Annotated in this window: 39 protein-coding genes; 19 read left to right on the top strand and 20 right to left on the bottom strand. The window is 32.8% G+C overall.

All coding sequences use genetic code 11. The features are described 5' to 3' along the window. Positions 1 to 73: 73 nt before the first annotated feature. Positions 74 to 433: a single-stranded DNA-binding protein gene (locus BM024_RS11295; protein ID WP_090680294.1), complete on the bottom strand. Its 360-nt coding sequence runs from the start codon at positions 431 to 433 to the stop codon at positions 74 to 76. Positions 434 to 599: 166 nt separating this feature from the next. Here BM024_RS11295 and BM024_RS11300 point away from each other — a divergent pair, with 166 nt between their 5' ends. Both BM024_RS11300 and BM024_RS11305 read left to right on the top strand, forming a co-directional pair. After that, a complete protein-coding gene (locus BM024_RS11300; RefSeq protein ID WP_090680296.1) occupies positions 600 to 2,126 on the top strand; it encodes a bifunctional GNAT family N-acetyltransferase/carbon-nitrogen hydrolase family protein in 1,527 nt (508 codons plus the stop codon). A 3-nt stretch (positions 2,127 to 2,129) separates the two neighbouring features. After that, a complete protein-coding gene (locus tag BM024_RS11305; protein ID WP_090680299.1) occupies positions 2,130 to 2,474 on the top strand; it encodes a hypothetical protein in 345 nt (114 codons plus the stop codon). Positions 2,475 to 2,553: 79 nt separating this feature from the next. Here the strand turns inward: BM024_RS11305 and BM024_RS11310 are convergent, their stop codons facing one another. The 3 genes from BM024_RS11310 to BM024_RS11320 form a co-directional block, all read right to left on the bottom strand. Further along, positions 2,554 to 3,813, bottom strand: a complete 1,260-nt coding sequence (locus BM024_RS11310; protein ID WP_090680414.1) for an alkaline phosphatase family protein — start codon at positions 3,811 to 3,813, stop codon at positions 2,554 to 2,556. 174 nt (positions 3,814 to 3,987) lie between these two features. Continuing rightward, on the bottom strand, positions 3,988 to 5,883 hold the full coding sequence (locus BM024_RS11315; RefSeq protein WP_090680302.1) for an OmpA family protein: 1,896 nt from the start codon (positions 5,881 to 5,883) through the stop codon (positions 3,988 to 3,990). A gap of 33 nt (positions 5,884 to 5,916) precedes the next feature. Next, positions 5,917 to 6,858, bottom strand: a complete 942-nt coding sequence (locus tag BM024_RS11320; RefSeq protein ID WP_090680306.1) for a PorP/SprF family type IX secretion system membrane protein — start codon at positions 6,856 to 6,858, stop codon at positions 5,917 to 5,919. A gap of 377 nt (positions 6,859 to 7,235) precedes the next feature. On the opposite strand from BM024_RS11320, the gene hflX reads away from it, so the two are divergent. After that, complete coding sequence (hflX, locus tag BM024_RS11325; protein WP_090680310.1) at positions 7,236 to 8,477, top strand: GTPase HflX; 1,242 nt, start codon at positions 7,236 to 7,238, stop codon at positions 8,475 to 8,477. Between the two features lie 119 nt (positions 8,478 to 8,596). Here the strand turns inward: hflX and BM024_RS11330 are convergent, their stop codons facing one another. From BM024_RS11330 to BM024_RS11350, 5 genes are all read right to left on the bottom strand, one after another. Then, positions 8,597 to 9,436 (bottom strand): DUF3078 domain-containing protein, encoded by an 840-nt coding sequence (locus tag BM024_RS11330; RefSeq protein ID WP_090680313.1) that lies wholly within the window; start codon positions 9,434 to 9,436, stop codon positions 8,597 to 8,599. 64 nt (positions 9,437 to 9,500) lie between these two features. After that, positions 9,501 to 10,010: a DUF2480 family protein gene (locus BM024_RS11335; protein ID WP_090680316.1), complete on the bottom strand. Its 510-nt coding sequence runs from the start codon at positions 10,008 to 10,010 to the stop codon at positions 9,501 to 9,503. A gap of 2 nt (positions 10,011 to 10,012) precedes the next feature. After that, a complete protein-coding gene (locus tag BM024_RS11340) occupies positions 10,013 to 10,333 on the bottom strand; it encodes a DUF59 domain-containing protein (RefSeq protein WP_090680320.1) in 321 nt (106 codons plus the stop codon). A gap of 2 nt (positions 10,334 to 10,335) precedes the next feature. Then, entirely contained in the window at positions 10,336 to 10,755 is a 420-nt protein-coding gene (locus tag BM024_RS11345) for a SufE family protein (RefSeq protein WP_090680323.1), read from the bottom strand. 18 nt (positions 10,756 to 10,773) lie between these two features. Continuing rightward, complete coding sequence (locus BM024_RS11350) at positions 10,774 to 11,988, bottom strand: aminotransferase class V-fold PLP-dependent enzyme (protein WP_090680326.1); 1,215 nt, start codon at positions 11,986 to 11,988, stop codon at positions 10,774 to 10,776. 171 nt (positions 11,989 to 12,159) lie between these two features. On the opposite strand from BM024_RS11350, the gene BM024_RS11355 reads away from it, so the two are divergent. From BM024_RS11355 to BM024_RS11385, 7 genes are all read left to right on the top strand, one after another. Then, a complete protein-coding gene (locus BM024_RS11355) occupies positions 12,160 to 13,020 on the top strand; it encodes a heme/hemin ABC transporter substrate-binding protein (RefSeq protein ID WP_090680328.1) in 861 nt (286 codons plus the stop codon). After that, the gene (locus BM024_RS11360) at positions 13,020 to 14,051 is read left to right on the top strand and encodes a FecCD family ABC transporter permease (protein ID WP_090680331.1); all 1,032 of its coding nucleotides are present in this window, start codon (positions 13,020 to 13,022) and stop codon (positions 14,049 to 14,051) included. Before BM024_RS11355 ends, BM024_RS11360 begins: the two co-directional genes overlap by 1 nt. A gap of 2 nt (positions 14,052 to 14,053) precedes the next feature. Further along, complete coding sequence (locus BM024_RS11365) at positions 14,054 to 14,827, top strand: heme ABC transporter ATP-binding protein (protein WP_090680336.1); 774 nt, start codon at positions 14,054 to 14,056, stop codon at positions 14,825 to 14,827. A 12-nt stretch (positions 14,828 to 14,839) separates the two neighbouring features. Then, positions 14,840 to 15,880 (top strand): hemin-degrading factor, encoded by a 1,041-nt coding sequence (locus tag BM024_RS11370; RefSeq protein ID WP_090680339.1) that lies wholly within the window; start codon positions 14,840 to 14,842, stop codon positions 15,878 to 15,880. Positions 15,881 to 15,990: 110 nt separating this feature from the next. Further along, on the top strand, positions 15,991 to 17,073 hold the full coding sequence (locus tag BM024_RS11375; RefSeq protein WP_090680416.1) for a peptide-N-glycosidase F-related protein: 1,083 nt from the start codon (positions 15,991 to 15,993) through the stop codon (positions 17,071 to 17,073). 310 nt (positions 17,074 to 17,383) lie between these two features. Then, positions 17,384 to 18,358: a ribonucleotide-diphosphate reductase subunit beta gene (locus BM024_RS11380; RefSeq protein WP_090680342.1), complete on the top strand. Its 975-nt coding sequence runs from the start codon at positions 17,384 to 17,386 to the stop codon at positions 18,356 to 18,358. A gap of 18 nt (positions 18,359 to 18,376) precedes the next feature. Continuing rightward, the gene (locus tag BM024_RS11385; protein ID WP_177190206.1) at positions 18,377 to 20,077 is read left to right on the top strand and encodes a ribonucleoside-diphosphate reductase subunit alpha; all 1,701 of its coding nucleotides are present in this window, start codon (positions 18,377 to 18,379) and stop codon (positions 20,075 to 20,077) included. A gap of 314 nt (positions 20,078 to 20,391) precedes the next feature. On the opposite strand, the gene sufD is transcribed toward BM024_RS11385, so the two are convergent. The 4 genes from sufD to BM024_RS11405 all read right to left on the bottom strand — a co-directional run bounded on the left by sufD (position 20,392) and on the right by BM024_RS11405 (position 24,476). Continuing rightward, positions 20,392 to 21,717: a Fe-S cluster assembly protein SufD gene (gene sufD / locus BM024_RS11390; RefSeq protein WP_090680345.1), complete on the bottom strand. Its 1,326-nt coding sequence runs from the start codon at positions 21,715 to 21,717 to the stop codon at positions 20,392 to 20,394. A 46-nt stretch (positions 21,718 to 21,763) separates the two neighbouring features. Then, positions 21,764 to 22,513, bottom strand: a complete 750-nt coding sequence (sufC, locus tag BM024_RS11395) for a Fe-S cluster assembly ATPase SufC (RefSeq protein WP_090680347.1) — start codon at positions 22,511 to 22,513, stop codon at positions 21,764 to 21,766. Between the two features lie 92 nt (positions 22,514 to 22,605). After that, positions 22,606 to 24,051, bottom strand: coding sequence for a Fe-S cluster assembly protein SufB (gene sufB / locus BM024_RS11400; RefSeq protein ID WP_090680350.1), 1,446 nt, complete (start codon positions 24,049 to 24,051; stop codon positions 22,606 to 22,608). 95 nt (positions 24,052 to 24,146) lie between these two features. Beyond that, entirely contained in the window at positions 24,147 to 24,476 is a 330-nt protein-coding gene (locus BM024_RS11405; RefSeq protein ID WP_090680354.1) for a HesB/IscA family protein, read from the bottom strand. Positions 24,477 to 24,883: 407 nt separating this feature from the next. Here BM024_RS11405 and BM024_RS11410 point away from each other — a divergent pair, with 407 nt between their 5' ends. The 7 genes from BM024_RS11410 (at position 24,884) to BM024_RS11440 (ending at position 34,704) form a co-directional block, all read left to right on the top strand. Next, positions 24,884 to 25,744 carry an MBL fold metallo-hydrolase gene (locus tag BM024_RS11410; RefSeq protein ID WP_090680357.1) on the top strand — a complete coding sequence of 287 codons (861 nt, stop codon included), beginning with the start codon at positions 24,884 to 24,886 and terminating at the stop codon, positions 25,742 to 25,744. Between the two features lie 69 nt (positions 25,745 to 25,813). Then, on the top strand, positions 25,814 to 27,421 hold the full coding sequence (locus tag BM024_RS11415; RefSeq protein WP_090680359.1) for a S8 family peptidase: 1,608 nt from the start codon (positions 25,814 to 25,816) through the stop codon (positions 27,419 to 27,421). Positions 27,422 to 27,517: 96 nt separating this feature from the next. Beyond that, on the top strand, positions 27,518 to 29,413 hold the full coding sequence (locus tag BM024_RS11420) for a M1 family metallopeptidase (protein ID WP_090680362.1): 1,896 nt from the start codon (positions 27,518 to 27,520) through the stop codon (positions 29,411 to 29,413). Positions 29,414 to 29,563: 150 nt separating this feature from the next. After that, positions 29,564 to 31,174: a S8 family peptidase gene (locus tag BM024_RS11425; protein WP_090680365.1), complete on the top strand. Its 1,611-nt coding sequence runs from the start codon at positions 29,564 to 29,566 to the stop codon at positions 31,172 to 31,174. 126 nt (positions 31,175 to 31,300) lie between these two features. After that, positions 31,301 to 31,696, top strand: a complete 396-nt coding sequence (rnpA, locus tag BM024_RS11430; protein WP_090680368.1) for a ribonuclease P protein component — start codon at positions 31,301 to 31,303, stop codon at positions 31,694 to 31,696. Positions 31,697 to 31,900: 204 nt separating this feature from the next. Then, positions 31,901 to 33,877 (top strand): KUP/HAK/KT family potassium transporter, encoded by a 1,977-nt coding sequence (locus BM024_RS11435; protein ID WP_090680371.1) that lies wholly within the window; start codon positions 31,901 to 31,903, stop codon positions 33,875 to 33,877. 5 nt (positions 33,878 to 33,882) lie between these two features. After that, complete coding sequence (locus BM024_RS11440) at positions 33,883 to 34,704, top strand: OmpA family protein (RefSeq protein WP_090680375.1); 822 nt, start codon at positions 33,883 to 33,885, stop codon at positions 34,702 to 34,704. A 1-nt stretch (position 34,705) separates the two neighbouring features. Here BM024_RS11440 and BM024_RS11445 read toward each other — a convergent pair whose 3' ends face one another. The 5 genes from BM024_RS11445 to BM024_RS11465 all read right to left on the bottom strand — a co-directional run bounded on the left by BM024_RS11445 (position 34,706) and on the right by BM024_RS11465 (position 39,789). Then, positions 34,706 to 35,158, bottom strand: coding sequence for a GNAT family N-acetyltransferase (locus BM024_RS11445; RefSeq protein ID WP_090680378.1), 453 nt, complete (start codon positions 35,156 to 35,158; stop codon positions 34,706 to 34,708). Continuing rightward, positions 35,151 to 36,113: a DUF4837 family protein gene (locus BM024_RS11450; protein ID WP_177190207.1), complete on the bottom strand. Its 963-nt coding sequence runs from the start codon at positions 36,111 to 36,113 to the stop codon at positions 35,151 to 35,153. Before BM024_RS11450 ends, BM024_RS11445 begins: the two co-directional genes overlap by 8 nt. A gap of 35 nt (positions 36,114 to 36,148) precedes the next feature. After that, a complete protein-coding gene (locus BM024_RS11455) occupies positions 36,149 to 37,639 on the bottom strand; it encodes a lytic transglycosylase domain-containing protein (RefSeq protein ID WP_090680385.1) in 1,491 nt (496 codons plus the stop codon). 46 nt (positions 37,640 to 37,685) lie between these two features. Continuing rightward, positions 37,686 to 38,876 carry a phosphoglycerate kinase gene (locus BM024_RS11460; RefSeq protein ID WP_090680389.1) on the bottom strand — a complete coding sequence of 397 codons (1,191 nt, stop codon included), beginning with the start codon at positions 38,874 to 38,876 and terminating at the stop codon, positions 37,686 to 37,688. A gap of 250 nt (positions 38,877 to 39,126) precedes the next feature. Beyond that, entirely contained in the window at positions 39,127 to 39,789 is a 663-nt protein-coding gene (locus BM024_RS11465) for a hypothetical protein (protein ID WP_090680392.1), read from the bottom strand. Positions 39,790 to 40,220: 431 nt separating this feature from the next. Here BM024_RS11465 and BM024_RS11470 point away from each other — a divergent pair, with 431 nt between their 5' ends. Further along, positions 40,221 to 41,366: an FAD-dependent monooxygenase gene (locus tag BM024_RS11470; RefSeq protein WP_090680398.1), complete on the top strand. Its 1,146-nt coding sequence runs from the start codon at positions 40,221 to 40,223 to the stop codon at positions 41,364 to 41,366. Positions 41,367 to 41,450: 84 nt separating this feature from the next. After that, on the top strand, positions 41,451 to 42,599 hold the full coding sequence (locus BM024_RS11475) for a DNA polymerase III subunit (protein ID WP_090680401.1): 1,149 nt from the start codon (positions 41,451 to 41,453) through the stop codon (positions 42,597 to 42,599). A 38-nt stretch (positions 42,600 to 42,637) separates the two neighbouring features. On the opposite strand, the gene BM024_RS11480 is transcribed toward BM024_RS11475, so the two are convergent. After that, positions 42,638 to 44,905, bottom strand: a complete 2,268-nt coding sequence (locus tag BM024_RS11480; protein WP_090680405.1) for a helix-turn-helix domain-containing protein — start codon at positions 44,903 to 44,905, stop codon at positions 42,638 to 42,640. Positions 44,906 to 44,992: 87 nt separating this feature from the next. Continuing rightward, positions 44,993 to 45,565 carry an OmpH/Skp family outer membrane protein gene (locus BM024_RS11485; RefSeq protein ID WP_090680408.1) on the bottom strand — a complete coding sequence of 191 codons (573 nt, stop codon included), beginning with the start codon at positions 45,563 to 45,565 and terminating at the stop codon, positions 44,993 to 44,995. Positions 45,566 to 45,993: the final 428 nt, after the last annotated feature.

Here is a 45,993-nt window from a genome sequence, read left to right on the forward strand (position 1 = left end):
TCAGCGATCACAATAAAAAAATCGCTTAAAGACAACACCAAGCTTTAAGCGATTTCTTAATAATAGTAAACCTTTACTTTTGTGATGCGTAATCTTTTTTCTTCCCACCTAACAAAAGAATTTCTGACACTAATACCTCAGTAGTATGACGTTTATTTCCATCATTGTCTTCATAGCTCCTAGTAGATAACTTCCCGTCGACCGCCAACTCTAAACCTTTGTGAACAAATTTCTCGATGAAATCAGCTACTTTTCCCCATGCGGCTACTCTATGCCATTGAGTACATTCAACCTTATCTCCTTTTTCGTCATAATAAACCTCACTTACTGCCAATGAAAATTGAGCCCTTTTTCTTCCTGTATCATAAGACTTAATTTCTGGTGCTTGACCTGCTCTACCAATTAACACGATACGATTTTTAATTTGTTTCATAATTTCAAATTTTAATGATTAAAACATTGTTATTTATACCATTACAAAATTGCAATTCCTTCTCCTGTGCATTCGGTTAAAAAACACTTACATACGACAATAACTAATTGTAAGCATTTGTAAACGCTTTTTTTAGTATATTTGAGATTAAAACCACCTTTTAATCATGGACAATACTATCAGTAAAATAGAGTTACGTAATCTACTAATCGATGATTATTTAGAATTAAAAAAATCAATGTTAGAGTCCTATAAAGGCTTAGAAGATTCTTATTGGTATAAAGGGGAAATTGAAAAACTCCTAAACGTTTTCCCAGAAGGTCAATTAGTCGTTTTAGTAGACGACGTAGTAGTTGGATCTGCATTATCCTTAATAGTCGATGAAAGACAAGCCATGTCAACTCATACATACGACATGATAACAGGAAATTCAACATTCTCAACACATAACCCTGATGGAGATATTCTATACGGAATAGATGTTTTTATACATCCGAAATACCGAGGATTACGATTGGGAAGACGTTTATATGATGCCCGAAAAGAGATGTGTGAACAACTTAATTTGAAATCAATTGTATTTGCGGGTCGCATCCCCAACTATTCAAAATATTCAGATGAACTAACACCAAAGCAATATTTAGATAAAGTAAAAGCAAAAGAAATTCATGACCCAGTAATGTCTTTTCAATTAAGTAATGACTTTCACATGGTTCGATTAATGCGCAATTATCTAGAGGGAGACACTAGTTCAAAAGATTATGCAGTATTATTGGAGTGGAATAATATTTTCTATGAAAAATCTCCACAATTAATCAATGCAAAAAAAAGTGTAATTAGACTTGGTTTAATCCAATGGCAAATGCGATTACTAAATGATTTAGAAGAATTCTTCGATCAAGCAGAGTTTTTTATAAATGCTGTTGCTGATTATGAAAGCGATTTTGCTATGTTTCCAGAATTATTCACAGCGCCATTAATGGCAGATTACAATCACTTATCAGAAGCCGATGCCATAAGAGAATTAGCTCGATATACAGATCCAATTCGAAAGAGGTTTCAAGAATTTGCTATTTCTTATAATATCAATATAATTACTGGTAGCATGCCCTATTTACTAGATGGTTCACTATATAATGTCGGGTTCCTTTGTAAAAGAGATGGAACTTACGATATGTATTCAAAAATCCATATAACTCCTAATGAAGTTCACTATTGGGGAATGAAAGGCGGTTCTAAAATACAAACCTTTGACACAGATTGTGGTAAGATAGGAATAATGATATGTTACGATGTTGAATTCCCAGAACTTTCTCGTTTATTAGCGGATCAAGGTATGGACATATTATTTGTTCCATTTTTAACAGACACTCAAAATGGTTATACCCGTGTACGTAATTGTGCTCAAGCACGTGCTATTGAAAATGAATGCTATGTTGCTATAGCTGGTTGTGTCGGGAATTTGCCTAAGGTGAATAACATGGACATCCAATTTGCACAAACTGCAGTCTTTACACCTTCTGATTTTGCGTTTCCAACAAATGGAGTTAAAGCAGAAGCAACACCAAACACAGAAATGACTTTAATTGTTGACGTTGACGTCGATCTCTTAAAGGAACTACACGAACATGGTAGTGTGCGAGTGAAAAAAGATAGACGTTCAGACTTATATAGAACTATCAAACTGAAATAAATTATGAGAGTCTGTTTAGAATGTAGTGAAAAACTTATTGGAAGAGAAGATAAAAAATTTTGCAATGATGCTTGTCGAAATGCGTATAATAATAAGATAAACAAAGACAGTAGCAACTTAATGCGAAATACTAATAACCAATTGCGAAAAAACTACCGCATTCTATCAAAGTACAATAAAGAAAATAAAACCAAGATTTCTAAACAAATCTTACAACAAAAGGGTTTTGATTTTCAACTAATGACTAGTTTATATAAGACAAAAAACGGCAATGAATATTTTTTTATTTATAATCAAGGTTATATGTTCTTAGAAGAAGATATATGTCTTTTGGTAAAACGTGAATAACTAAGAAAATTAGCTCTTAAAAATCAAAATGGTGACTTTATTATTAAAGTCACCATTTTAAATATACATAACTTCTACACTATAGAATTAAATCAATCAATCGTTCATCCCCATCAATTTGTTCATTAACTTCTAATCCGAGCATTTTTGCCAACAAAGGGTAAATATGAATATTCTCTACTTTATCTATTATCTTCGGCTTCACTGAATTTCCCCAAACAAGAAAAGTTGCATTCATATTTTCAACTTCATACGGATCATATCCATGAGCTCCAGGAATTGGCTTTCCATTTGAAAAAAGATATGGAGCCTTTGCTAATAACACGATATCGCCTATTCTAGCATATCTATCCTCCTTAGCATCAAAATGTAAATGACTTGGTATATTTTCCTTTAAATATACCTCAAATTGATTATTTTGTCCACTTTTTATAAGATTATAGAAAGATAAAACATCCTTTTTATCTTTTACAAAAACACTAATATAAGTTCCATTACTTACAATATCAACTTTATTCTCATCCACCTTGATAGGAAATATAATTGGGTTAGCTTGATCAACTGCATTCATTCCATGATCAGATACAAAAACAAAATACACAGGTAAATCTAATTTACTAACTACTTCATTTAACTTTTTTAAACTCTCATCGACAAATCTAACTGCAGTTTCAGTTTCACTTGAATCTGGACCGTAAGTGTGTCCTGCATGATCTACTTCCGGCATATAAAATGTAATCAAATGTGGTCTACGATCCTCAGGTAGAAGTAACCATTCCTTCACCTCATTTATTCTATCATCAATAGGAGTAGTTTCTGAATACTTATAAAAATAAGTAGGTAAAAATCCTTTTATTGGCGCTTCAGAACCTGGCCAATAATAACACGCAGTTAACATATTATTTTGTTCCGCCAAAACCCAAATTGGAGTTCCTCCGTACCATTTTGGATTAACAATTGCTTTTTTATTTCTCAATGAGTATCGTTCTCCTGATTTAACATCAATCATATTATTCCCTACCAAACCATGATGTGAAGGATATAAACCTGTTACAATACTATAATGATTAGGAAAAGTAACAGAAGGAAAAGATGGAATCAACGCCAAAGATCTAACACCTTTTTTACTAATTCTCTTTAGAAATTCAGCATTATACTTTTCGATATAGTCATATCTAAAACCATCCGCAGAAATCAATATTACATAAGGTTTGTTAAGTTGCTGTTTAGAATTAAATCGCTTTTCAACCACAATTTGGTTCTCAATATCTTGAGCATAATTAGAGGCACTAATCATTAGTATCATCAGTCCGATGATTATATGGATAAAAGATTTCATGATAAAAGAAGTTTGAGTTATATCAAGCCAAATATCGGTCATTAATTTCACATCTAATTTTACTCTCTTTCTTTTATATTTTATTTAAGTCTATCCTAATTAAATACCTAAAACAAAAAGGACGCCTTTATAGGGCGCCCTTCTTAATAATCTAACTTAAAAACTTAGTATAATCTATTTTTTGATAATCATGAACTCTGACCTACGATTAATAGCGTGCTCTTCTTCTGTACAATTATCTCCGCAATTAATCTTCGGTTGGCTTTCTCCATAACCTTCAGACTCTAAACGATAACCTTCTATACCTTTTGACAATATATATTGAGCGGTAGTAGTTGCTCTTTGTTGTGATAACTTTAAGTTATAAACATCACTTCCTCTTGTATCAGTATGAGACCCAATTTTTATTCTCATATTAGGATGACGTTTCATCACCTGAACTAATTTATCTAACTCAAATGCACCTTCTCTTGTAATATTACTTTTATTAAACTCAAAGTAAATATCTCCCAATAAAATTTGTTCTTCTTTTATAATTACTTCGATCGGTCTTAAAGTTACAGCTACTTGCTGACGTCCCCCTTTATGCAATGGTATCTCTACTGTTTTACTCTCGAAATCTTGCTTAGAGACTTGAAGATTAAAAAACTTATTACAATCAACTACATACTCAACAATACCTCGATAATCTGATGTCCTTGTTTCAATTAAATTTCTACGGTCATCAAATATAGCAACTGTAGCACCAGCCAACACTTCACCCGTTTTTTCATTACTCACAGTAATATACATCTCTGTATTACAGATAGGAATTGCTTTATAGATATCATCTCTACCAACTCTATTTGTAGAAAAGAAACCTATGTTCTTAACTGGGTAAAAAGAAAATGAGAAATCATCTTTAGCTGTATTAATAGGAGTACCTAAATTTTTAGGTTCCGCTCGTGGAATTACTAAATCAATAACATAAACATCTAATCCACCAAATCCTTTTCTAGAATCAGAAGCAAAATACAATTTATCATCTTCAGCAATAAAAGGGAATGACTCACGCCCCTCTGTATTCACTTGGCTACCCATATTCAATGGAACTCCATAAGATCCATCTTCATATAGTGCTACTTTCCATACATCCATTCCTCCCATAGTACCTGGCATGTCAGAAGCAAAATACAATGTTTTACCATCTGCGCTTAAACTAGGATTACTTACAGAATAATCTTTCCCATTAAATGGAACTGGTTCAAAATTAGTCCATTTTTTACCTTTCATTGTAGCTTTATATAAACTAACCTTTCCAAGTTTAATTCTCTTAGACTTATTTTTTACATAATCCCCTTGACGGAAACTTTCTGTAGCGAAAAACATAGTTTTCCCATCCTGACTAATTGTTGCTGGACCATCATGATACTGTGTGTTAATTTCAGACACAGCCTCAACATCAATTAAAGGATTCTCAACTCCCTTATATTTTGCTCTATATAAATCTAAATAAGGTTGCTCATTCCATCCATATTTTTTTCCCTTTTCCGCTCTAGTAGAAGCAAAATAAACAGTATCATGCTTTGTCATAAACGCACCAAAATCAGATGATTTTAAATCGTTAATTCCAGTATCTTGAAATGTGAACAACTCTTCTTGACTACGAAGTCTAGGTATGTAATCAGGTTCACGAAGAAATGCAATAGAACGTTGATCATCAGGGACCATTTTTGCAAATTGCTTCATAACTTCGTTAGAAGTATCATATCTTCCACTTGCTTTAAGCATTTGTGCATAACGATAATAAATCTCTGCATCTTGTGCTGGGCCATTCTCAATCAACTTCGCATAATTCTTAGCTGCCTCAACAGTATTAAAAACGTTGTAATAGCAATCAGCAAGTTGTTGATATACATAAACATCTGTCTTAGCACCTCTAACCATCTTTTGATAAACTGCAGCCGCTTCGACAAACTCATAATTATTATAATGAGTATCTGCAACTTCTAATGGAGTTTTTGCTTTTTGTTGGGCATGTCCGAAAAACATAACCCCAGCAAAAAATAAACCTACGTATAATTTCTTCATAATTGTATCGTATCGTATTAGCTTAATAATAAATTAGAAATATCTCGGTGAACTTGATACTTTTCGTGAAAAGAAAATATCATATAACAAGATAAATTCATGGGAAGCTTTTCCTTTAACATTTAAATCAGACATCACGTGATCATAAGCATATCCCACTCTCAGATTAGGTAATAATCTGTAATTAATCATACCACCAACAGCATCTTCTAATCTATATGTCGCACCCACTTCCAATTTATCCATAAACAATGCATTAAAAGAAACATCAAAGGAAATAGGAGAGTTCATCGCATATTTAACCATTGCTGAAGGTTTCAACTTAAGCATGTCATTCACCTCAAACACATATCCCCCGGTTAGAAACATATGTATTTCCTGAGAACCGTATTGCTTTCCATCATAATCCAAATAAGTACCCTTTAAAAGGTTAGGAACCCCTAAACCAACATAGTAATTCTCTGAATAGTAAAATGCTCCTAAACCAACGTTGAAAAGTGTAGATTTTGAATCCTCTGCAAATGCATTGTCACCACTTTGTGGCAAATGTCCAACTCCTCCTTCTCCTCCCATTCCGATTTCGGAAAACAATCCAATATCATGCATAGTTACACCGGCCTTTAAACCCAATGCCAAATGTTGATTATTTCCCAAATCTAATGTATAAGAGAAATCTCCATAAATATTGTTTTCAGTGACTGGTCCAACTTTATCTGAAATAGCAGAAAGTCCCAATCCAACGTTTTTACCCACACGCTTATGTCCGAACAAAGTTGTTGTAACAGGAGCTCCTTCTAAACCAACCCATTGGCGACGATGTAATGCCCCTAATGACAAAGCTTCTGTTGAACCAGCATAAGCGGGATTCAACACACTTTGATTATACATATACTGCGAATAATGAGGGTTCTGTTGAGCTTGTACATCTGCAACAAAAATAAATGCAGCGCATGCTAATAAATATAATTTCTTCATAATTTACACGTTTTTAAATCACATTAAGGGGCTTAAAATTTCTTTGAAAAATAATAATATTAAAAGTTTATTTCAATTTTAACCAAATTACTTATTTACAAACAATAGACACATCGATTTTTTAAAATTTTCATCTCAAAATTCCAATATCGAAACTAGAGATAAAAGACAGTAAAATCAACACTTTACTCTTTACTTTTGCACTAAATTCATTAGTTAATTTTTCAAATATAAGAATAAATAATTAGCTTTTCATTAACACCAAATGTTAAAAAAAATATTTTGACATTTTTCTAATTAAATTTAAGGATCATCTATAAAACAACAAGTTATCATTCATAAAATTCTTATTACTTTTGTAATACAAAATATAAGTTATGTTAGACAAAGAAGAGATTAATTTTGAGCGTTCTGTTATTGTAGGAATTGTCACTCAAGAACAAGATGAAGACAAGCTTAAAGAATATCTAGACGAACTAGAGTTTTTAACTTATACTGCAGGTGGACAAGTTCTTAAAAGATTCACACAAAAAATGGACAAACCTAACCCTAAAACTTTTATGGGTACGGGTAAGATAGAAGAAATCCATACATATATTATTGAAAACAACATTGATACAGTTATTTTTGACGATGAACTAACCCCTGCTCAGCAAAAAAATATTACACGCGTTTTAGATTGTAAAGTTCTAGATAGAACTAACCTCATATTAGATATTTTTGCTCAAAGAGCACAAACATCTTATGCTAGAACTCAAGTAGAACTAGCTCAATTTCAATATTTGCTACCAAGATTATCTGGAATGTGGACTCACTTAGAACGTCAACGTGGAGGTATAGGTATGCGTGGCCCCGGAGAAACAGAGATTGAAACAGATAGACGAATCGTTCGCGATAGAATATCTCTTCTTAGAGACAAGCTGAAGATAATAGATAAGCAAATGGCTTCACAAAGGGGTAATAGAGGAGCAATGGTTCGTGTAGCTCTGGTTGGTTACACCAACGTGGGAAAATCTACCCTGATGAATGCTATTGGAAAAAGTGAAGTATTTGTTGAAAACAAACTTTTTGCTACCCTAGATACTACTGTTAGAAAAATTGTAATCGGAAACTTACCTTTTTTGCTTACTGACACTGTAGGTTTTATCAGAAAGCTCCCTACTCAGTTGATTGAATCCTTTAAAAGTACACTGGACGAGGTAAGAGAAGCAGATTTACTATTACATGTTGTAGACATCTCTCATCATGAATTTGAAAACCACATTGACTCAGTAAATCAAATTCTTAAAGATATAAAAAGCGCCAACAAACCTACCATCATGGTTTTCAACAAGATAGACGCCTATATACCAGACCAAATTGAAGAAGATGATTTAATAACAGAAAGGACTTCAAAACACTATAGTATAGAAGAATGGAAAAAAACTTGGATGGCTAAAGTGGGAGAAAACAATACGATATTCATATCTGCTACTAATAAAGAAAACTTCGATGAGTTCCGTGAAAAAATTTATAGCGCTGTAAGACAAATACACATTACCCGTTTTCCTTATAATGATTTCTTATATCCTGACTTTAAAGATATTCAAGAAGAAGAAAAAGAAGAAGGAGAAAATTAATACAAGTAGTTGTCTCTCGTTTTTAGAGAACTAAACAAAGATATTCGTAAAATAGATAAATATAAAAAGGTCGTAAAACACTGTGTTTTACGACCTTTTTATATTATATATGAGTGTAATTAAAAATTATAATTAAGGCCTAAACCGACCATCTCTCTAATTTGAAATCCTTTATAAGCGTTGTCATCATAAATTGCTTGAAAAGCAAGATTCGTAGAAAGGTATTTATTGATTTTCAATACAACATTTAATTGATAGTCAATATCAACATTTTGTGGATCTTCTAAATAGTTTGAATACAGATTCAAAATGTTCTCAATAGAAACATTTTCCATCAATTCAACTTTATAATAACCAGAAACTGAAGCACCTAATTCATATCTCATCGTTTTTCCTTGTTCAACACCAAAAGAGGATCCAAGAGCTGTAAAATGATCATGAACAAAAATAAATCTTGAAGTTGCAGGAGCAATATTCACTTTCAAATTATCAGACTTCTTCCACAACATAACAGGTCCAATCTGTAAGTATGCAGGAGAGAAAAAATGTGAATTACGCAAATCTGTATTTGGATCTATACCTGCATCCATTTGAGTTTTGAAATTCAAGAATGCAGAATAATACCAATATCCAGAAGCTTTCTTTCCTAAAAGAGAATTGATTTCAATACGGTCATCCGTTTTCTTAGCCTCATCTCCTTTTAACTTAGTAATCCCATAATTTAATTGCAATTTATTATCCCAAGTCCAATCTTCACTTTTATAGTTTATATCATAATTGACATTTACTGTTCCTGAGAAGTTATTATCCCCTCCAGCTTGCCAATTTGAAAAACTTGACTGGTTTGCTAATAATGCAAAATTACCTTTTGATGTCCACGTACTCAAAGTGTCAGCTTCTTGAGCTTGAACACCATAAACAGACAATAGTCCCAAAAAACTTAATACGATTTTTTTCATTTCTTTTCTAATTTTAACTCAAAACTAGCATTTTTGCATAAAAAAAACAAATAATTATTAGTTTTTAAGACTTCTTCTTAAATATTGGAACTGCAGAGCAAGCTTCTCCAAACATAATGGAACGAGCATGAGCCATTAACTTTCGAGTTGCCAATACATAAGCCTCATCAGGTATAGGTTTTTTAGCACATCCTTTTATTATAACGGGTAGATTATCATAAACAGAATAATCTATGTCATTCAAGATATCCTGATAAATTGAGGATTCAAGATGATTTAAATCACCTAGAAAAACTTTTTTTGCAATAGGTTGCAAATAGCTACTTACTAACATAAATGCCCATGAAGGTAATATAGCATCCGTAGAACAAGATAAAGCAACATAAGCGTCTTTAAATGTCACCCAATCAAAGTCTTTTAGAGCAGATCTAAACTCTTTTTCTTTTAATACAAATCCATGAAATAACCATTGAGAAATATCCAATTCCATCCTTGGATTTTCAGGATAATAATCTTCTAGATCAAAAACCTTTAAAGCACTGTTAGATACTTTATTAATAATTTCACCTTCCATAATTAAAGCATTCCTAATTCTAATTTAGCTTCTTCACTCATGAGGTCTTTACTCCATGCAGGATCGAATGTCAGTTCTACTTCAACTCCTTTAACATTCTCCATAGCACGTACCTTCTCCTCTACCTCTCTTGGTAAAGTTTCAGCCACAGGGCAGTTAGGTGAAGTTAATGTCATTAAAATCTTAACATCATAGTCCTCATTTACAAAAACGTCATAAATAAGTCCTAATTCATAAATATCAACTGGAATTTCAGGATCATAAATAGATTTTAAAACACCTACAATATTTTCACCTAATTCTTGTACATTAATTTCTTCCATAATTATCTTCTTGCTTGAAATGCTAACGCATACATTTTTATTTGTTTAATCATTGAGACCAATCCGTTTGCTCTCGTAGGGGAAAGATGCTCTTTTAATCCTATTTCGTCTATGAATCCCATATCTGCATCCAATATTTCTTTCGCAGGTTGATTCGTAAAAACTCGTATTAAAATAGCTACAATTCCTTTTGTTAAAATAGCATCGCTATTTGCGGTAAAGAAAAGTTTTCCGTCTTTTTCTTCCGCATGTAACCAAACTCTAGACTGACAACCTTTTATAAGATTCTCCTCTACTTGATATGTTTCATCGATAATTGGTAGAGATTTTCCTAACTCAATGATGTACTCATATCGTTGCATCCAATCATCAAACATTGAAAACTCATCTACTATTTCTTCTTGTATTTCTTTAATTGTCATTATAACTTGTCTTATTTTTTAGGATAACATCTCTTTCGCCTTTTTTACAGCGGCTACTAATGTGTCTATTTCTTCTTTTGTATTATAAAAACTGAAAGAGGCTCTAACTGTACCAGGAATTGCAAAGAAATCCATTATTGGTTGTGTACAATGATGTCCAGTTCTAACCGCAACACCCAATTTATCAACAATCACTCCAATGTCATAAGGATGTATTCCTTCAATATTAAATGAAATAACAGCTGTTTTTTCTTTAGCGGTTCCAATAATGTGTAATCCATCAATTTCTAACAACTTTTCAGTACCATATAGTAACAACTCATGTTCATAACTACCAATAGCATCAAAACCAATAGTATTCATATAATCCAAAGCAACTCCTAAAACAATTCCTCCTGCTATATTTGGTGTTCCCGCTTCAAACTTATGAGGTAAGCAAGCATAAGTAGTTTTCTCAAAAGTAACCGTTTGAATCATTTCGCCTCCACCTTGATATGGTGGTAATTTATTCAACCAAGCTTCTTTACCATATAAAATACCCGTACCCGTAGGCCCGCATACTTTATGTCCTGAAAAAACATAAAAATCACAGTCAAGTTCCTGAACATTAGGTTTAATATGAGGTGTTGCTTGTGCACCATCAATCAAAACCGCAGCCCCAACTCTATGAGCCTGATCAATAATATATTTTATAGGATTAATTGTACCCAAAGCATTAGAAACATGCGTAACAGCAACAACCTTTGTGTTTACATTCAACAGCGCATCAAATTCTTCAAGAATCAACTCTCCATGGCTATTCATGGGAATCACTCTCAATGAAGCACCTGTACGTTCACATAAAAATTGCCATGGCACAATATTAGAATGATGTTCCATTGCAGAAACTACAACTTCATCACCAGGTTTTAATAAAGAAGCAAAACCATTAGCTACCAAATTGATTCCAAAAGTTGTTCCTGAAGTAAACAAAACCTCTCTATCATGTACAGCATTAATATGATGTTGTACTTTCTTACGTGCCTCTTCATAAGCATCCGTTGCTAGTTGACTCAAAGTATGTACTCCTCTGTGAATATTAGCATTGATGGTATTATAATAGGTTGCAATAGCATCAATCACCACCTTGGGCTTCTGTGCTGTAGCTGCATTATCGAAATAAACCAATGGCTTGCCATTGACCTTTTCTTTTAATATAGGAAAATCGGCTCTTACAGACTGAATATCAAACATAATCTATTGATTAAAATAAGTTTTCTAAACTTATAAAATTTCCTTGCAAAGATAAGAAATCATCTCGGCATGCCTCATTTATTATAGTTTAAAATTAATCTAAATATATTTTGACATTTACCAAAAAGAAACTAGATTTGCCTTTATTTAGACTTAATCAAAACAATAAAGATGAAAACAAGCATTCAAATTCTATTTATGGTATTCCTTTTAGTATCATGTGGGAAAAATAAAAAACAAGATGAACAAGTAGTTCAAGAAGCTGAAATTCAGCAAGACAGAATCATTTCTTTGAACGGTAGTATTACAGAAATCCTTGCAGCTCTTGACTACAACACACAAATTGTAGGAGTAGATGTAACAAGTTCTTATCCAGAATCAATAAAAAATGTCGCAAAAGATTTAGGACATGTAAATAAAGTATCTATAGAATCTATCATGGAATTAAAACCTACTTTAGTTTTAGGTTTAGAAAATGAGGTTTCAGAAGACCTTAAGAAACAATTAGCAGACGCTGGAGTTAATGTTCAATTAATTACATTAAAACACAGTATTGAAGGTAGTAAAGAAATGATTCAAGAAGTTGCAAAAGCAGTTAAAAACGAAAACTACACCAAATTGCTAACAACTATTGACACAGAAATTAAGGATGTTACTGTTTTAGAAAACAAACCAAAAGTATTATTCATCTATGCACGTGGAGCTGGAATGTTAATGGTTGCAGGTACAGGCACACCAATTGACGAAATGATTAAATTAGCAGGAGGACAAAATGCTATTACGGAGTTTAGTGATTACAAACCACTAACACCTGAGTCTTTATTAGCAAACAATCCAGACTATATTTTACTTTTTGACACAGGACTACAAAGTGTTGGAGGTATTGATGGAGTTTTAAAAATTGACGGTATTGCTCAAACAAATGCTGGAAAGAATAAAAAAATAATTGCAATGGATGGCCAACTTTTATCAGGTTTTGGACCTAGAGTTGGAAAAGGAGTAAAAGAACTTAATCAATTGCTTTCAAAATAATGACTCAAAAACTTTCTATTTATCTGTTCTCATTAACGTTAGCACTTGTGTTACTAGCGATATTATCTCTTTTTTTAGGAGTTTATCAATTCGAGTATGGATTCATGGAAACTTTAAAACTATTAATACTTGACCACTCTCAATTATCTACTACGGATTTATATGTATTAAAAGACATACGAATTCCGAGAATTATAATGGCAATTCTAATCGGGAGTGGTTTAGCAGTATCCGGAACTAGCCTACAAGGTATGTTTAAAAATCCTTTGGCTTCTCCAGATTTAATAGGAATCACATCAGGAGCTGTTCTTTTTGCAGCAGTAACTATTGTATTAGGTAGTTATATTCGAGCACTAATACCAGAGTTTTTACATTACTCTTTACTTAGTCTTATGAGCTTTATTGGGTCTATCCTAACAATGAGCTTTGTATATAAAATGTCATCTACCAACGGTAAAACAAACATCGCGGTTTTATTGCTTTCAGGGGTTGCGATAACAGCTCTAACTGGAGCAACAACAGGATTATTGACTTACCTATCAACAGACGAAGAACTAAGAAATTTGACTTTTTGGACACTTGGTAGCTTAGCAGGATCTAACTGGACTAAAGTTGCAATATTATCCATTGTAATATTAATTTCTCTTGGAGCCTTAATCAACAAGGGGAAAGCATTGAATGCTATGATGCTCGGAGAAAAGGACGCAGAGCACTTGGGAGTAAATGTAGAAAAGTTAAAAAAGAGAATTGTACTTTTTACAGCCTTGATGGTGGGAACATCCGTAGCCTTTTCAGGCACTATTGGATTTGTGGGGTTAATAGTACCCTATATTTTAAGGCTTTTATTTAAGTCTAATTACTATATGATTTTACCACTATCTGCTTTATGCGGTAGTATCTTATTATTAGTAGCAGACTCTTTAAGTAGATTACTTGTTGCACCATCAGAGTTACCAATAGGTATACTCACAGCAATTATGGGAGCTCCCGTATTTATAGCTATTCTAATACGTTTTAAAAAATCTCTATAACGATGTTACAAGCAAAAGACATAAGTTATAATAAAAATGCATTCAATATCATTGATGCAATTGATTTTGAATGTAATCAAGGTGAATTAATTGGCATACTCGGTCCGAATGGAGCAGGCAAATCATCTTTTTTGAGTATATTGGCTAATGAGTTTCATCAAAAAGGCAATCAGGTCATTTTCAAAAATAACGAATATAAAAAGTGGGATTCTAAAGAATTACCCAAGCATAAAGCTAAATTTTCCCAAAATAACAACAGTGATATTCCGTTAAAGGTGTTCGATGTTATCATGATGGGTCGCTATCCGTATTTTGACAATAATCCAAGTCAAGACGATGAAGATGCCGTTTTATATTCTATGAAAAAAACCGATACCGAATCATTATCCAATTTTGAATATAATCATCTTTCAGGAGGTGAAAAACAAAGAGTTCACCTCGCAAGGGTCATAGCACAATTAGAAAATAGAAATTCGAATAAAATATTGTTTTTAGATGAACCGTTAAATAACTTAGACGTTTTACACCAACATAATTTTTTAAAGTACATCAAAGAATTTACTAATAGAGGTAACTCTGCACTCGTAGTTCTTCATGATTTAAACCTAGCTGCTCAATTTACTGATAAAATTCTTTTGCTTAAAAAAGGCAAAAAAGTGTGCTTTGATAGTCCAATCAATGTATTGACACAAGAGATTATCAGCGATGTTTACAATTATCCATGTACTTTAACAACAAATCCAATTACAAATCATCCACTAATCATTTTTGGATAAAAATTAATATTTATGAATACACAGACTGAAACATTACAAGACCGTTGGGAAGCCTTAAAAACTGCTAACCCAAGAATGAGAATTAGAAATGCAGCACAAGAATTAAAAGTAAGTGAAGTAGAGCTACTTGCTACACAAATAAACGATACAGTTACACGCTTAAAACCTGAATTCAAAGAAATTTTAAGTGAAGTTCAAACACTAGGCAAGGTGATGGGACTAACTAGAAATGATGAAGCAGTGCATGAACGTAAAGGAGTTTATTTAAACCCAGATTTCTCTTCACCACATGCAGGATTATTCGTAAATCCTGATATTGATTTAAGAATCTTCTTATCACATTGGAAAACAGCATTTGCAGTAACTGAACAAGCTGGATCTATCACTCGTAAGAGTTTGCAGTTTTTTGGTAAAGATGGAGAAGCAATCCACAAAATATACCTTACTCCAGACAGTGTTGAAGTAGCATTTGATGAATTAGTAACTAAATTCAAATCAGAGGACCAATCACAACATGAAACAACTGAACCTTACTCACCAAGTGCAGAAGAAAAGCCGGACAATGAAATTGATGTAACAGGTTTTCAAGCAGGTTGGGAAAGCCTTAAAGACACTCATGATTTCTTTATGCTATTGAGAAAGCACGGCCTTAGTCGTGTTCAAGCACTTCGTTTAGCGCCAAGCGAACACTTTGCAAAACAAATCGACAAAGATTCTATAGTGAGTATGCTTGAAAAAGCTGTTGAATTACAAGTTCCAATAATGGTGTTTATTGGAAATAAAGGAAATATTCAGATTCATACTGGAGAAATTCAGAAATTAATGTGGCATGAAAACTGGTACAATATTTTAGACCCAGATTTCAATATGCACTTGGACATGTCAAAAATAGACCAATGTTGGATCGTTAGAAAACCAACTGAAGATGGAGAAGTAACAGCTATTGAAGTATTTAATAAGGCAGGTGAAATCATCGTTCAATTTTTTGGTAAGAGAAAACCTGGAATTCCAGAATTACAAAGTTGGAGAGATATAGTCGCTGAATTAAAATAATTCAAATCTATATTTTAACATAAAAAACACCCACTTAGTAGTGGGTGTTTTTATTTATGCTTAATAAATTTTCATATGTTTACAGAAGTTTAACCAAAACACTACAATTTATGAAAATAAGAACCCTCTTCTTATCCAGTTTACTTCTATTATCAACGAGCATTTTATATAATTGTTCAAGTGATGATACTAAACCTGAAAAAGGTAATCCAGATGATCCAGAGATACCAATAATAGAAGAACCAGAACCACCAAAGGAGGGAACCTATAATTACAAAACATTTGACAAAGTGTATGTTGGTATTGAAACTGGACAATCTCAAAGTTCAGAAGGAAGCTTTACATTTCCAACGGATATAGAAAAAGTAAAGACTATAAAAATGTACATTCAAAACGAATGTCCTGATAAATCTTGTGATGAATGGGATCGTTATGCAAATGTGTATGTTAAAAATAAAACTACAGATGAATGGTATGAGATAGGTCGCTTTATAACCCCTTATTGGGTAGGTTTTGAAAAATTAGAACGAGGTTTAGAAATAGATGTAACCGATTTCAAATCTTTATTAAACGGAGAAACTGAACTTAAAATATATACTGAAACATGGTCAGCTGGTGGTAGAGAATACAGCGTTGACTTTGACTTTATTTATGGAGAAACGGCTTATAAGTATTCTGCAGTTACACCGATAATTCAAGAAAATAAATCCTCAATTGATGGTGTACCTTATGGAGAAAATCACAATCGTGATTTAACAAAAACTATCAAACTTCCTTCAAATACCGAACAGGCATATATCCGTACTATTATTTCAGGGTGGGGACATGCAACTCCAAATGATGCAGGAGGACGCGGTTGTGCAGAATGGTGTTTTAGGACACATAATATATTAATCGATGGTTCACCAACCTATGAGCATTATTTAGGGCCTATCGGTTGTGCTAACAATCCAGTAAACAACCAAGCACCAGGAAACTGGCAAGGTGAGCGTGCTGGATGGTGTCCAGGAATGGCAGTTCCAACAAGAATTGATTTACTAACTGGAAATTTAGCTTCAAAATCATTTACTTTTGAATATCAGCTTACTGATTGGGCAAACAATCAAAAGAACGGAAAAGCTTACTATGCAATTTCCAATTTCATAGTTGTTCATAGTACAACACCTATTGAACCTTCTACAGTACAAAAATAATTCAATTTCTTAATTAAATCACTCTATAAACATCTAAAAAATTATATTGATAAATACAATTTTTTAGATGTTTTTATTTATCAAACACTTGTTGATAAATAAAACTCATTAACTTCTCAAATACTTGAACTTGAACAATCTAAATTGTAAGTTTGAAGTGTGTCAATAAACATTTTTTACTTGTTTTCTATATAGTATATCCTCATTCGAAACAAGATATATATCAAGTAGTTAAAACCTTTTCAACTGATTATTCAGAAAATTCAAGTTATAAAATTAGACACATATTGTTTAATCAAAATCTTTCAATATGTCTATTTTCGATAAGAGAGTTAACTACAAGCCGTTTGAATATCCTGGAATTTATCAATTCACAGAAGCTATAAACAAATCATTTTGGGTTCATAGTGAGGTTGACTTCACTGCAGACACGCAAGATTTTCATTCTCATTTAACCAAAGAAGAACAACTAGCTATTAAACACAGTTTATTAGCTATTGCTCAAATTGAAGTTTCAGTAAAAACTTTTTGGGGTAATTTATATACGCATTTTCCAAAGCCAGAGTTCAATGGTTTAGGAAGTACGTTTGCTGAATGTGAGTTTAGACATTCCGAAGCTTATTCAAGACTATTAGAAGTTCTAGGTTATAACGACGAGTTTGAAGACTTATTGAAAATACCAGTAATCAAAGAACGTGTAGATTACTTATCTAAGGCACTAGAAAATGCTAATAATACAGACCGTAAAAAGTATGTAGTTTCCTTAATCCTATTCTCATTATTAATTGAGAATGTGTCATTATTCAGTCAGTTTGCAATTATATTATCATTCACGCGCTTCAAAGGTTGGATGAAAAACGTTAGTAATATTATTGCTTGGACATCTATTGACGAGCAAGTTCATGCGAATGCGGGAATATATATTGTAAACATCATCCGAAAAGAGTTTCCTGACTTCTTCGACGAAGAAACCATTGCTCATATTAACGAAGTAGTTATCAATTCTATTGAAATAGAAAGAAAGATATTAGATTGGATATTTGAGGCTGGAGCAATAGAAACAGTAAACAAAACGGACTTACTAAACTTCATGAAGTTTAGAGTAGACGAAAGTATGATTAAGATTGGGATGGAGAAAGTATTCCATATTTCTCCCGAGCAATATCAGCCAATGGCTTGGTTTGAAGAAGAGGTTTTTGCAAACACATTAGATGATTTCTTTGCAAAAAGACCCGTTGATTATACCAAACACGATAAAAGTATTACAGCAGACGACTTATTTTAAAAAATAAAAGAAAAAGAAATGGATATATATAATAGCGAATTACCTCTTCAAACAAAAGAGACAACGGAATTGAGAGAAAAATTATGGTGGAAAAACTCCGAAAGCGAGCAGATTCTTAACCGTGGTTATTTATTAAAAGGCGAAACTGTTGAAGGAGCTATAGACCGAATTTGTACGGCTGCTGCTAAAAGACTTTATAAACCAGAGTTAAAAGAGTCTTTTCAAGAGATGATAGAAAGAGGCTGGATGAGTTTAAGCTCTCCTATTTGGGCAAATATGGGTACGGAAAGAGGCTTGCCAATTTCATGCTTCAATGTTCACATACCAGACAGTATTGAAGGAATCACTCACAAGCTAGGAGAAGTGATTATGCAGACAAAAATCGGTGGAGGTACTTCTGGATACTTTGGAAATCTTAGAGAAAGAGGAAGTGCTGTAACCGACAACGGAAAAAGTAGTGGAGCAGTAAGTTTTATGAAGCTTTTTGACACCGCTATGGATACCATTTCGCAAGGAGGAGTTAGACGTGGAGCTTTTGCAGCTTATTTAGATATAGATCACCCAGATTGCGAAGAATTCATACAAATAAAAAACATCGGTAATCCTATACAAAATCTATTCTATGGAGTTTGTATTCCTGATTATTGGATGCAAGAAATGATTGACGGAAATCCAGAAAAACGTCAATTGTGGGCTAAAATATTAGAAAGTCGTCAACAAAAAGGAATGCCTTATTTATTTTTCTCTGACAATGTAAACAGAAACAAGCCTCAAGTTTATAAAGATTTAAACATGAGAGTAAATGCAAGTAATTTATGTTCTGAAATTATGTTGCCTTCTTCAGAAGACGAATCATTCATTTGCTGCCTATCTTCAATGAACTTGGAGTTATATGATGAATGGAAAGATACCGAAGCTGTTAAATTAGCAATATTCTTCTTAGACGCAGTATTACAGGAGTTTATAGAAAAGACAGAAGGAAACTACTATTTAGCTTCAGCAAATCGATTTGCAAAAAGACATAGAGCTTTAGGTTTAGGTGTACTTGGATGGCATTCTTATCTACAAAAGAACATGATTCCTTTTGAAGGAATGGAAGCTAAACTACGCACAACAGAAATCTTTCAAAGAATACAACAGAAAGCTGACAAAGCAACTCAAGAGTTAGCTCGTATATATGGAGAACCAGAAGTATTAAAAGGATATGGAAGACGCAATACCACAACAATGGCTATTGCACCTACTACTTCATCTTCTGCTATTTTAGGACAAACTTCTCCAGGTATTGAACCATTCAGTAGTAATTACTATAAAGCTGGTCTTTCAAAAGGAAACTTTATGCGTAAAAACAAATACCTGAAACAATTGTTGGAAAGCAAGAACATGGATAATGAAGAAACTTGGAGAAACATTATGTTAACAGGTGGAAGTGTTCAACAATTAGACGGATTAACTGAAGAAGAAAAAGCAGTTTTCAAAACGTTTAAAGAAATCAGCCAACTAGAGATTATTCAACAAGCTTCTATTAGACAGAAATATGTTGACCAATCACAAAGTTTAAACCTTAATATTCCATCAGGTCTACCAATAAAAGAGGTAAACCGATTAATGATTGAAGCATGGAAATTAGGAGTTAAAACATTATACTACCAGCGCAGTCAAAGTGTTTCGAAAGAAATGGTAACCAACTTGGTTAACTGCAGTAGTTGTGAATCATAATATCCGTTAAATCACTAGATTTTTAATTAGGGGCTGTCTTGAAAAGATAACCCCTTTTTTATTTTTAATATTCAACCACCCCATCAAATTCTGAAGTCACCCCACTCCATTTTCAACCTCTCTATTACTAGTAAAAATACTTGAAAACAAAGGCTTTTAAAAGACTTTTGATTGAAAGACACTACTTAACATCATCTATAAACAAATGAGCCCTAAACTCAATTATAAGCCTGTACAAACCCTTAAAACTAAGTGCTATAAAAAAACCCTTTACAGTTAAGTAAAGGGCTTTTATATAAATTTAAGGTATATACCTATAAATCAAAACCTATAGTAACACCTAATTTCTTAGCAATTAAACTAGAAATACGTTTCTTTAAATCTGGTATTTTAATACTTGCCATCACCTCATCAGTAAATGCATACATCAATAAAGCCTTAGCTTCCTTTTTAGGAATACCTCTTTGCTGCATATAGAATAAAGCTTCATGATCTAATTGTCCAATGGTACAACCATGAGAACACTTCACATCATCTGCAAAAATTTCCAGCTGAGGTTTAGTATTTAAAGTAGCTTTATCGCTTAATAAAATATTATTATTCTGTTGGAAAGCATCTGTTTTCTGAGCTTCCGAATGAACATAAATTTTACCATTAAAGGCTGAACTAGATTGATCATCGTAAATACCTTTATAGTTCTGATGACTTTCACAATTAGGCTCAATATGATCAACCAAAGTATAATGGTCAACATGTTGTTTATCACCAATAATTGTAATTCCCTTCAAAGTACTATCAATTCGCTCACCATTTTGATAGAAGTTCAGGTTATTTCTAGTGATTTTTCCACCAAAAGAGAAAGTATGTACAGACACACGACTTTCTTGTTTCTGATTGATATATGTATTATCAACTAGATTAGAAGTCTGCGTATCATTCTGAACTTTATAGTAATCAACAATAGCACGTTTGTGCGCAACAATCTCAGTAACTGAGTTTGTCAAAACAGTTGCTTCTGACAAGTTTTGATGACGCTCAACGATTTGCACATGAGCATTTTCTCCAACAACTATTAAGTTTCTAGGCTGTAAAAGCATAGCCGCTTGATCACTTGTTGAGAAATATATTAATTCAATAGGTTTAGCAACAACTTTACTTTTAGGGATATTAATAAAAGTCCCTTCTGAAGCATAAGCCGTATTTAAAGCTGTTAAACTATCATTTTTATCAGCGATTTGATTGTAATATGAATCAATCACCATTTTATATTTTGGTTTACTCAGAGCTGCTGACATCAAAGTGATTTCTACATTATCTTGAGCATCCGAAGACAAATGAGAGCTGAACACTCCATTGATAAAAACCAGTTTATAAGTATCTGAGTCACTTAAAAAATACTGCTTTACATCTTTAAAATCAACTGCTTTATCCGTCTTTGGAAAAAGGCTGAAATCATTCTTTAAAACCGCATTTAATGAAGTAAACTTCCAAGCTTCCTCCTTTTTAGTAGGAAAGCCTTTAGTTTCAAACGTTTTTAACGCTTCTACACGCATTTCATGTAGTGGAGCATTTCCATCTACATCAACGCCTTGTTCAAAAGCAATAAACGACGCTATTAATTTTTCTTTTAACTCTTCCATAATTAAGCTTAATAAATTAGAATAATGAATACTAAAAATCGACGAATTACTTCATCTCTTCTTTAATCCAGTCGTATCCTCTTTCTTCTAATTCTAATGCCAATTCTTTACCACCTGATTTTACAATTTTACCATCCATTAAAACGTGAACAAAATCAGGAACTATGTAATCTAATAAACGTTGATAGTGTGTAATAACAACCACCGCGTTATCTTCATTCTTTAATGTATTAACTCCTTTAGCAACTATACGAAGTGCGTCAATGTCTAATCCAGAATCTGTTTCATCCAAGATAGCTACTTTCGGCTCTAACATAGCCATTTGAAAAATCTCATTACGTTTCTTCTCTCCACCTGAAAAACCTTCATTCAAAGAACGTGATAAAAATTTTCTATCAATTTCTAACAACTCTGCCTTTTCCTTAATTTTTTTCAACATATCGCTAGCAGTCATTTCCTCAAGTCCTTGAGCCTTTCTAGACTCATTAATTGAAGTTCTGATAAAGTTAGTAACAGAAACCCCAGGAATTTCAACAGGATATTGAAAAGATAAGAAGATACCTTTGTGCGCACGTTCATCAGCAGCTAATTCTCCCAAGTCCTCTCCGCATAATATAATCTCACCTTCAGTAACTTCAAAGTTCTCGTTTCCTCCGATTACTGAAGACAACGTACTTTTACCAGCACCGTTTGGCCCCATAATAGCATGAACTTCTCCAGCTTTAACCTCTAGGTTAATACCTCTTAATATCTCTTTGCCATCAATACCGGCATGTAAATTTTTTATTTGTAACATTATTCTGTGTATGATTTATGTCTAAAAACGTACGTCAATAAATGACTCTACATTTTTATCTACTTTAATAAACGTTTCTAATTCTGTAACTCTTAACCTACTGAACCTTCTAATGAAATTTCCAATAATTTCTGAGCTTCAACGGCGAACTCCATCGGCAATTTATTCAACACCTCTTTAGAGAAGCCATTTACAATTAATGCAATAGCCTTTTCAGTTGGAATACCTCGTTGGTTACAATAAAACAATTGGTCTTCACCAATTTTACTTGTTGTTGCCTCGTGTTCTATTTGAGCTGTTGTATTCTTAACTTCAATGTATGGAAAAGTGTGAGCTCCACATTTATTCCCCATCAATAAAGAATCACATTGAGAGAAGTTACGAGCATTTTCAGCTCTAGCTCCTACTTGAACTAATCCACGGTAATTATTATGAGATCTACCAGCTGAAATACCTTTCGATATAATCGTAGATCTAGTATTTTTACCAAGATGAATCATTTTCGTACCAGTATCTGCCTGTTGGTAGTTATTGGTAACCGCAATAGAATAAAACTCTCCGATTGAATTATCTCCTTTCAAAATACAAGAAGGATATTTCCAAGTAACAGCAGAACCAGTTTCAACTTGAGTCCAAGATATTTTTGCGTTTTTCTCGCAAATACCACGTTTAGTCACAAAGTTAAATACTCCACCTTTACCTTCACTGTTTCCAGGGTACCAGTTTTGAACCGTTGAATATTTTATTTCAGCGTCATCTAAAGCGATTAACTCTACCACTGCCGCATGCAATTGATTTTCGTCACGCGAAGGAGCTGTACAACCTTCAAGGTAAGAAACGTAACTACCTTCATCTGCAATAACCAAAGTTCTTTCGAACTGACCTGTACCAGCTTGGTTAATACGGAAATAAGTAGATAATTCCATTGGACAGCGAACTCCTTTTGGAATATAGCAGAAAGAGCCATCAGAAAACACAGCTGAATTCAAAGCCGCATAAAAGTTGTCTTTTTGTGGAACTACTGAACCTATGTATTTCTTAACTAATTCTGGATGTGTGTGTACTGCTTCTGAAATAGAGCAGAAAATAATACCCTGTTTTGCAAGAGTATCTTTAAACGTTGTAGCAACAGATACAGAGTCCATAACAATATCTATGGCAACTCCAGCAAGACGCTTTTGTTCTTCTAAAGAAATTCCAAGTTTATTAAAAGTATCCAATAATTCTGGATCCACCTCATCTAAACTTTTCAAGTCTTTCTTCTTCGGAGCCGAATAATATGAAATAGCTTGAAAATCAGGTTTTTCATAATGGATATTGGCCCATTCAGGTTCTTCCATTTCTTTCCAAACTCTAAATGCTTCAAGACGCCATTCCGTCATCCATTCTGGTTCTTCTTTCTTCTTAGAAATCGCTCTAACAACGTCTTCATTTAAACCGTTAGGAAATGTTTCCGATTCTATATCAGTATAGAAACCATACTCATACTCCTTTGTCTCTAACTCTTTTTTGAGTTCTTCCTCAGTGTATTTACTCATATTCTTTAATACTAAAAAGCGATAACTTTCTCGTATGCTTTATTTAATTAATTCTAATAGCAAAAGAATGTTTCAACATTCCTTATAAAAAAATTCTAAAGTGAGAAGCTTTCTCCACACCCACAAGTTCTACTTGCATTTGGGTTATTGAAGTAAAACCCCTTTCCATTTAATCCACCAGAAAACTCTAAGGTTGTTCCAACTAGGTATAAGAAGCTCTTTTTATCAACTGCTATCTTAACTCCATTGTCTTCAAAAATCTTATCTTCTTCTGCCACATTATGGTCAAATTTTAAATCGTAGGAAAGTCCGGAGCAACCTCCGCTTTTAACACCTACACGTACATAGTCTATTTCTGCATTAAAGCCCTCATCTTCCATCAGTAGAGCCACGCGCTTTTTTGCTGTATCTGAAACTTTTATCATGTCTAATCTGGATTGATTCTTATTTAATTGCAAATATACCACAAAAAAAACGGTTTACTCACAACACTAACATTTTTATAACTAATGAAAGAATAGCTAAAACCTATTGAGCTAATCTTTTGTATTACAATAATTTACATTAATTCAAAGATAGTTCGATTTACTCAAAAACAGTATTAAAAACCGCCCATTTTAACTAAAGTTTCGTTATAAAATCATTTACCTGACATTTATCATGCTTTTAATCGAATCAAATTCTATGTGATTTCAAGAATTATTGTTTTTTCAAGAACCTAAAAAACAGTGGTTCAAATTTATAACTACTAATTGTGAATTCCATTTATCACCTTTTCCGAATTGTAGGGTCTTTAGAATTTTAGTATTTTGCACCAGTAAAAAGAATATTTATGAAACTATATGCTATTGAAAGTGGCAATTTTAAATTAGATGGTGGAGCTATGTTTGGTGTAGTTCCAAAAACTATTTGGAATAAAACGAATCCAGCAGATTCAAACAATTTAATTGACATTGCAGCACGTCTGCTTCTTATTGAAGAAGGAAATAGGTTAACACTTGTAGACACCGGGATGGGCAACAAACAATCCGAAAAGTTCTTTGGTTACTATTCGTTATGGGGTAATGACACCATAGAGAAATCATTACAAAAACACGGTTTCCACACAAGTGATATCACCGATGTATTTCTTACTCATTTACATTTCGATCATGTAGGCGGTGCTGTACAATGGAATAAAGACGGTAGTGGATATGAAACTACATTTAAAAATGCTCGCTATTGGAGCAATAAAGAACATTGGGACTGGGCTGTGAATCCAAATGCAAGAGAGAAAGCTTCTTTCCTAAAAGAAAATATACTTCCTATTCAAGAAAGCGGCCAATTACATTTCATCGATAGAAAGGAAACAGATTATCAACATCTTTCCGAATTGGGATTCGATGTGTTTATAGCAAATGGGCATACTGAAAAGCAGATGATACCAATTTTAAACTATCAAGATAAGAAAATCGCATTTATGGCTGATTTGCTTCCAACTGCGGGTCACATTCCTCTACCTTATGTTATGGGATATGATACACGTCCTCTCTTAACCATAGCAGAAAAAGAAAAGTTTTTACAAATGGCTACAGAGCAAAATATGTATCTATTTTTAGAACACGACTCTCACAATCAAATAATTACGCTTAAAAAAACGGAGAAAGGACCTAGACTTAATGAGGTTTATAAATGTAGTGATATATTAATTTAATGTTAAGTCACTATCGCTGTATTAAAATTTAAAATATTTTTATCAATAAATATAAAAACAAAAACTATAATGCGTTTATTAAAACCTATTTACCTATCAGCTGCAATTGCCTTAGCTTTGACAAGTTGTGGTGGTGCAAAAGTTGCAATATCACATGATGCAATAACTGATGTAAACAATTTACCTAAAAGAACATCAACACTTTCAGAGGCTCAATTACAAAGATGGAGTCATTTAGACATCCTTAGAGATACTGTTCCAGGTATGTCTGTTGATCGTGCATATGAAGAATTATTAAAAAACCGCAAATTACCTAAGAAAGTAATTGTTGGGGTAATTGATTCTGGAGTAGAAATCGACCATGATGATTTGAAAAATCACATTTGGGTAAACACTAAAGAAGTAGCTTCAAACGGAATTGATGATGATAAAAACGGTTATATAGACGACATACATGGTTGGAATTTTTTAGGAAAATCTAATCATGAAAACTTAGAATTTGTTCGTGTAATCAAACGTGGAGATGATGGTTCAGAACAATACAAAAGAGCTTTAGAAAAACACAAAGAAGAAATTAGCGAATTAGAAGTCAATAAACAAAGAGTTTTATCAGCAGCTCCTTTTAATCAGCATGATATACTTTCTAAACACTTTGGTAAAGAAGACTATACAATTAAAGACTTAGACGGAATCACTGATTCTGATTCTGAGGAATTACGCAATGCGAAAGAAGACATGTATTCTGCTATAGAGTCAGGGACTTTTTCTCGAATATTGGGATATAAACAATATTTAGACAGCCAACTAAACTATCACTTAAATTTAGAATTTAATGGAAGAGAGCTCGTTGGAGATGACCATACTAACATAAATGATAAAATTTATGGAGACAACGATGTTTTAGGAGATAGAGAACATGCTAAACACGGAACACACGTTGCAGGAATTATTGCTCAATCTAGACATAATAATTTAGGAGGAGACGGTGTTGCGTCAGACGTAACTGAAATAATGGCTGTTAGAGCAGTTCCAGATGGTGATGAATATGATAAAGATATTGCTTTAAGTATTCGTTACGCAGCTGATAATGGAGCAAAAGTAATCAATGGTAGTTTTGGGAAATATTTTGAAGAAAATAGCCAATGGGTACGTGATGCAATCAAATACGCAGAAGAAAAAGACGTACTTATTGTTGTAGCGGCTGGAAATGATGCCATGGATTTAAATGCAAATGGAGGTGTTGAACGCTACCCAAATGACAACACAAAAATGGGACCTGAAATCGCTAATAACTTTTTAGTAGTTGGTGCTTTAAACCCAGAATTTAGTAGTAATATGGTTGCTTCTTTTTCAAATTATGGTAACTACGATGTTGACGTATTTGCACCTGGTTCTAAAATTTATGCAACAGTTCCTAACAATACTTATGAATACTTACAAGGAACTTCAATGGCTTCACCAAACGTTGCTGGAGTAGCTGCTTTAGTTCGTGCATATTACCCTGAATTCACAGCAGGAGAAGTTAAGAAAATCATTATGGACTCTGGAGTTCCAGTAAATAAGGAAGTAGCAGTCGGTAGTGAGACTAGAAATTTCTCAGACATATCAACTTCTGGAAAAATGGTTAATGCCTATAATGCTTTAATTCTAGCAGACAAGCTTTCAAAAAAGAAATAACATTCTCATTGAAATAATATAATAAATCAGAAACTCCACAGATTCTAATACTTATAATAGTTTAGAATTTGTGGAGTTTTCTTATCAATATCTACTATGAATAAAATTTTAATAGCAATTGCAATACTGAGCACAAGCATATTTACACACGCTCAAAAAAATCCTAACCCGGGTTATTGGCAACAACGCGTTAACTATCAAATGGATGTTAACATGGATGTTGAGAAATTTACCTATGAGGGAACTCAAAAACTAACGTATTCCAACAATTCACCAGACACTCTGAAAAACGTATATTTTCACTTGTATTTCAATGCGTTTCAACCTGGTAGTGATATGGATGCTTTATTACAAAACATCCCTGATCCAGATGGTCGAATGGTTACAACACAGACTATTAATGGAGAAAAAGTTTTTGAAAGCAAAATTTCAAAATTAAAACCCAACGAAATAGGTTTTCTAAAAGTAAAAAATCTAAGACAAGACGGTGCTTTAGTCGATTCCAAAGTAGTTGGAACAATATTAGAAGTTACCTTAAAGCAACCTATTGCACCAAATAGAAGTACTGTTTTCACTCTGGATTTCGAAGGACAAGTTCCAACGATGATTCGTAGAGCGGGTAGAAACTCCAAAGAAAATGTGGCTCTTTCAATGGCACAGTGGTATCCAAAATTAGCTGAATTTGATTTTGAAGGATGGCATGCTGAACAATATTTAGGAAGAGAATTTCACAGTGTTTGGGGAGATTTTGATGTCAAAATCACACTAGACAAGTCCTATACAATAGGTTCAACTGGAAATTTAGTAAACAAAAATGAAATAGGACATGGTTATCAAGATACAGGAGTAAAAGTAGAAAACAACAAGAAAAGTAAAAAGCTAACTTGGCACTTTAATGCTAAGAATGTATTGGACTTCACTTGGGGTGCAGATCCAAACTTCATTCATGATATTTACCCAGGACCTAATGGAATGAAACTACATTTCTTATATAAGAATGACCCAAAAATTGTTGAGAACTGGAAAAAACTACAACCATTAACTGCAAAGCTTTTCAATTTTTTCAATGAAAATGTGGGTGAATATCCATACAATCAATATTCGATTATTCAAGGAGGAGATGGAGGTATGGAATATTCTATGTGTACCTTAATCACAGGGGGAAGAGACCTTCCAAGTTTAGTGGGAGTAACAGCTCATGAAGTAGCTCACAGCTGGTTTCAACATGCTTTGGCCACCAACGAAACAAAACACGAATGGATGGATGAAGGATTTACTACTTTCATATCTGATCTAGCTATGTTGAGCGTATTAAAAGAAGAGGAGTTATCAGATACAAATCCATTTGGTTCCACTTATAATAGTTACTATAATCTTATTTCATTGAATATAGAAGAGCCGCAAACAACACATGCAGATCGCTATGCTTTTAACAGAGCATATAGTGTTGGTTCTTATAGCAAAGGTTCCATTTTCTTAACACAGTTGTCTTACCTTATTGGTTGGGATGCTATGATGAAAACATTGAAGACCTATTATAATGACTATAAGTTTACTCATCCAACACCTAATGATGTCAAACGAACAGCAGAACGCGTTTCTGGGGCGGTTTTAGACTGGTATTTAGTAGACTGGACCGAAACTACCAACACTATCGATTATGGCATTGAATCTGTTCAAGATAATGGAAAAGACTCAACCAAAGTAAATCTAAAAAGAATAGGTAGAATGGGAATGCCTTTAGATATCTTGGTAGTGTATGAAGATGATAGTATGGAAACTTTTTACGTTCCATTCTCTTCAATGCATTGGACAAAACCAAACCCTTATCCAGAAATAGAAAGAACTGTATTGAATGATTGGGGATGGGCTAATCCGAATTATAGCTTTTCAATTTCAAAACCTAAAAAAAATATAAAAAGGATATTAATCGACCCGAGTCAATTTATGGCCGATGTTAATCAAGAGAATAATCTTTACGAAAGAAAATAATTTAAAAGAGCTATCATAAAAAGTAGCTCTTTTTTTTGAGCTTCTGCGATAAAAAGATTTAGTTCAAATTGCTAATTAACTGTTAAGTTATATTCTGGTATTAAAATTTAAAATATTTTTATATTTAAAATAATACCAAACAAACTTATAATGAAATTAACAAAGAAACTATTATTACCAACTCTACTAGCCATTAATCTAGTTAGTTGTAGTACAATTAAAATTGGAACATCTCCCCTACCAATCGCAAATGTAGACAGTTTACCGTCAAAAGAAACTGATTTAACCGAGGTACAACTACAAAGATGGAGTCACTTGGACATACTTAGAGATACCATTCCTGGTATGTCTGTTGATCGTGCTTATGAAGAAATATTGAAAGACAAAAAGACTCCTAAAAAAATTATTGTTGCTGTTATAGACTCTGGAGTTGATATTAATCATGAAGATTTAAAAGATCAAATTTGGGCAAACCCAAAAGAAATAGCTGCTAATGGAATCGATGACGATAAAAATGGCTATATCGATGATATTCACGGATGGAACTTTCTAGGAAAATCAACACTTGCAAACTTTGAATTCATCCGTTTTTTAAGAAGAGGTGATGACAGAACAGAAGAATATAAAAAAGCCTTAGCAAAAAGAGAAGAGACCAAAAATAATATGGAATACCAGTTAGCTATGTTTAGGTCTATACTTAGATTAGAGAATCACGATAAACTTATGGAGTACTTGGGAATTAAAGATTATACCCTTGAAGATTTAGACAAGATACCATCCACAGCACCTCAAGATATTCAAGACGCTAAAGAGATAATGTATAATACTCTACAAACAACAAGTTCGAAGGCAATAAACAGCTCGATGGATATGATAAACAATACTTTAAATTATAAGTTAAATATTGATTTCGACAACAGGAAACTATTGGTAGGCGACAATCCGAGTGACATAAACGACAAATATTACGGTAATAATGATGTGTTAGGAAATATAGAACATGCTAAACACGGTACACACGTTGCTGGAATCATAGCTCAAAAAAGAAATAATAATCTTGGAGGAGATGGAATCGCTTCAGAAGTAGTTGAGATAATGCCAATTCGAGCAGTACCAGATGGAGATGAGTATGATAAAGATATTGCTTTAGCGATTCGATATGCAGCAGATAACGGAGCCAAAATAATCAACGGAAGTTTTGGAAAATACTATGACGAAAATAGTCAATGGGTAATAGATGCGATACTTTATGCAGAGAAAAAAGATGTGCTTATCGTAATTGGAGCGGGAAATGATGGCTTGGATTTAGATTCTAATGGAGGAATCAATCACTATCCCAATGACAGAATCAATAATGGTCCAGAAATATCATCTAATGTTTTGATGGTAGGGGCCTTAAAACCTGAATTCAGCAAAGACCTTGTCGCTTCGTTTTCAAATTTTGGACAATATGACCTTGATATCTTTGCGCCAGGGGTTCAGATTTACTCATCTACCCCATCAAATACTTATGAGAAATTAGACGGTACATCTATGGCAGCACCAAATGCCACTGGAGTTGCGGCACTAATTCGTGCATACTATCCAAAACTTAATGCCTCAGAAGTTAAAAGAATACTTATGGATTCAGGAGTCTCTGTTAACAAAGAAGTTAAAATGGGTGACAAGAAAGAACGCAATTTCTCTGAAGCTTCAAAATCAGGGAAAATGATTAATGCTTATAATGCTTTACTTATGGCCCAAAAATGTTCTAAAAACTAAAACAATCTAACCAAAAAATAAACAGAATTAATTATCTACTATTGGTAAAAATGAAAGCGAGTTATCTTCAAACGATAGCTCGTTTTTTTTTAAATTATAATAGAAAGCTTTTTTTACCTTTGTCCAATGCAAAATCACCCGTTTAAATACCCTAAGGCAGAGCGCTTAAAAAGTAGAATCACAATAGATGAGATGTTTTCAAGCGGAAAGTCCGTTGGTAAATATCCGTTGCGATTGGTATTTATACCTATCGCAAACACAAACAACCTTCCTTTACAGGTAGGAGTTTCTGTTTCTAAACGCAATTTTAAACGTGCTGTTGATAGAAATTATTACAAACGTCTTCTTAGAGAAGCCTATCGATTAAATAAACACTTATTATTAAGTGACCTTGATCAGCCCTATGCAATTATGTTTTTTTATCAAACCAAAGAAAGGCTTACTTATGCAGAGATTGAAACCAAGACCATTAGACTCTTTGAGAAATTTAATGAATTTATTAAAAAAAATGCACCCGAGTAGTTGATGTTATTTTTTCATCTTTTACTTGCAATTATTTAATTATAAAAACAATCAGGGAACTATTTAAAATTTAATACTTGATTTTATTACTTTAGTTTTAAAATTCATAATCACCCGCCTCTATTTTCAATCTCAAAAAGGTTAAAAAGAAGACGAGCCATTACGAGGAATTAGTAAAATAGTATTCATAAAACTCGCTCACTATTGAACACAGAAGCCCATTCAAACACGGTAAACAAAGTATCCTTAGGAACTCTATTAGTTACACTCGGAATTATATTTGGTGATATAGGTACATCCCCTCTTTATGTTATGAAAGCCATAATGGGAAAGGAAGTCATAAAAGAAGAAATTGTTTTAGGGGCTATTTCGTGTGTTTTTTGGACACTTACACTTCAAACCACTATAAAATACGTTTTACTAACACTAAAAGCAGACAATAATGGAGAGGGTGGTATATTTTCATTATATACTTTAGTAAAACGATTTCGAAAAAAATGGTTAATTGTTCCAGCTATCATTGGTGGTAGTGCCTTACTAGCAGACGGAATCATCACCCCTCCTATCTCAATATCATCAGCTATTGAAGGGTTGCAAATCTACAATCCCGATTTGAAAACGGTGCCTATTGTCATTGGAATCATATTTGGAATTTTTACCATACAGCAATTTGGAACAAAATTTATTGGTAAATTCTTTGGTCCATTAATGCTTATCTGGTTCTTGATGTTGGGTACATTAGGTATGTATCAACTATTAGGAGATTTTCATGTATTAAAAGCCTTAAACCCATATTATGCAATCCACTTACTATCTATTCATTCAGAAGGTTATTTTGTTTTAGGGTTTGTGTTTTTATGTACTACTGGAGCAGAAGCACTATACAGTGATTTAGGACATTGTGGTATTAAAAACATAAGACTTAGTTGGATTTTTGTAAAGTTGATGTTAGTAATAAACTATTTTGGTCAAGGAGCTTATTTGATAAACAATAGCGGAAAAACACTGTCTTTTCTAACAGCAAATCCCGATGCTCCTGGTAATCCTTTTTACCTCATCATGCCTGAATGGTTTCTACCTATAGGAATTACGATTGCAACAGTTGCAGCCATAATTGCTTCACAAGCATTAATAAGTGGATCTTTCACTTTAATTAACGAGGCAATACGACTAAACTTATGGCCAAAAGTTCGAGTGAAATTTCCAACAAACATAAAAGGACAACTTTACATACCTTCCATTAACTGGATGTTGTGTATTGGATGTGTATTCGTAGTTCTACATTTTAGAGAATCTGGAAATATGGAAGCTGCATATGGTTTGGCAATCACTATGTGTATGTTAATGACTACTATACTTTTGACTTATTACATGATTCTAAAGCGATACAACCCATTTCTTATTGTATTTATAGTAATGGTTTATGGAACAATTGAGTTAACATTTTTCATAGCAAATATTCAAAAATTCTTCCACGGTGGTTATGTTTCCATACTTATAGCAGGTCTATTAGCATTTACTATGGTCATAAACTTTCTTGGTAAAAAAATACGTAAGAACTACACTGCTTTTGTTAAAATTGAGGAATACAAAACCGTGTTAGTTGACATCAGTAAAGACCATACGATTCCAAAATATGCAACGAATCTAATCTATTTAACAAACGCTACGAGTCAAGACGAAATAGAATCCAAAATCATGTATTCTATTCTTCAAAAAAGACCAAAAAGAGCAGATAATTACTGGTTCTTGCATGTCAACGTAAGTGACGAACCTTATAAAATGGAATATAAAGTCAGAAAAATTGGTAGTGACAACTTAATTAGAGTTGACTTTTATTTAGGCTTCCGTATAGCACCAAAAATAAACGTATTACTTAAAAAAGTAGTTACAGACATGGTTGAGTCGGGAGAGATAGATGTAACGAGTAGATATGAATCTCTTTACAAAAACAATATTTTAGGTGATTTCAAATATGTACTTATCGAAAAATTAGTATCTTACGACAATGATTTACCCGTAGTAGATACTATTATTTTAGATATCTACGAATGGATTAAGAAAATAAGTTTGTCTGAGGAGAAAGCTTTTGGGTTAGATAGTAGCTCTGTTAAAATAGAATACTTTCCAATGATTATAAAACCAATAGAAGATGTTCCTCTGACTCGAAGGTATAAATAGTCTCTATGAACGCGTTTTGTTTAGCTCTAACAGGTTTGATTCTTTTTTCTTGCACTACTGTTTTTGGTCAAGAAAAGACTGTACATTCTGTGTACTTTGATTTTGATAAGGATAGAATTCGACAAACCGAGCTTCCAAACCTTTTGGAATTCATCCAAGATATTGACACAACAAGAATAGAAACCATTGAAATATTTGGTTATTGTGATGACAGAGGAAAGGATCAATATAACTACGCATTATCCGAAAGACGTGCAGAGGCAATCAAAAAAGAAATAATAAATAAAGGAATTAGAAATAAAGTTATTGTAACTATTGAAGGGAAAGGTCGAGTAATGATTGATCAAGACTACGCCAAAGACCTTACTAAACTTCGACAAAAAAACCGTAGAGTTGATGTAATTCTTAATTTCCTTGAAATACCCTATGAAGAACAACCCGGAGTATATACTCAACTAAATGATACTCTTCGAGAAGGAGATCGAGTAATACTTCAAAACATTCAATTTGAACAAGGTAGAAGTCGTTTAAAAGGAAAATCAAAAAAAGAACTACGTCAAATAGCTAAAGAATTGCGTAAACAACCCCATTTGAGTTTTGAAATTCACGGTCATATTTGTTGTACTCCTAAACGCTATACAGAAGCTTTTGATAAAGACACTCACAAAAGAGAACTATCACACAATAGAGCTAAACAAGTATATGAATATCTTCTTACTCAAAAAGTAGATAAAAAAAGAATGAAGTTTTTTGGGTGTGGAAATATATATCCTTTAAATCTTACCCCAGATTTAGACCGAAGAGTTGAGTTTTTAATAACGGAATAAATTAATCAATACGCATTTGAATATGTGGAATACCATCCTCAAGGTAACTTTCAGATGTCACTCTAAAACCATGACTTTTATAGAACTCGCTTAAATGTTCTTGCGCACCTATTTCAATACTATGCGTAGCATAGTTTTCATTGATGTAACGCAATGCTTGTTTTATCAACTGATTTCCAAAACCGAATTTTCTGTATTCTTTTTCTACTATTACACGACCTATACAAGCCGCATTATCGTATTTAACACCGTAATTAAACAACCTTGCATAAGCAACCAGTTTTGCTCCATCCCAAAACATAAGATGGTCTGCTTTATCATCCGAAGAATCAATGTCCTCATAAACGCAGTTTTGCTCCACTATAAAAACTTTATTTCTCAAAGCTAATACTTCGTATAGCTCTTCTAATAAAAGCTCTTTAAAAGGCTTTATTTCAATTCTTATGTTATTCATGAAAATTTACTGTTTTAATAATCGCTTCTAGTTCAAATAGCAATTCTCGCTTAGTCAATGAAGGGTTATAGGTAAAACCTTCAATGAAAAGATATCTATTGAAATAATCATCTCTTATAACATAACACAAATATGAACCACTCATAAAGCTTTTACGCATGTCCCAAGTTCCTTTTAATTCAAACGCTTGTAGATTGTCTAAAACTAATTTCTTATTGAAAGGTGCAAAACCTTCATCTGTTTTCATAAAGGAATTTGGTTCAGTACCATGAACATACAAAGCAGCTATGGAATCCTTAACCTCAACGATGTTTTCAATTATTGATTTTGAATTTTCAATTCTATCAATACTTACTTCATAAAGCAATAAATTACTATTTCCAGATGCTATATCCTTTTTAATCCAAATAAAATTATCTTCTTGTAAAACGTATTTGTACGTATCTGGAATCACCATTTTTACCCCAAATACATCCTGTAAAACAGTATCATCTAATTTAGATCCTCTTTTTATTTTATGTTGCATTTCATTGATTTCAAAATTCAAAAAAGTAGAGATAATAGAGTCTACATTAATTTTAAATTCGTCAATCATTTCTTCAGCAGAAGGAGCTTGGATGGTAAAAACATTTTGAGGAGTTGCATATTTACTGCGTTCTAATGTAAATAAGCAATCTGATTCTTCATCCATAATAATTAGATTTCGAGCTAATTTATTCTTATCAACAAATATTCTGGGAGAAAATTGTTCAATTATAAACAGTGGTTCAGAAGGGATGATTCCATCTAAAGAAGCAGCGAGATACTTTCTAATACTGTCACCCGTTTCTGTGTTCCAAAGCGAATCTTTTAAAACGAGTGTAAGATGATTAAATTCTCCTTGTGAGTCTTTTAGTTTAGATGCGCCTTCTTGTGTCTTCTCCTTACAAGAAAACAATAACAAAATAAAACTCACAAGGAAAAAATACTTTTTCAAAAATATAGAATGGATTATCCGTTAATTTTAAGTTTCATACCTGGTCGCAACAAATCGCTTTCTGATAAGTTGTTCAATTTTTGAAGCTTACTAATCGTTAAACCTGGATATTTCTTACTAATTGAATACATGGAATCTCCTTTTTGTACCGTATAAGTTGAGTTCGAATTTGAATTAGATGCAATCCCTGAACTACGAACTTTCAATTTCTTACCAGCATGAATTGTATTAGTTCTCATATTATTCATCTGCTTTAATTGTGTTAAAGACATTCCATACTTAGATGCAATAACTCCAAGGCTTTCACCTCTGCGAATGGTATGATATTGAGATGAAGTATTAGCTGTTGTCGTAAGAGCAGCTACTGATGTTGCTTCATAGTTAGGTTTTTCAACCTTAGATTCTTCATAATCAACATAAGCATAAATCGCGTTTTCGTTTGAAGCAAACAAACCAATTTTGTCAACAGGTAACCTTAAAAACATTTCTTTGTCAGAAATATAAGGAACTTGCTTAAGCTTATACGTAGGATTTAAGAATACGATTTCTTCTTCTGAAATATCTAACAGTTTTGAAACCTGTTCAAAAGATATTGCTTTTTTTACATTTATAGTATCTGTTTCATGTAATACTACAGGAGCTTGATGTCCTTTAATTCCATGCTCTTTTGCATATTCAAACATGTACATTGTAGCAAAAAAAGCTGGTAAATATCCCTGTGTTTCACGTGGAAGATTTTTTCTAATATTCCAATAATTAGAATATCCTCCTGAACGTCTAATAGCTTTTGACACATTACCAGGTCCAGCGTTATAAGATGCTAGAACCAAATCCCAATCCCCAAAAATTTTGTATAAATCCGAAAGATATTTAGCTGCTGCTTCCGATGATTTAATAGGATCTGAACGTTCATCAACAAAAGAATTCACTTCAAGATTATATTGCTTACCCGTAGGATACATAAATTGCCATAGACCAGTTGCCCCTACTCTCGATTTAGCATTCGGATTCAAAGCAGATTCAACTATTGCAAGATATTTAATTTCTAGAGGAACGTCATATTTTGCCAAATGTTCTTCGAAAATTGGAAAATAGTAATCAGATAAACCCATTAGTCTTTCAAACGAATTTTTCCTATTCTTTAGAAACGATTTAATAACGCGTTCTAGAGATTCGTTATACTCAATTTTGAAAGGAGATTTTTCGTCTAACTTGCTTAAACGTTCTTTTAAAAGTTTTGTAGATAATTCATAATCAACAGACTCGTCTCTGTAAACGTTGTTAACATCTGCCTCCATTTCTTCAAACAGTTCTTGATTTGTTAACTCTTGTATCCAACGAGAATCTATGCATTTACTCGTTGAATGATTCACAAAACTATTTTTTATAGAATCTAAATAACTAATTGGTGTTGTTTCCGGATGAGAGAAATTTTCAGAAGGAGCTTGTGCCCAAGCACCCGCAGTTAAAATTCCAAACATCCAAATGGCTACTCTTTTATTCATTATGCTATTGTATTTCTAAGCGGTAACTAGCCCGTTACCTACTTAATTAATTTTCTATTGCTTCAATTCCAGGCAGTGTTTTACCTTCTAACATTTCTAACATTGCTCCACCACCGGTAGAAACATAACTCATCTTTGAATCTAAATCAAATTGCTTAACTGCCGCAACAGAATCTCCTCCTCCTACAAGAGAAAAAGTACCATTTGAAGTTGCTTCCGCAATATAATTACCCAAAGTGATAGTACCATTGGCGAATTTATCCATTTCGAATACTCCCAAAGGACCGTTCCATAATATGATTCTAGACTCTTGAATCACAGGTTTTAGGCTTTCTAACGTTTTAGGTCCAACATCCAACGCTTGCCATCCATCAGGTATTTCATTCACATTTACAATCTGTGTTGCTGCATCATTTGAAAATGAATCTGCAATTACCACATCAATTGGCAAGTGAATAGTAACATTTTTCTGTTTAGCCTTCTCCATAATTTCAAGGGCTAATTCCATTTTATCATCTTCACATATAGAATTACCTATATTACCTCCCATTGCTTTAATAAAAGTAAAAGTCATTCCTCCTCCAATAATCATATGATCAATCTTATCTAAGATATTTTCAATAATTGTGATTTTTGAAGAAACTTTTGAACCTCCTAATACTGCTGTTACCGGTTTCTCTGTACTATTTAAAACTTTATCTATACTTTCGATTTCCTTAGCAAGTAAGTATCCGAAACATTTTGATTCTGGAAAAAACTGAGCTATAATAGTCGTTGAAGCATGCGCTCTATGAGCTGTTCCAAATGCGTCATTCACATAGATATCCCCAAGTGAAGCTAATTCTTCAGCAAAAGCGACATCACCTTTTTCTTCTTCAGGATAAAAACGCAAGTTTTCCAACAATATTATACTTCCTGGTTTTGCATTATTCAAAACACTCTTTACCTCTGCTCCTACGCAATCATCGACGAATGTAACAGGAAATCCAAGTACCTCTTCAACTTTTGAAACGATATGTTTTAAAGAAAAATCTGCATTAGAAACTCCTTTTGGTCTTCCTAAATGCGACATTAAAACAGCAATACCTCCTTCTTCAACTACCTTTAAAATTGTAGGTTTAGCAGCTTCAATTCTATTTGAATCTGTCACTTGAAATTGAGCATTAAGAGGCACATTAAAATCTACTCTAATAAGTGCTATTTGGTCATTAAAATTAAAATCGTTTATAGTTTTCATTCGTTATGATTAATTGTTTTGAAATTTTGAAATTTCACAAATATAAAGTTTTTTATAATCCTATACTCTGATTTTTAGCACCTAAAAGTTAAAGTATACTTATAACTAAGTATTTACCGTTTAAAATTCACTGATAAAACAGAGAAAAAAGTGCATAAAAAAATGCTTTATTTTAAAAAGAATAAAGCATTTAAATTTTAAAAACATACAGATTATATGATGCAATTACGCTCATACTAAAAGGATTTGATTATTTCTTAATCGTAAAAATCTCTAAAACTCCATCGTTACTGCTTTCTTTATAAGTTGAAATGGCGCTTTCAACGTCAAAAACATTAAGTTTAAGTGCGACCTCTTTGGTTACTTGCTTTCCATTGATTTTTACAGTACTAATTTTTGAGCTCCTAATTGATTTTTCAAACTCAATCTGCAATTGATTACTAAATTCCGGCAATGCTTGAATATCATTTAAAATAGAATCTTTATTAACGATTGGTTTTTGGGTAATCTCCGGTTTAACCGAGCCTTCCAAAAGTACTTTTTCCTCTACTTCTATTTCTTTAGAAAATGATTCCTTTTGCTCCGTTAATTCTTCCAATTTTTGCAATACAGCTTCATCAACTTTATTTCCATAATTATTAACTATCTTTTTCTTTAATACAATGATTACAGCCCCATCTTTTGCAGTTTCCCCAAAAATTTTAATCGCTTCCTCTGAATTTAATTCAACACGAGACTCGATCATATCTTCTTTAATCTTGGATAATTCAATAAATCGAACAAAATAACCATTAACAACAACCAATGGTTTAGGAGTTACTTGTTCAGTATGGCAAAACAATTGAGAACTACTCCAAGATACTTGAGCAGTACACAACATAAACAGAATTAAAAGGTAGCCTGAGTATTTCATCTTTTATTTTATATAATATCTATTAAAAATTTACTTGTCCATTAATTTAAATCAAAACACTATCCTTATATCCTCGATAGTCTTTTATATTTCAACTACTTAGATTTTTTCAAATTTAAAACAAATTAACTACACTAAAATTCAAAGTGGTTAAAATGACCACTTTTGACCTATTTCGGTTTTTTAAAAAACTGAAAATAAATATTTTATATAATTCACACTTGCTCTTCTTTGGAACATGTTCGTATCATCTATTGGTTTCTTTGAGAAAAAGGGTGATTTTGCGAACCCGACCAACAGAAAACCTCTTTCCAATTTGGTTTTTGAAAGATTATTTTCAAAATTCCTTCTTACAAATTGACATAAAAATACTACTTTTAAACAACTTTTTATATCAATAAATCAACTCATTTACTTCTAAAACGAAAGTAATGTCACAACAACAAATAATCATAATTGGTGCTGGTATAGCTGGGCTAACAGCTGCCATTAGTTTAAAAAAATTAGGCTATAAAATTGTTGTTTATGAATCGAGTACAACAATTAAAGGAATTGGTGCTGGCTTGGGATTAGCTTCCAATGCATTAAAAGCATTGCAATTTCTAGGTTTAGACCAAGGAATATCATCCATTGGAACAAAAGTTACTGCCTCTCATATTAGAGATTCCAGAGGAAGAACAGTTGCAATTGCTGATGCCACTTTGGTTTCCGAAGAAGATAATCAAAACTTTGCTGTTCACCGTAAAGATTTACATCAGTATCTCTATGAACAACTTGAAAAAAGCGAAGTTATTCCCAATAAAAAACTAGTCAATTTCACACAAAGCAAAGAAGAAGTTTTTGTTGAATTTGAAGATGGCACCTCTGATACCGCAGACTATTTAATTGCTACCGATGGTGTTGGTTCAACGGTTAGACAGCAATTATTGCCTAACTCCAAACCTAGATACGCTGGATATACTTGCTGGAGAGCTATTATAAAAAATCCTGGTTTAAAATTAACAGATAGTTCTGAAACTTGGGGTAAAGAAGGTCGCTTTGGATATGTAGCCCTACCTAATAATTTGATTTATTGGTATGCTTGTATTAACACTCATAAGCATGAAGTTAGAAACTATACCGTAAAAGACCTATGTAAAAATTTTCAAAACTATTACCACCCCATTCCCAAGATATTATCAGACACGCTTGATAAAGATTTATTACAAAATGACATTGTTGATATAAAACCCATTCATCAATTTTACTTCGAAAGAATACTTTTAATGGGAGATGCAGCACATGCAACTACTCCAAATATGGGACAAGGTGCTTGTATGGCCCTTGAAGATGTTGCAGTTTTAATCAACGAGTTGAAGCAAACTACTGATGTTGAAAATGCCTTTCAAAATTTTGAAAAAAAACGTTTGAAGCGCACTCGATTTATCATCAATACTTCTCGAAAAATGGGAATAGTAGCTCAGTTAGAAAATCCAATATTAATTTCAATACGCAATATCCTTTTTAGAAATATGCCTAAAGCATTCGTGAAAAGACAAATGAAAATTCTTCTTGAAACTGATATTTTTAATCCTTAAAAACAAGATTACACCATAGGTTTAAACTCAAATCTTTATTGGTAATTCAAGCTATTTTCTATAATTAAACTATCTTTGTAGTCTATGCAGTTTTCAGATATTATTGGTCAAAACCATTTGAAAAACCACTTAATTCAAAGTGCTTCTTCAAACCGTGTACCCCACGCACAATTGTTTATTGGACCCGATGGTTCAGGAACTTTGCCTATGGCTATTGCCTATGCACAATATCTCTTGTGTAAAAATATTGGTAATGAAAATACGGGAGGTAATGAGTCTTGTAATCTAAAATTTAAATCTTTAATACATCCAGATTTACACTTTGTATATCCTGTTTCTACTACGGAAGCGGTTAAAAAAAATGCAACAAGTGATCAATTTGCAGATTTATGGCGTTCGTTTTTACAAACGCAGCCATATGGTAATTTGTTTGATTGGTATAACCATATTGACATTCAAAACAAACAAGGTCAGATTGGTGTAGATGAGGCCCAAAGTGTACTTAAGAAACTAGCCCTTAAATCTTTTGAGGGAGGTTATAAGATTATGTTGATTTGGATGGCTGATAAAATGAATGTTGAAGCTTCTAATAAACTATTAAAACTATTAGAAGAACCACCTGCTCATACCGTTTTTATATTGATCGCAGAAAATGAAAAAGGAATGCTTCAAACCATTCTTTCTCGTTGCCAAATATTAAAATTCAATCCGTTAACTCAACGCGAAATAGAAGATGCTTTAGTATTGAATGAAAATTGCAGTAAACATGAGGCTGCATTAATTTCAAGACAATCACAAGGTAATTATAACAAAGCATTACAGTTATTAAGAAACAAAGACAACGGATTACCTTTTGAAAAATGGTTTGTTCAATGGGTTCGTGCTGCCTTCCGTGCGAAAGGAAACGCGGCTGTAATCCAAGAATTAGTAGAATGGAGTGAAGAACTAGCAGGACTAGGTAGAGAAGCTCAGAAACAATTCTTAGAGTTCTGCATAGAAATGTTTAGGCAAGCTTTGTTAATCAACTATCAAACACCAGATTTGGTATATTACCAAACTACGGTTGATAAATTCAAATTGGAGAACTTTGCTCCTTTTGTCAATGGTTCTAATATCGCTGAAATCTTTGAAGAACTTTCAAATGCTAGTTATCATATTGAAAGAAATGGAAATGCAAAAATGATTTTCACCGATTTATCTATTAAACTGACTCGTTTGATACATAAAAAATAATCTCTAAAACCTGCAAGGTTTCAGAAACCTTGCAGGTTTTAGAAACTACTTTTATACAAACGAAGTTCTTCCCAACTAAAACGGTTTCCCGTTTCAGCTTTAATATCCCCCAATGGGGTACTTTCTTTTCCTTTAAAAAGAGTTTTTAACTCTTTGATTTTACCCTCACTCAATAACTCCGTAATTGCTACTTTATCTTCCTTAACTAATTTTGAAAAATGAGAATATATGGTTTGGGTCGTCAATTTTCGTATTTCAGCAATTTGTACAATACTCATATCTTCTCTCCAATAGTCTAAAGTTATATCGGCTGTTGGTTTCTTGCTTTCCTTTTTCTTTGGTTTTTCATCTTCATAATAACTTACATCCTCTTCCTCTTCAATAAGCGTATTTTTTGTTGCTTTTATTATTTGAGATATAGATACCAAATGATTGATACGATATTCTCCAATGCTTAAAGATGTCAATGTTTCCTTACAAATAGTTCTTTCCTCCTCCAATATCTGAAGTAACAATTGAGATTTTTTCATTTGCAGTACTGCTTTGATAAAAGCATTTTCCAATTCATTAAGCTCTTCAAAGAATGCTTTCATTCCTTTCATTCGCTTTACTTGAGTAATGGTATATAAAATTTCAAACACCATTGCGTCCATTTTTGGAAAAAAGTATTCGTATGCCTTTGTAATTCTCTCCTTTACAAATTGAAAATTATAAGGTTCTTCGTGGAACAAACTTCTAATTTGTTGCACAAATTTTTCAGAGTGAATTAATAAAGCATCCATATTATTAGACTGCTTCTCTGCCCATTTTTTGAATTGATTCTTTTTACTTCGTTCTGCTTCGGAAATATAGGTCTGCAAATGCGATCTCCATAAAGTAGATAATTCAAACCATGAATAAGTTTGCATTAGATAATCTCTCACAAAGCGTTTTGTTTCTAAATGCAATTCGTTTTCTAATTTTTCTTTAGATGCCTTATGATTTGCATACTGCATTACATCATAGTCATTCTCCAATCCATTCATACGTATCGGAGAAAGCAAAATAAGCCCTTCTAACGAACGTAAACGCGAAAGAGCAACATATGCTTGTCCAGGAAGAAAAACGCGTGATACATCCAATACAGCACGGTCAAAAGTTAGTCCTTGACTCTTATGTACAGTTATAGCCCATGCAAGCTTTATTGGAAAATGGGTATAGGTACCTAAAATCTCTTCTTTTATTTCTTTCGTGTTCGGATCTACAGTGTATTTAATATTCTGCCATTCGTAGCGGTCAACTTCAATAGTTTTATTTTCCTCTGGGAAATGAACAAGTATTTCATTGAACGATAAACCTTTTACTACTCCCATTTTTCCATTGAAAAAATTCTTCTCAAAAGAAAGGTCATTTTTAATGAAGATAATTTGAGCACCTACTTTCAAGGTCATCTTAGCCTCTATAGGAAATATCTTTTCTGAAAAATCACCAACTATATCAGGGAAAAATGTAAACTCTTTTGTTTTTAATGATTCTAAAGCAGTAGCATTCATTTCATCTGCTTTAGCATTATGTGTAGTTAAAGTGATATAACCAGGATTTGTTTTTACATCGAAATTAGGATTCACGAACTCGTTTAAAACAGCCACATCATTCTCGCTTACTCGATTGTTTCTAAGATTATTTAAAACTTCTATGAAACGGTCATCCTTTTGACGATAAATTTTATCTAGCTCAATATACAATAAAGGACTTTGTTGAATAACATGAGAATGAAAAAAGAAATTCCCTGCGTAATAATTTCTAAGCACATTCCATTCGGCATTTCGAACTACTGGAGGTAATTGCAAAAGATCTCCAATAAAAAGAACTTGAACACCCCCAAAAGGCATTTGATTTCTGCGAACAGATTTTAATACAAAATCCATTGCGTCTAAAACATCTGCTCTAAGCATACTAACTTCATCAACAATCAATAACTCTAAATTTTTAAACAACGCTTTTTTTGTGTTGTTCATTAAAGTATGTCTTCTCAATGTTTTTCTAGTTTCAAACTTTACATCATCAGCAAACATAGGCTCACTGTTAGAATCTGGAATAAAAGCAGCAAAAGGTAATTGGAAAAAAGAGTGTATAGTAACCCCTCCAGCATTCAATGCCGCAATTCCAGTTGGAGCAACTACTATAGTATTCTTATGTGTAGTTTCTACAATCTCCCTCAATAAGGTTGTTTTACCGGTTCCAGCTTTCCCCGTTAAAAAAAGACTTTTATTAGTTTGATTAATAAACTGTAATACGTATTGTGCTTGTTCTGAAAAACTTTTCATAGTGTAGATGAAATTCTATAGTATCCTTAATTCAATAATAAAAAAACCCCCATAAAGGAGGTTCTTCAAACAATTTAAAATATAAATTTACTCGGCGTTCTCTACTTTAGAGTCTGCTGCTTTTATAGCAGTAGTACCTTTGTATTTAGAATTCAATTCTTTTACGATTAGGTCAGTAATGTTATATTCTTCCTTTGCATATAAAACAGTAGAAGCATCTTCTGTTCCATAAATATAATCATAACCATTCTTTTTACCGTAATCAGTAATAGTTGCTTTTACAGTTTTAACGATAGAATCCATTTCTTTTCCGCTTTCCATTTGCAAAGTTTGCATAATAGATTGTTGCTTCATTGATAATTCTTGCTCACGTTTTTGTAATTCAGCACCTTTTTGTTGAGCCCACGCCATTCCTTTTGCTTGAGCATTAGCTTGAAAACTTGAAGCTTCTTTTTGAAAACTTGCAATATCAGCTTCTAGCTCTTTACCCAATTCATCAGATTTGATCTTGTATTTAGATTCAACATCTTTAGTAGCTTCATACTCTTGCATTAATTTTTGAGTATCAACATAAGCAGATTTTTGTCCTACTGTAGTTGAACCGTTATTACATGAAGCTAATAATGCAGCACATCCTAAAACTAATAAGCCTTTTTTCATTTTCTGTTTTTAATTTTAATTTTTGGTAAATGTAATAAAAACTTTGAATGAATGATAACATTTTTCAATTTGGTTGATTTCTGCAATTTTCCTTTTTTTTTAATCTTGATTCGTATGTTATGTCCAATTTTTCAGTCCATAAATAAAACTAATAGTTCTAATACTAAATATCATTTTTACCTATTAAAAACGACTTATTATAAAGCGTTTTAAAGGACTTTTAAAAAATATTAATACAAAGTACTATTTAAGTCTTTGAACATTCGAAGAAAGCCTTTATTTTAATTTTTTTACCTCAAAATTGAATGTTTTTTGTATTTCTGGTGATTTGGCAATCTGTAAATCTGTAAATCTGTAAATCTGTAAATCTGTAAATCTGTAAATCTGTAAATCTGTAAATCTGTAAATCTGTAAATCTGTAAATCTGT

Origin of the sequence: Myroides guanonis (assembly GCF_900114085.1) — a bacterium.
In the GTDB taxonomy this organism is placed as follows: Bacteria; Bacteroidota; Bacteroidia; order Flavobacteriales; family Flavobacteriaceae; genus Flavobacterium; species Flavobacterium guanonis.

Coding starts and splice junctions, on each gene's coding strand:
- BM024_RS11345 (WP_090680323.1), bottom strand. CDS start 10,755: ATGACAATTAAAGAAATACAAGAAGAAATAGTAGATGAGTTTTCAATG.
- BM024_RS11295 (WP_090680294.1), bottom strand. CDS start 433: ATGAAACAAATTAAAAATCGTATCGTGTTAATTGGTAGAGCAGGTCAA.
- BM024_RS11340 (WP_090680320.1), bottom strand. CDS start 10,333: ATGGAAGAAATTAATGTACAAGAATTAGGTGAAAATATTGTAGGTGTT.
- hflX (WP_090680310.1), top strand. CDS start 7,236: ATGTTAGACAAAGAAGAGATTAATTTTGAGCGTTCTGTTATTGTAGGA.
- BM024_RS11320 (WP_090680306.1), bottom strand. CDS start 6,858: ATGAAGAAATTATATTTATTAGCATGCGCTGCATTTATTTTTGTTGCA.
- sufD (WP_090680345.1), bottom strand. CDS start 21,717: ATGGAAGAGTTAAAAGAAAAATTAATAGCGTCGTTTATTGCTTTTGAA.
- BM024_RS11420 (WP_090680362.1), top strand. CDS start 27,518: ATGAATAAAATTTTAATAGCAATTGCAATACTGAGCACAAGCATATTT.
- BM024_RS11360 (WP_090680331.1), top strand. CDS start 13,020: ATGACTCAAAAACTTTCTATTTATCTGTTCTCATTAACGTTAGCACTT.
- rnpA (WP_090680368.1), top strand. CDS start 31,301: ATGCAAAATCACCCGTTTAAATACCCTAAGGCAGAGCGCTTAAAAAGT.
- BM024_RS11410 (WP_090680357.1), top strand. CDS start 24,884: ATGAAACTATATGCTATTGAAAGTGGCAATTTTAAATTAGATGGTGGA.
- sufC (WP_090680347.1), bottom strand. CDS start 22,513: ATGTTACAAATAAAAAATTTACATGCCGGTATTGATGGCAAAGAGATA.
- BM024_RS11315 (WP_090680302.1), bottom strand. CDS start 5,883: ATGAAGAAATTATACGTAGGTTTATTTTTTGCTGGGGTTATGTTTTTC.
- BM024_RS11480 (WP_090680405.1), bottom strand. CDS start 44,905: ATGAAAAGTTTTTCAGAACAAGCACAATACGTATTACAGTTTATTAAT.
- BM024_RS11310 (WP_090680414.1), bottom strand. CDS start 3,813: ATGAAATCTTTTATCCATATAATCATCGGACTGATGATACTAATGATT.
- BM024_RS11330 (WP_090680313.1), bottom strand. CDS start 9,436: ATGAAAAAAATCGTATTAAGTTTTTTGGGACTATTGTCTGTTTATGGT.
- BM024_RS11350 (WP_090680326.1), bottom strand. CDS start 11,988: ATGTTTGATATTCAGTCTGTAAGAGCCGATTTTCCTATATTAAAAGAA.
- BM024_RS11415 (WP_090680359.1), top strand. CDS start 25,814: ATGCGTTTATTAAAACCTATTTACCTATCAGCTGCAATTGCCTTAGCT.
- sufB (WP_090680350.1), bottom strand. CDS start 24,051: ATGAGTAAATACACTGAGGAAGAACTCAAAAAAGAGTTAGAGACAAAG.
- BM024_RS11375 (WP_090680416.1), top strand. CDS start 15,991: ATGAAAATAAGAACCCTCTTCTTATCCAGTTTACTTCTATTATCAACG.
- BM024_RS11485 (WP_090680408.1), bottom strand. CDS start 45,565: ATGAAAAAAGGCTTATTAGTTTTAGGATGTGCTGCATTATTAGCTTCA.
- BM024_RS11355 (WP_090680328.1), top strand. CDS start 12,160: ATGAAAACAAGCATTCAAATTCTATTTATGGTATTCCTTTTAGTATCA.
- BM024_RS11465 (WP_090680392.1), bottom strand. CDS start 39,789: ATGAAATACTCAGGCTACCTTTTAATTCTGTTTATGTTGTGTACTGCT.
- BM024_RS11385 (WP_177190206.1), top strand. CDS start 18,377: ATGGATATATATAATAGCGAATTACCTCTTCAAACAAAAGAGACAACG.
- BM024_RS11470 (WP_090680398.1), top strand. CDS start 40,221: ATGTCACAACAACAAATAATCATAATTGGTGCTGGTATAGCTGGGCTA.
- BM024_RS11455 (WP_090680385.1), bottom strand. CDS start 37,639: ATGAATAAAAGAGTAGCCATTTGGATGTTTGGAATTTTAACTGCGGGT.
- BM024_RS11425 (WP_090680365.1), top strand. CDS start 29,564: ATGAAATTAACAAAGAAACTATTATTACCAACTCTACTAGCCATTAAT.
- BM024_RS11405 (WP_090680354.1), bottom strand. CDS start 24,476: ATGATAAAAGTTTCAGATACAGCAAAAAAGCGCGTGGCTCTACTGATG.
- BM024_RS11380 (WP_090680342.1), top strand. CDS start 17,384: ATGTCTATTTTCGATAAGAGAGTTAACTACAAGCCGTTTGAATATCCT.
- BM024_RS11300 (WP_090680296.1), top strand. CDS start 600: ATGGACAATACTATCAGTAAAATAGAGTTACGTAATCTACTAATCGAT.
- BM024_RS11440 (WP_090680375.1), top strand. CDS start 33,883: ATGAACGCGTTTTGTTTAGCTCTAACAGGTTTGATTCTTTTTTCTTGC.
- BM024_RS11445 (WP_090680378.1), bottom strand. CDS start 35,158: ATGAATAACATAAGAATTGAAATAAAGCCTTTTAAAGAGCTTTTATTA.
- BM024_RS11370 (WP_090680339.1), top strand. CDS start 14,840: ATGAATACACAGACTGAAACATTACAAGACCGTTGGGAAGCCTTAAAA.
- BM024_RS11475 (WP_090680401.1), top strand. CDS start 41,451: ATGCAGTTTTCAGATATTATTGGTCAAAACCATTTGAAAAACCACTTA.
- BM024_RS11460 (WP_090680389.1), bottom strand. CDS start 38,876: ATGAAAACTATAAACGATTTTAATTTTAATGACCAAATAGCACTTATT.
- BM024_RS11335 (WP_090680316.1), bottom strand. CDS start 10,010: ATGGAAGGTGAAATTATTAATAAAGTATCTAACAGTGCTTTAAAGGTT.
- BM024_RS11305 (WP_090680299.1), top strand. CDS start 2,130: ATGAGAGTCTGTTTAGAATGTAGTGAAAAACTTATTGGAAGAGAAGAT.
- BM024_RS11365 (WP_090680336.1), top strand. CDS start 14,054: ATGTTACAAGCAAAAGACATAAGTTATAATAAAAATGCATTCAATATC.